This window comes from Desulfovibrio intestinivivus (assembly GCF_053570665.1).
Genome location: NZ_JBRBQT010000001.1, coordinates 622,501 through 678,435 on the forward strand (window position 1 = coordinate 622,501; position 55,935 = coordinate 678,435).

At 59.3% G+C, this 55,935-nt stretch carries 58 protein-coding genes, 1 tRNA gene and 1 pseudogene (2 of these 60 cut by a window edge); 36 read left to right on the forward strand and 24 right to left on the reverse strand.

Annotated features, from left to right (window positions below):
• A protein-coding gene (locus ACUZ9P_RS02680; RefSeq protein ID WP_449248553.1) for a LysM peptidoglycan-binding domain-containing protein crosses the window boundary here: on the reverse strand, positions 1-623 show its 5' end (the start). 1,060 nt of this gene lie to the left of the window's left edge; only the first 623 of its 1,683 coding nucleotides appear in the window; the start codon lies at positions 621-623; its stop codon lies beyond the left edge, outside the window.
• Between the two features lie 271 nt (positions 624-894).
• Here ACUZ9P_RS02680 and ACUZ9P_RS02685 point away from each other — a divergent pair, with 271 nt between their 5' ends.
• The gene (locus ACUZ9P_RS02685; RefSeq protein WP_449248554.1) at positions 895-1,707 is read left to right on the forward strand and encodes a TrmH family RNA methyltransferase; all 813 of its coding nucleotides are present in this window, start codon (positions 895-897) and stop codon (positions 1,705-1,707) included.
• Positions 1,708-2,114: 407 nt separating this feature from the next.
• Here ACUZ9P_RS02685 and fliQ read toward each other — a convergent pair.
• From fliQ to era, 7 genes and pseudogenes are all read right to left on the reverse strand, one after another.
• Positions 2,115-2,383 (reverse strand): annotated as a pseudogene (gene fliQ / locus ACUZ9P_RS02690) (flagellar biosynthesis protein FliQ).
• An 83-nt stretch (positions 2,384-2,466) separates the two neighbouring features.
• On the reverse strand, positions 2,467-3,264 hold the full coding sequence (gene fliP / locus ACUZ9P_RS02695; protein ID WP_449248555.1) for a flagellar type III secretion system pore protein FliP: 798 nt from the start codon (positions 3,262-3,264) through the stop codon (positions 2,467-2,469).
• On the reverse strand, positions 3,197-3,790 hold the full coding sequence (gene fliO / locus ACUZ9P_RS02700; RefSeq protein ID WP_449248556.1) for a flagellar biosynthetic protein FliO: 594 nt from the start codon (positions 3,788-3,790) through the stop codon (positions 3,197-3,199). The genes fliP and fliO overlap by 68 nt, the downstream gene beginning before the upstream one ends.
• Positions 3,783-4,367 (reverse strand): flagellar motor switch protein FliN, encoded by a 585-nt coding sequence (gene fliN / locus ACUZ9P_RS02705; protein ID WP_308584671.1) that lies wholly within the window; start codon positions 4,365-4,367, stop codon positions 3,783-3,785. The genes fliO and fliN overlap by 8 nt, the downstream gene beginning before the upstream one ends.
• A gap of 160 nt (positions 4,368-4,527) precedes the next feature.
• Positions 4,528-5,184, reverse strand: a complete 657-nt coding sequence (locus ACUZ9P_RS02710) for a flagellar basal body-associated FliL family protein (protein WP_449248557.1) — start codon at positions 5,182-5,184, stop codon at positions 4,528-4,530.
• A gap of 92 nt (positions 5,185-5,276) precedes the next feature.
• Positions 5,277-6,005 (reverse strand): YggS family pyridoxal phosphate-dependent enzyme, encoded by a 729-nt coding sequence (locus ACUZ9P_RS02715; protein ID WP_449248558.1) that lies wholly within the window; start codon positions 6,003-6,005, stop codon positions 5,277-5,279.
• 2 nt (positions 6,006-6,007) lie between these two features.
• On the reverse strand, positions 6,008-6,931 hold the full coding sequence (era, locus tag ACUZ9P_RS02720) for a GTPase Era (RefSeq protein ID WP_449248559.1): 924 nt from the start codon (positions 6,929-6,931) through the stop codon (positions 6,008-6,010).
• A 457-nt stretch (positions 6,932-7,388) separates the two neighbouring features.
• Here era and ACUZ9P_RS02725 point away from each other — a divergent pair, with 457 nt between their 5' ends.
• Entirely contained in the window at positions 7,389-7,907 is a 519-nt protein-coding gene (locus ACUZ9P_RS02725; protein ID WP_449248560.1) for a VUT family protein, read from the forward strand.
• Positions 7,908-8,049: 142 nt separating this feature from the next.
• Complete coding sequence (locus ACUZ9P_RS02730; RefSeq protein WP_449248561.1) at positions 8,050-8,328, forward strand: DUF5665 domain-containing protein; 279 nt, start codon at positions 8,050-8,052, stop codon at positions 8,326-8,328.
• A gap of 82 nt (positions 8,329-8,410) precedes the next feature.
• On the opposite strand, the gene tgt is transcribed toward ACUZ9P_RS02730, so the two are convergent.
• Positions 8,411-9,550, reverse strand: coding sequence for a tRNA guanosine(34) transglycosylase Tgt (gene tgt / locus ACUZ9P_RS02735; RefSeq protein ID WP_298995867.1), 1,140 nt, complete (start codon positions 9,548-9,550; stop codon positions 8,411-8,413).
• 316 nt (positions 9,551-9,866) lie between these two features.
• Between tgt and alr the strand changes: the two genes are divergently transcribed.
• From alr to ACUZ9P_RS02835, 20 genes are all read left to right on the forward strand, one after another.
• Positions 9,867-11,003, forward strand: coding sequence for an alanine racemase (gene alr / locus ACUZ9P_RS02740; protein ID WP_449248562.1), 1,137 nt, complete (start codon positions 9,867-9,869; stop codon positions 11,001-11,003).
• A gap of 138 nt (positions 11,004-11,141) precedes the next feature.
• On the forward strand, positions 11,142-11,450 hold the full coding sequence (rpsF, locus tag ACUZ9P_RS02745; protein WP_298995871.1) for a 30S ribosomal protein S6: 309 nt from the start codon (positions 11,142-11,144) through the stop codon (positions 11,448-11,450).
• A 1-nt stretch (position 11,451) separates the two neighbouring features.
• Entirely contained in the window at positions 11,452-11,715 is a 264-nt protein-coding gene (gene rpsR, locus ACUZ9P_RS02750) for a 30S ribosomal protein S18 (RefSeq protein WP_022659828.1), read from the forward strand.
• Between the two features lie 10 nt (positions 11,716-11,725).
• On the forward strand, positions 11,726-12,232 hold the full coding sequence (rplI, locus tag ACUZ9P_RS02755; protein WP_298995874.1) for a 50S ribosomal protein L9: 507 nt from the start codon (positions 11,726-11,728) through the stop codon (positions 12,230-12,232).
• Positions 12,233-12,240: 8 nt separating this feature from the next.
• On the forward strand, positions 12,241-13,737 hold the full coding sequence (gene dnaB / locus ACUZ9P_RS02760) for a replicative DNA helicase (protein ID WP_449248563.1): 1,497 nt from the start codon (positions 12,241-12,243) through the stop codon (positions 13,735-13,737).
• Between the two features lie 467 nt (positions 13,738-14,204).
• Positions 14,205-14,471: an RNA recognition motif domain-containing protein gene (locus tag ACUZ9P_RS02765; RefSeq protein ID WP_022659825.1), complete on the forward strand. Its 267-nt coding sequence runs from the start codon at positions 14,205-14,207 to the stop codon at positions 14,469-14,471.
• 470 nt (positions 14,472-14,941) lie between these two features.
• The gene (locus ACUZ9P_RS02770; RefSeq protein ID WP_449248564.1) at positions 14,942-15,187 is read left to right on the forward strand and encodes a hypothetical protein; all 246 of its coding nucleotides are present in this window, start codon (positions 14,942-14,944) and stop codon (positions 15,185-15,187) included.
• Between the two features lie 316 nt (positions 15,188-15,503).
• Positions 15,504-17,318, forward strand: coding sequence for a putative nucleotidyltransferase substrate binding domain-containing protein (locus ACUZ9P_RS02775; protein ID WP_449248565.1), 1,815 nt, complete (start codon positions 15,504-15,506; stop codon positions 17,316-17,318).
• A 1-nt stretch (position 17,319) separates the two neighbouring features.
• On the forward strand, positions 17,320-17,952 hold the full coding sequence (locus tag ACUZ9P_RS02780) for a 3'-5' exonuclease (RefSeq protein WP_449248566.1): 633 nt from the start codon (positions 17,320-17,322) through the stop codon (positions 17,950-17,952).
• A 54-nt stretch (positions 17,953-18,006) separates the two neighbouring features.
• The gene (locus ACUZ9P_RS02785; RefSeq protein WP_298995883.1) at positions 18,007-18,321 is read left to right on the forward strand and encodes a DUF485 domain-containing protein; all 315 of its coding nucleotides are present in this window, start codon (positions 18,007-18,009) and stop codon (positions 18,319-18,321) included.
• A 5-nt stretch (positions 18,322-18,326) separates the two neighbouring features.
• A complete protein-coding gene (locus ACUZ9P_RS02790) occupies positions 18,327-20,027 on the forward strand; it encodes a cation acetate symporter (RefSeq protein ID WP_449248567.1) in 1,701 nt (566 codons plus the stop codon).
• A 338-nt stretch (positions 20,028-20,365) separates the two neighbouring features.
• Positions 20,366-20,920, forward strand: a complete 555-nt coding sequence (locus ACUZ9P_RS02795; RefSeq protein WP_449248568.1) for a hypothetical protein — start codon at positions 20,366-20,368, stop codon at positions 20,918-20,920.
• A 145-nt stretch (positions 20,921-21,065) separates the two neighbouring features.
• Entirely contained in the window at positions 21,066-21,545 is a 480-nt protein-coding gene (ahbB, locus tag ACUZ9P_RS02800) for a siroheme decarboxylase subunit beta (protein WP_449248569.1), read from the forward strand.
• Positions 21,546-21,560: 15 nt separating this feature from the next.
• Complete coding sequence (gene hemL / locus ACUZ9P_RS02805) at positions 21,561-22,832, forward strand: glutamate-1-semialdehyde 2,1-aminomutase (protein ID WP_449248570.1); 1,272 nt, start codon at positions 21,561-21,563, stop codon at positions 22,830-22,832.
• A gap of 121 nt (positions 22,833-22,953) precedes the next feature.
• Complete coding sequence (locus ACUZ9P_RS02810) at positions 22,954-24,174, forward strand: cobalt-precorrin 5A hydrolase (protein ID WP_449248571.1); 1,221 nt, start codon at positions 22,954-22,956, stop codon at positions 24,172-24,174.
• Positions 24,171-24,950 carry a precorrin-3B C(17)-methyltransferase gene (cobJ, locus tag ACUZ9P_RS02815; protein WP_449248572.1) on the forward strand — a complete coding sequence of 260 codons (780 nt, stop codon included), beginning with the start codon at positions 24,171-24,173 and terminating at the stop codon, positions 24,948-24,950. Before ACUZ9P_RS02810 ends, cobJ begins: the two co-directional genes overlap by 4 nt.
• A gap of 97 nt (positions 24,951-25,047) precedes the next feature.
• Entirely contained in the window at positions 25,048-25,434 is a 387-nt protein-coding gene (locus ACUZ9P_RS02820; protein WP_022659815.1) for a cytochrome c3 family protein, read from the forward strand.
• A gap of 274 nt (positions 25,435-25,708) precedes the next feature.
• On the forward strand, positions 25,709-28,414 hold the full coding sequence (locus ACUZ9P_RS02825) for a hypothetical protein (RefSeq protein WP_449248573.1): 2,706 nt from the start codon (positions 25,709-25,711) through the stop codon (positions 28,412-28,414).
• A 458-nt stretch (positions 28,415-28,872) separates the two neighbouring features.
• Positions 28,873-29,043, forward strand: a complete 171-nt coding sequence (locus ACUZ9P_RS02830) for a hypothetical protein (protein WP_022659812.1) — start codon at positions 28,873-28,875, stop codon at positions 29,041-29,043.
• 1 nt (position 29,044) lies between these two features.
• Positions 29,045-29,785 (forward strand): ubiquinone/menaquinone biosynthesis methyltransferase, encoded by a 741-nt coding sequence (locus tag ACUZ9P_RS02835; protein ID WP_449248574.1) that lies wholly within the window; start codon positions 29,045-29,047, stop codon positions 29,783-29,785.
• A gap of 107 nt (positions 29,786-29,892) precedes the next feature.
• On the opposite strand, the gene ACUZ9P_RS02840 is transcribed toward ACUZ9P_RS02835, so the two are convergent.
• Positions 29,893-30,090 (reverse strand): DUF2065 domain-containing protein, encoded by a 198-nt coding sequence (locus tag ACUZ9P_RS02840; protein WP_192112783.1) that lies wholly within the window; start codon positions 30,088-30,090, stop codon positions 29,893-29,895.
• A 160-nt stretch (positions 30,091-30,250) separates the two neighbouring features.
• Between ACUZ9P_RS02840 and mqnB the strand changes: the two genes are divergently transcribed.
• The 5 genes from mqnB (at position 30,251) to ACUZ9P_RS02865 (ending at position 37,302) form a co-directional block, all read left to right on the forward strand.
• Positions 30,251-31,012, forward strand: a complete 762-nt coding sequence (gene mqnB / locus ACUZ9P_RS02845; RefSeq protein WP_449248575.1) for a futalosine hydrolase — start codon at positions 30,251-30,253, stop codon at positions 31,010-31,012.
• A gap of 7 nt (positions 31,013-31,019) precedes the next feature.
• Entirely contained in the window at positions 31,020-31,985 is a 966-nt protein-coding gene (locus tag ACUZ9P_RS02850; protein ID WP_449248576.1) for a polyprenyl synthetase family protein, read from the forward strand.
• Positions 31,986-32,012: 27 nt separating this feature from the next.
• Entirely contained in the window at positions 32,013-35,012 is a 3,000-nt protein-coding gene (locus ACUZ9P_RS02855) for an AIR synthase-related protein (protein WP_449248577.1), read from the forward strand.
• Between the two features lie 433 nt (positions 35,013-35,445).
• Positions 35,446-36,264 carry a septal ring lytic transglycosylase RlpA family protein gene (locus tag ACUZ9P_RS02860; protein ID WP_298995910.1) on the forward strand — a complete coding sequence of 273 codons (819 nt, stop codon included), beginning with the start codon at positions 35,446-35,448 and terminating at the stop codon, positions 36,262-36,264.
• Positions 36,265-36,408: 144 nt separating this feature from the next.
• Entirely contained in the window at positions 36,409-37,302 is an 894-nt protein-coding gene (locus ACUZ9P_RS02865; RefSeq protein ID WP_449248578.1) for a DMT family transporter, read from the forward strand.
• Between the two features lie 54 nt (positions 37,303-37,356).
• Here ACUZ9P_RS02865 and ACUZ9P_RS02870 read toward each other — a convergent pair whose 3' ends face one another.
• The 7 genes from ACUZ9P_RS02870 to ACUZ9P_RS02900 all read right to left on the reverse strand — a co-directional run bounded on the left by ACUZ9P_RS02870 (position 37,357) and on the right by ACUZ9P_RS02900 (position 44,859).
• Complete coding sequence (locus ACUZ9P_RS02870) at positions 37,357-38,214, reverse strand: heterodisulfide reductase-related iron-sulfur binding cluster (RefSeq protein WP_449248579.1); 858 nt, start codon at positions 38,212-38,214, stop codon at positions 37,357-37,359.
• Positions 38,215-38,313: 99 nt separating this feature from the next.
• Positions 38,314-39,387, reverse strand: a complete 1,074-nt coding sequence (gene leuB / locus ACUZ9P_RS02875; protein ID WP_192112777.1) for a 3-isopropylmalate dehydrogenase — start codon at positions 39,385-39,387, stop codon at positions 38,314-38,316.
• 317 nt (positions 39,388-39,704) lie between these two features.
• A complete protein-coding gene (locus ACUZ9P_RS02880; protein ID WP_449248580.1) occupies positions 39,705-40,196 on the reverse strand; it encodes a 3-isopropylmalate dehydratase small subunit in 492 nt (163 codons plus the stop codon).
• 69 nt (positions 40,197-40,265) lie between these two features.
• Positions 40,266-41,528 carry a 3-isopropylmalate dehydratase large subunit gene (locus tag ACUZ9P_RS02885; protein ID WP_298995920.1) on the reverse strand — a complete coding sequence of 421 codons (1,263 nt, stop codon included), beginning with the start codon at positions 41,526-41,528 and terminating at the stop codon, positions 40,266-40,268.
• Positions 41,529-41,727: 199 nt separating this feature from the next.
• Positions 41,728-43,275 carry a 2-isopropylmalate synthase gene (locus ACUZ9P_RS02890; protein ID WP_298995924.1) on the reverse strand — a complete coding sequence of 516 codons (1,548 nt, stop codon included), beginning with the start codon at positions 43,273-43,275 and terminating at the stop codon, positions 41,728-41,730.
• Between the two features lie 115 nt (positions 43,276-43,390).
• Positions 43,391-44,155 carry a CDP-diacylglycerol--serine O-phosphatidyltransferase gene (pssA, locus tag ACUZ9P_RS02895; RefSeq protein WP_374042241.1) on the reverse strand — a complete coding sequence of 255 codons (765 nt, stop codon included), beginning with the start codon at positions 44,153-44,155 and terminating at the stop codon, positions 43,391-43,393.
• A 62-nt stretch (positions 44,156-44,217) separates the two neighbouring features.
• On the reverse strand, positions 44,218-44,859 hold the full coding sequence (locus ACUZ9P_RS02900; protein ID WP_449248581.1) for a phosphatidylserine decarboxylase family protein: 642 nt from the start codon (positions 44,857-44,859) through the stop codon (positions 44,218-44,220).
• A 260-nt stretch (positions 44,860-45,119) separates the two neighbouring features.
• Here ACUZ9P_RS02900 and ACUZ9P_RS02905 point away from each other — a divergent pair, with 260 nt between their 5' ends.
• The 5 genes from ACUZ9P_RS02905 to infA all read left to right on the forward strand — a co-directional run bounded on the left by ACUZ9P_RS02905 (position 45,120) and on the right by infA (position 48,593).
• Complete coding sequence (locus ACUZ9P_RS02905; RefSeq protein ID WP_449248582.1) at positions 45,120-45,458, forward strand: chemotaxis protein; 339 nt, start codon at positions 45,120-45,122, stop codon at positions 45,456-45,458.
• Between the two features lie 3 nt (positions 45,459-45,461).
• Positions 45,462-46,670 carry a metal-dependent hydrolase gene (locus ACUZ9P_RS02910; protein ID WP_449248583.1) on the forward strand — a complete coding sequence of 403 codons (1,209 nt, stop codon included), beginning with the start codon at positions 45,462-45,464 and terminating at the stop codon, positions 46,668-46,670.
• Between the two features lie 234 nt (positions 46,671-46,904).
• Positions 46,905-47,396, forward strand: coding sequence for a cyclic pyranopterin monophosphate synthase MoaC (gene moaC / locus ACUZ9P_RS02915; RefSeq protein WP_298995933.1), 492 nt, complete (start codon positions 46,905-46,907; stop codon positions 47,394-47,396).
• Positions 47,393-48,238 (forward strand): prolipoprotein diacylglyceryl transferase, encoded by an 846-nt coding sequence (gene lgt, locus ACUZ9P_RS02920; RefSeq protein ID WP_449248584.1) that lies wholly within the window; start codon positions 47,393-47,395, stop codon positions 48,236-48,238. The genes moaC and lgt overlap by 4 nt, the downstream gene beginning before the upstream one ends.
• A gap of 136 nt (positions 48,239-48,374) precedes the next feature.
• On the forward strand, positions 48,375-48,593 hold the full coding sequence (infA, locus tag ACUZ9P_RS02925; RefSeq protein ID WP_006008898.1) for a translation initiation factor IF-1: 219 nt from the start codon (positions 48,375-48,377) through the stop codon (positions 48,591-48,593).
• 102 nt (positions 48,594-48,695) lie between these two features.
• Here the strand turns inward: infA and ACUZ9P_RS02930 are convergent, their stop codons facing one another.
• Positions 48,696-49,166: a phosphatidylglycerophosphatase A family protein gene (locus ACUZ9P_RS02930; protein ID WP_298995938.1), complete on the reverse strand. Its 471-nt coding sequence runs from the start codon at positions 49,164-49,166 to the stop codon at positions 48,696-48,698.
• A 122-nt stretch (positions 49,167-49,288) separates the two neighbouring features.
• Here ACUZ9P_RS02930 and ACUZ9P_RS02935 point away from each other — a divergent pair, with 122 nt between their 5' ends.
• Both ACUZ9P_RS02935 and ACUZ9P_RS02940 read left to right on the forward strand, forming a co-directional pair.
• Positions 49,289-49,720, forward strand: a complete 432-nt coding sequence (locus ACUZ9P_RS02935) for a hypothetical protein (protein WP_449248585.1) — start codon at positions 49,289-49,291, stop codon at positions 49,718-49,720.
• A gap of 41 nt (positions 49,721-49,761) precedes the next feature.
• A tRNA-Leu gene (locus ACUZ9P_RS02940) sits at positions 49,762-49,846 on the forward strand.
• Positions 49,847-50,133: 287 nt separating this feature from the next.
• On the opposite strand, the gene ACUZ9P_RS02945 is transcribed toward ACUZ9P_RS02940, so the two are convergent.
• The 6 genes from ACUZ9P_RS02945 to ACUZ9P_RS02970 all read right to left on the reverse strand — a co-directional run bounded on the left by ACUZ9P_RS02945 (position 50,134) and on the right by ACUZ9P_RS02970 (position 55,291).
• Positions 50,134-50,958, reverse strand: coding sequence for a 4Fe-4S binding protein (locus ACUZ9P_RS02945; RefSeq protein WP_449248586.1), 825 nt, complete (start codon positions 50,956-50,958; stop codon positions 50,134-50,136).
• Entirely contained in the window at positions 50,955-51,479 is a 525-nt protein-coding gene (locus ACUZ9P_RS02950) for a 4Fe-4S dicluster domain-containing protein (protein WP_449248587.1), read from the reverse strand. The genes ACUZ9P_RS02945 and ACUZ9P_RS02950 overlap by 4 nt, the downstream gene beginning before the upstream one ends.
• Positions 51,476-51,817, reverse strand: a complete 342-nt coding sequence (locus tag ACUZ9P_RS02955) for a chaperone NapD (RefSeq protein WP_449248588.1) — start codon at positions 51,815-51,817, stop codon at positions 51,476-51,478. The genes ACUZ9P_RS02950 and ACUZ9P_RS02955 overlap by 4 nt, the downstream gene beginning before the upstream one ends.
• A 78-nt stretch (positions 51,818-51,895) precedes the next feature.
• Entirely contained in the window at positions 51,896-54,166 is a 2,271-nt protein-coding gene (locus ACUZ9P_RS02960; protein ID WP_449248589.1) for a nitrate reductase, read from the reverse strand.
• A 109-nt stretch (positions 54,167-54,275) separates the two neighbouring features.
• Positions 54,276-54,722 carry a hypothetical protein gene (locus ACUZ9P_RS02965; RefSeq protein WP_192112751.1) on the reverse strand — a complete coding sequence of 149 codons (447 nt, stop codon included), beginning with the start codon at positions 54,720-54,722 and terminating at the stop codon, positions 54,276-54,278.
• Positions 54,719-55,291 (reverse strand): cytochrome c3 family protein, encoded by a 573-nt coding sequence (locus ACUZ9P_RS02970; protein ID WP_449248590.1) that lies wholly within the window; start codon positions 55,289-55,291, stop codon positions 54,719-54,721. Before ACUZ9P_RS02970 ends, ACUZ9P_RS02965 begins: the two co-directional genes overlap by 4 nt.
• Before the next feature lie 345 nt (positions 55,292-55,636).
• Here ACUZ9P_RS02970 and uvsE point away from each other — a divergent pair, with 345 nt between their 5' ends.
• A protein-coding gene (uvsE, locus tag ACUZ9P_RS02975) for a UV DNA damage repair endonuclease UvsE (protein WP_449248591.1) crosses the window boundary here: on the forward strand, positions 55,637-55,935 show its 5' portion. Its footprint extends 955 nt past the window's final position; the window shows 299 of its 1,254 coding nt (coding positions 1-299); its start codon is at positions 55,637-55,639; the stop codon falls past the right edge of the window.

Sequence of the window (55,935 nt, forward strand, 5' to 3'; positions counted from 1 at the left end):
AAAAAGTCACGCCCGCCCGTACCCTGCTTGGCGCGGCCAATCTTGCCTTCTCCGGCGTTATAGGCCGCGATGGCCGTGGGCCAGTCGCCAAAGTCGCCATAGAGTTTTTGCAGATAGTCCGCCGCTGCCTCGGTGGATTTGAAGGGATCAAGCCTCTCGTCCGTCCACCAGTCCTGATTCAGACCATACTTTTGCCCGGTATAGGGCATGAACTGCCATGCTCCGGCGGCCCCGGCAGGCGAGCGCACCTCGCTACGATAGCCGCTTTCCACAATGGCAAGATAGGCCAGATCTTCCGGCATGCCCCGAGAGCGGAACACGCGCTTGGCATAGGCAAGAAACTGCTCCGCCCTTTTTGATGATGCGCTCATGGTGGGGCGGCCCTTGCGCAAAAAGTATTTGTACTGGCGCGTTACGTCCGCCATAGCGCTTTCGGGGATGTTTTTGTCCACCTGCCCGGTAGTGTTGAGGGCGGCGGTTTCACTGGCAGTCAACGGCGGGGAAGTGTCTTCTTCCGGCACAGACATCGACAATCCCCCCCTGGGGTCGCTGTCCTGCCGTGAGGCGCAGCCTCCGGCAAGCAGCAGACAGCAGACAACAGCCAAAAAGCACAGTCTTGCCATTGCCGATCCGTTCCTGTTCGATGCTGCAACCATTGTTCCCTCCCCTTTTGCCGCCCCGGCTTGCCATCTGCCGGGAAGATGCGTACACAGCCGCCAAGGGCTGTCTGTTCCTTCCCCGTGCGCGATGCCACGGCATGGACTGCCAAAAGCCCACGCACGTGCGCAACCGCGCAGCATATCGCATAAATATTTCTAGCGGGTTCTTGCCCGCGCAATCATCTCCAATCACTCAGGCCGCACGGCGGCCAATGCACACAGCCCGGAGGCGCATATGCATAATGAAACTGAACAAGCCCCGCTGCTGCCGGGCCTCAAGCCTGTGCTGGAACTGCTTGCCAGCGAGCCCCAGCGCATCGACTGCGTCTTCTGCAAAAAAGGCCTGCGTGGCCCAGATGCGCAAGAGGTGCTGAACCTTTGCCGTCAGCACAACGTGCGCTTCAGCCTGGTAGACCAGGTGGCCCTTGACCGCCTTTGCCGTGGCGCTGGCGGTCAAGCTGCCCAAGGGCGTCAAGGCCGTGACGGCGTTTCCCATCAGGGCGTTGTGGCCCGTCTGGCCGCCACTGGCTTTACCGAACTTGCCGACCTGCTGGCCGCGGCGGGCGATGCCCCCCTGCCCCTCATTGTAGCCCTTGACCAGGTACAAGACCCCGGCAACGTAGGCACAATCTGCCGCACCCTGTATGCACTGGGCGGCGCGGGCATTATTCTGCCCCAGCACAACAGCGCCTACCTTGGCCCTGCAGCCCGCAGGGCCGCTGCGGGCGCACTGGAAAAACTGCCCGTGACCCGCGTTACCAACCTGGGCCACGCCCTGGACAGCGCCGAAGAAGCTGGCTTGACCATTTACGGCGCGGGCGGTGATGGCCCATCAAGCCTCAATGCCTTTGATGAACCCATGCAGTTGCCTGCCGTGCTGGTTCTGGGCAATGAGGACAAAGGCCTGCGGCCCGGCGTCGCCAAACGGTGCGCGCACATGCTGCGCATTCCGCTTGCCCGTACCTTTGACTCACTCAATGTGGCGCAAGCCGGTGCCGTACTGCTGGGCCTTGCCGCAGCACACAGGGCGAAAGATTCTGCATCGTAGGGCAATTTCTGCTCAGCAAATCCCAAAGCAAAAAGCACGCCAACATAACTGGCCATTTTTGCGCAGCTCAGACAAGCTCTTGACAGCATAAAAAAGGAAGTGCGGCCGCACTTCCTTTTTTATTGCAAACAAAATAAACCTAAACTTTCTCTAGATTTTTATTAGATAGATTTTATACATCACAAGCAGCGGATTAAACATGCAAGATACAGTTATACTACTGCCCATATCAGAATCGAAACATGCGAAGCAACAGGATCCGAACCGTTGGCGTGTCACGTCTGCGTAAGTTCGTAAACCATCCTTTGTTGGACGCAAAAAAACCCGCCCATGCCAGCACCGCGCAAGGATGCGCGGATGGCGGGGCGGGTTGTGCGCGCCGATAAGGGCGACCCGTGAGATAGTCTTTACCGGATATAAGTGGGGATATTGATGAATACGTCACGGGTAAAGGTAATCATGCGCTCCATGAGCCAGGGCAGGGCCAACAGCAGAGCTAGAAACATGCACACGATTTTGGGGATGAAGGTCAGCGTCATTTCCTGAATCTGGGTTGCCGCCTGAATAATGCTCACAACCACACCCACACCAAGGCCCACCCCAAGCATGGCAAGGACATCATCAAGCAAAGTTCAATGGCCTGCCGACCGAAGCCGATGACGAAATCTGGGGACATGGGTGACTCCTGAAAATTGACGGTGTACGAATCTTTCCAACCCTTAGGCAAAAACCGGGCCAACGTTGTGCGCGGCGCGCCGGTCAGAGCAGAAAGCTGTTCACCAACGAGCCGACCAGCAGATTCCAGCCGTCCACCATGACAAAGAGCAGTAGTTTGAAGGGCATGGACACCATCATGGGCGGCAGCATCATCATGCCCATGGCCAGCAGCACGCTGGAGATGACCATATCCAGCACCAGAAAAGGAATGTAGATGAGAAAACCGATGGTAAAGGCGGTTTTAAGCTCGCTGATGACATAGGCGGCGGCCAGCAGCATGGTGGGCACTTCCTCCTTGCTGCGCGGCGCTTCCATCTTGCTGATGGAGTAAAAGACAGAGAGATCTTTTTCGCGCGTATGCTTGAACATAAAGGTGCGCAAAGGGGCCTGCGCCCTGTCGAGCGCCACCTTGTAGTCGATCTGCTCGGCCAGATAGGGTTGCAGGGCGTTATCATTGATCTGCTTGCCCACGGGATACATGATGACCACCGTCATAAAAATGGCAAGGCTGGCAAGAATCTGGGTGGGGGGCAACTGCTGCACGCCCATGGCCTGCCGCAGAAAGCTGAACACAATGATGATGCGGGTAAAACTGGTGACCGTGAGCATGATGGCCGGGGCAACGGAAAGCACGGTGAGCAGGAAGAGAATTTCCAGCAGCACCGAGACCTTCTCCGGTGATTGCGCCCCACCGGCCAGGGTGAGCTGCATTGTGGGCATGGCCAGATCCTGAGCCGCAAGGGCCAGAACCGGCATGAGGAGGATGAAGAGGCTAGCTGCCGCCAGCGCCGCGACGGGCTTCTTCCATAATCTGTTTGAAATCGGCGTTCTCTGGCTCATGCTGTGCCTGCTCCTCTGTCAAAAGGGTAATCTGCTGGTCGGTGACGCCCAGCAGCAACCTTCTATTCAAGAAGCGTACCACCATCAAGCCTTTACGCGGCCCAAGCGGAAGCTGGGCCTCCATGACCAGGGCATCGCGCGGAAGCGACCCCGGACGCGGCAGAAAATTGAACTTGCCGAAACGGCGCGCCAGCCATACGGCCAGCCACAGCACGGCCACCAGCAAAAATAGAATGCCCACGGCCTGTATGTAGCTGCCCCACGAAAAGGACGACTGCCCAAGCGTTGAAGCCGGTTCCGCCAGCGAGGCAGCGGCCTGCTCCGTAGCAATGCCCACGCTTTGCGCGGCCTGCGCGGCCATGTCCAGCCCGCGCAGCATCTGCTCGGCTGCGGCAGCCACTGTCTGTTCCAGCCCCGGCGGCACCGCTGCCGCAGACCCGTGCGCGCCAGAAGTGACCACGCCGCGCACGGCGCTGCCCGAAAGGCCGCCTTCGGCGGCGGCCAGCAGTATGGGCAGGCTAGCCAAGCTGCTTCACCCTTTCAATGGGGCTGATGATGTCGGTAAGGCGTACGCCGAACTTTTCGTTGATGACCACGGCCTCGCCGCGCGCCACCAGCTTGCCGTTCACAAATACTTCCAGCGGTTCGCCAGCCAGCTTGTTCAGTTCCACCACAGAACCTTGACCAAGTTGCAGCAGTTCGTTGATAAGCAGACGGGTGCGCCCAAGCTCGGCAGACACATCCAGCGGAATATCCAGAATAAAATCCAGCTCCCGCTTGAGCTTGTTGTCCTTGGGCTGGCGGGCCATTTCCGTCATGTCCTGAAAATGGGCGTCTACCGGATGACCGCCAAGCCCTGCACCTGCACCGCCAAAGGAGGTCGGGCCTTTGTCTTCCTCATCCTGGGCCAGCGATTCAGCCCACTGAGCCGCCAGAGCTTCTTCATCCAAACCGCTGCCAGCCGCACCACCAGGCGCAGCATCAGCAGCAGGCGCAGCGGGTGCAGCGGGGGCAGCGGGGGCAGCAGGTTCTGCCGCATTGGCTTCATCTTCCAGTTGCGCGGCCCACTGGGCCGCCAAGGCTTCCTGATCTTCCTGCGACATACGTCACCTCATTCTCTATTCCAACATGCTCACCCGAAATTCGGGCGGCATCGCGGCAACGGCGCGCCCCGCAACGGGCATGGCTGCCAAAAGCCTCTATCTGAAACCGCGTCCGCACAAAATCAGCTGCCAGGGGCCGCCAGAGGCAGAGCTTCCCGCGCTATTCCACGACAAAATCGGTAAAGTATACGCGTATGACCCTTTGCGCGCCCAGAATCTGGTTCAGCCGCGCAGCCACCTCCGCCTTCAACAGCACCTTGCCGTCAGGCGTGGAGATATCGTTAAACGTCTTGCCCGCCAGCAGCATGATGATGGCATCGCGGATACGCGGATTGTTGGCCTGCAATGCAGCGGCAACGTCCGCATTGACCTCGACCTCCATCCCCAGCTTGAGATACCGCCGCCCCGAGGGGTCGGAAATGTTCACGGTTATGGGCGGCAGAGGCAAGACCTGCCCACCGCTGCGCGGCAGATCACCCTGCCGTTCAATGCGCCCGTCACCCGCGCCTCCCGCGCCGCCAGAACCGCCCGCCCCGGCATGACCGGATGCGCCGCCTGCGCCGCCAGAACCGCCTGCGCCTGTCTGGCCCGCCGCGCCCTTGCCTGCGGCATCCGCAGATGCAGCTTCAACAGGCGCAGAGCTTGCCGAAGACGGCGTGCGGATGAAAAACCACCAATAGCCGCCAATGCCAGCGCCGCTCAGCGTGATAAGCAAGATCGCCAAAATAATGACGATGCGCTTGGCCTTGGAGCCCTTTTTGGGGTTTTCAGCCTGCCCTTCCGGCAGGGCCTTTGATTCTTTTTCTTTGGCCGCCATACGTACTCCACCGCTATTGTGGGGTCATGGATGCGAACCGCTCAAGTCATTCCGGTCTGTACGGCATGTAGCAGACTTTGTGCCAAAGCTGTTCACACCTTGGCAGGACGCGGCCCGAAAATATCCGTACCTATGCGCACCATGGTGGCCCCTTCGGCCACCGCGCCTTCAAAGTCGCCGCTCATGCCCATGGAAAGCTCGGGCAGGGGCAGGCCAAGGCGGGTGCTCAAGGTGTCGCGCAATTCACGCAGCCTTGCAAAATAGGGCCGCGCTGCCTCGCCCGCGTCAAAAACCGGGGGCAGACACATGAGGCCCTGCACCTCAAGGTGCGGGCAATGCTCAAGAACATAATCGGCCAATTCCGGCAAATCTGCAGACATCACACCGGATTTTTGCGATTCGCCCCCAACATTTACTTCAAACAACACTGGCTGGCGCGCACCGCCCTCCGCCAGACGCCGTTCAAAGGCGTCCGCAAGTTTGCGGGAATCAAGGGTATGCACAAGATTGAAAGCCCCCGCCACCAGCGGAGCCTTGCGGCTTTGCACATGACCGATCATGTGCCAGCGAATCCCGGCGCACTGCGCTGCTGTGGCCGGGTCTGCGCTCAGGTCCTGCCTTTTCTGCAGGGCCTCCTGAACGTAATTTTCGCCAAAATCAATCTGCCCGGCGGCGGCCACCTGGGCCAGGGATTCCGCCGGATGCAGTTTTGAAACGGCAATAAGCCTCACGCTTTCGCGGGGGCGGCCAGCCGATGCGCAGGCCGCGTCAATGCGGTCGAGCACCCGCGCATAGCGTTCGAGCAACAAGGTATCGCCCATGACTACTCCGCCATCAGGCCCATCTCGCGCAGGAAGGCGGCGTCTTCAGTCCAGTGCTCGCGCACCTTGACCCAAAGCTCCAGATGCACCTTGCCGCCCACCAGATCCTGAATTTCCATGCGGGCCTCAGTGCCTATCTGCTTGATGGAAGCGCCCGCACGGCCAATAACCATGGCCTTGTGCATGGGCCGCCCCACGTAGATGACCGCGTGAATCACAGTCTGGCCGCGCTCTTCGTCTTCCTCCCAGCTTTCCACGTCCACAGCCACGGAATAAGGCACTTCCTGGCGCAGATGCAGGAACAGCTTTTCGCGCACGATTTCCGCAGTCATAAAGCGCATGGGGGCCGTGGAAATCTGGTCTTCGGGGAACTGGGCAGGAGCAACGGGCAGCTTGGAACGGATAAGTTTTGCCAGATCCGGCAGGCCGTCCCGGTTCAGGGCCGAGGTGGGGAAAATTTCCGCCTTGGGCCACATTTCGCTCAGACGGGTCAAAAGCGGCAGCATGCGACTTTTGTCCGAGAACAGATCAACCTTGTTGACCACCACAACCATGGGCCGGTCATCGTTGGAAAGCGCCCTGGACAGCGGCTCAAGGTCGCGTTCCAGAAATTCCGGATGGCGGATGTACAGGTGGGCGTCAAGCACGGGCATGATGACTTCGGCCTGGGCAAGGCTCTGCCACACGGCCTGGAGCATGGTTTTGCTCAGCCGACCGCGCACCTGGGCAAGGCCCGGCGTATCCATAAAAATAACCTGGGCTTTCTCGTCCGTAAGGATGCCCACAATCTGATTGCGCGTGGTCTGCGGCTTGGGGGTGACGATGGTCACCTTCTGGCCGAGCAAGGCGTTCAGCAGGGTGGATTTGCCCGCGTTGGGCGGCCCCATAAGCGCGACCCAGCCGCAACGATAGTTCTGATCCGACATTCTTTCTCCCGGCTGGAAACATCCAGCCTCTACCGCCGTAAACTTCGACGGAAATTTTCTGGCAATTTTGCAGGGCGCGGGCGCACTGGCACGACAAAGGCCGCCCTATGCGGGCTAACATCTCAAAGAAATTGCGCTTCCGCGTTCGGGCGGGCATGGATTTGCGCACCTGCCCGGCACACTCAGAGTAAACTTTACTCTAGAAACATACTATAACTGGCTTTCTGTCCCACATCCGCGCTTCGGGGTCAAGACGCGGAGCATTGCCCCGGCCCATCCTCCGGCCCAATACCGGACAGAGGCGGGGGGCAGACGTTGGCACAAAACAGGACGCAAAAATCGATCATGAGGCTGCCCTGCGTTTTCCCTGCCTCGGAACAGCCTATCATTATTATATTTCTGTCACGCCCCAAACGGCGGGACATTCCACAGCCACCGCTTGACTACAGGCGCGCCAATGCCTACTCTCCCGCCCATGTTCAGTCTATTTACCTATATTGCACTTATTGTGGGCGTTAACTTCGCCTTTTCTGTCACCCCGCTCATTCAGTTGCCCAATGGCGACATGTGGGCTCCCCTTTCGCTCATCGTCGGCTTTATTTTTGTGGTGCGCGATTACGCGCAGCGCCGTGTGGGGCATCATGTACTCTGGGGCATGCTGGTGGGTTGCGTGGTCAGCTGGTTCATGGCCAGCCCGCAGCTCGCGCTGGCAAGCGCCGCAGCCTTTGCCGTGGGCGAACTGGGCGACTGGGCGGTATACACTTTTACCCGCCGCCCCTTTTCACAGCGTATTCTCATTTCAAGCCTTGTGGGCGCGCCGCTGGACAGCATCGTGTTTCTGGGCATGATCGGCATTGCCACACCATGGTCTATCATTACCATGAGCCTGAGCAAGCTGGCAGGATCGCTGCTTGTTTTCTGGCTGGTACGCCGCCGCGAACAGCGCGAATGCGGGCTCGAGCACATTCAGGCATAGAGATTGACCCCGCAGGAGCATGCCTGAGCATCTGCCGCACAACACAGTTTAAACCCGTGATCGCTGGATCACGGGTTTTTTGTTATTTGGGGGCTTACCGTATAGACTCTGCCTCAAGCGACATTCCGCACGAGGGGGATCAATGGACAACAAACCTGAAGCCAGACAGACCGATGCCGAACTCCTGCTGCAACGTCTCGACAACGCGGGCCTCATGGAATACGTCCGGCTGTCGCAAAAAACCGGCAAAATACTCTGGCTCAACTTTCTGTCAGGCATTGCCAGAGGACTGGGTTTCAGCATTGGCGCATCGTTGGTGCTGGCCGTTCTCTACAAGATACTGGCCCGCATCATCAGCATGAACATCCCTTACCTTACAGAACTGCTGCAACAGATCATGAACATGACCAAGGGGGGCTGACTGGCTCTCACGCCTTCGTGCCCCCAAAAAAAGGAAGGAACAGTAACGCTCCCTCCCCTTTGTATGACTGCAATCGCCTGGGCTACGAACCAGCGGCGGCGCGGGCGGCTTCATCGGGATACAGGGCCGTGATTTTCGCCAGAAAATCCATATAGCGGCCTTCCACGATGGCCTGACGCGCGTTGCGCGCCAGATCGAGAAAATAGGTGAGGTTGTGCAGGGAATTGAGCCGGAAGGACAGCAGTTCCTGACTGGCATACAGATGGCGCAGATAGGCCCGAGAAAAATTGCGGCAGGCGTAGCAACGGCAGTTGGGATCAAGGGGGCCGTCGTCTTCAGCAAATTCGCGCCGCTTGATGTTGATCTTGCCAAGCGACGTGTAGAGCGTGCCGTTACGTGCATTGCGGGTGGGCAGCACGCAGTCGAACATGTCCACCCCGGCATGGATGCCCGTGGCAATGTCCAGCGGCGTCCCCACACCCATAAGGTAGCGCGGCTTTTCGCCGGGCAGCAGGGGCGCTGTGTGGTAGAGCAGATCATACATCTTGTCTTTCGGCTCGCCCACCGAAAGCCCGCCAATGGCAAAGCCGTCAAAATCCATGCTGCACAATTCGTTTACCGAGCGTTCGCGCAGGTCTTTGTAAAAACCGCCCTGCGTGATGCCAAACATCAGATTGTGCGCCGAACCGGGCGGATAGGCGTCCATGGCGCGCTTGGCCCAGCGCGTGGTCAGGGCCAGGGATTTCTCCGTATAGGCATAATCCGCGCCAAAGGGCACGCATTCGTCAAGCACCATCATGATGTCTGAATTCAGATTGCGCTGAATTTGCAGCACTTTTTCAGGCGTGAACAGATGCTTTGAGCCATCAAGGTGCGAGCGGAACTCCACGCCTTCCTCGCGGATCTTGCGCAGCGAGCTCAGGCTGAATACTTGAAAACCGCCGCTGTCCGTCAGGATGGAGCCAGGCCAGGAGGCGAACTTGTGCAGCCCCCCGCGCCTGTGCACAAGCTCATCGCCGGGGCGCAGATAAAGGTGATAGGTATTGCCCAGAATGATGGGCGCGCCAATGGCGGCCAGATCATCCGGGGCAAGAGCCTTGACGGATCCCACGGTTCCCACGGGCATAAAAATAGGCGTGGGGATAGTGCCGTGAGCCGTGCGCAGCACCCCGGCGCGGGCCGCGCCGTCGGTGTGTTCGATGGTAAATACGGATTGGGACATGCCGCGCAGAGTAGCCGCAAGCGCCGCACTGCGCAAGAGGGGAGCACGCCGCACCGTGAGCAGATATTCGCGGATTCCGGCTCAAAAAGTTAAGGTTTGCGGCAAAAGTGGCGCGGATGCAGCACGGCTAATTGTTGTGCCTCGGGGGCAATATTGTTAAGGTTGCTCCCTTTCATTAAAGGGTGTTGCGCGCAAGGGCCGGGGCCGTTGCGCCGGGGGGCCGCAAAGGACGGCGACCCTTCGCTGCCGCCATGCGCGGTGCGCGGACAAACCGCGCAGAATGTCCTTCAGCAAAGTTCAAATGAGGGAATTCCCTGTGAGCGATTGCACGTTTTCACCATCGCTGTGCCACATTGATCTGGCCGCCATCCGCCGCAATTTTGGCCGCATGGGCAAGGCTGAAAAGCTTATGCCGGTCATCAAGTCTGACGCCTACGGCCACGGCCTTGTACCTGTGGCGCGGGTTTTGTCTGATGCAGGCGCACGGCGCTTTGCCGTGGGAACCGTATCGGAAGGCATGGCCCTGCGCGAGGCTGGCCTGCGGCAAACCATTGTGCCGCTTCTGGGCGCGCTCACCGATGTGGAATGGCAGGGAGCGGCCATGCAGGGGCTGACCCCGGTGGTGGGCAACTTTGACCAGCTTGAACGCGCCGCCGCCCATTGCCACGCCGGGCGCATTCTGCGCGTTGCCATAAAGTGCGAAACCGGCATGGGCCGCCTTGGCTTTTCGCAGGAAGAACTGCCCCAGGCTATCGACCGTCTGCGCAATATCCCGGGCATCTCCCCGGCCATGGTCATATCGCACTTTTCCTGCGCCGATGTGCCGGAGCAGGAAGCCTATTCACAGGACCAGATCAAGCGCTTCACCGCCATGTCTGACGCGTTGCGTACGGCATTCCCCGACATTGAGCGCTCGCTCTGCAATACGGCTGGCACCATAGGCCGCCCCGAAGCGCATTTCGAGGTATGCCGCCCCGGCATTTCGCTCTACGGCGGCAATCCCTTTACGGGAACCTCATGGGAAGGCAAGGGTGCCGCGCTCGGTCTGGAATGGGCCATGAGCGTCAGCGCGCCCGTTATCGAGGTACGGCAGGTGACCGAGGGCCGCAGCGTGTCGTATGGCCGGCTGTTCACGGCGCAGAAGCCTGCTACCGTTGCGGTTGTTGCCATTGGCTACGCCACGGCCTTCAACCGCTCGCTCTCCACACATGCCGCCATGCTCATCAACGGACGGCGCGCCCCCCAGGTGGGCCGGGTGTGCATGGGCATGATCATGGCCGATGTCAGCGATTTGCCGCCCGTGCGCGTGGGCGACACCGCATGGCTTGTGGGCGGCCCCGCCGAGGCGGGACAAAAAGCGGTGACGCCGCAGGACATAGCGGATACGATGGGCACCATTTCCTACGAAGTGCTCTGCCTTTTTGGCGGCATGAACCCGCGCGTCTACGCATAGCCCACGGCATCCCCGGCAGTGCAGGCTTTCGGCCTTCTGAAAATTTCGGCTTGACAGGCCCATTTGCCGGAAGTATAAGACTCGTTCCTTGCTCGCGCCCCGTGTGGCGTGGGCTGCCAATCCAAAAGGAGAATACCAATGCGGAAATTTGAAACCCTGCTGCTCCTTTCCCCGGAGCTTTCCGCCGACAATCGCGAGGGCATCATCAACGCCCTTACCGCGATCATCGAGCGTGAGAAGGGCATCATGGTGGAAGTGGACAATTGGGGCATGCGCGACCTCGCCTACCCGGTTCGCAAACTGATGCGCGGCTTTTATGTGCGTCTGGTGTACCAGGCTCCTGCTGAGCTTATCGCAGAGCTGGAACGCAACATTCGCATCACCGACGGCATCTTCAAGTTTGTGACCGTCAAGCTGGCCGACGAAGTGGCCGGGGAGGTTGCCTAACATGGCTTTTAAAAAGAAATTTGCCCCGCGCCGCAAGTTCTGCCGCTTCTGCGCAGATAAAGATCTGCCCCTGGATTACAAGCGCGCCGACATCCTGCGCGACTTTATCACCGAGCGCGGCAAGATCATTGCCCGCCGCATCACCGGCACCTGCGCACATCACCAGCGCCTGCTGACCCGCGAAATCAAGCGCGCCCGCCAGATGGCCCTGCTCATCTACACCGCGACGCACGATTCCGGCGTCAAGAAAAAGAGCACCATTTAAGGAGGCGCACATGAAACTGATACTTCGCGCCGACGTTGAAAATCTCGGCAGCCTTGGCGATGTGGTTGAAGTGAAAGCTGGTTATGGCCGCAATTTCCTGCTCCCGCAGGGTCTGGCCATGGTCGCTTCACCTTCCAACCTCAAAAGCTTTGAACAGGAACGCAAAAAGCTTCAGGCCCGCATGGATGCCGTGCGCGCTGACGCCCAGTCCCTCCAGGCCCGCCTGGAAGCCCTGGAAGTTGTTATCCCCATGCACGTGGGCGACAACGACAAGCTTTACGGCTCCGTCACCACCACCATCATCGGCGATGCTCTTACCGCCCTTGGTGTGGAAGTTGACCGCCGTCGTATCCTTATGGATGCCCCCATCCGTACCCTTGGTGAACATCCCGTTCGCGTGCGCCTGCACGCCAGCGTGATCGCCGTGGTGCCGGTGAAGGTCATCTCCGACCATCAGCCCATCGAAGAAGAACCCGCACCTGCTGCGCCCGCTGAAGAAGCCGAGGCAGCCCAGTAGGGGTTTGCGTGGTTTCCCGCAACGATAGCAATTCCGCCCCCGGCCACGCGGCCGGGGGCTCGCCTTTTGGGCAGGGCCGCAACAAAGACGGTCAGTCTCGCTCTTCAAACGCGCACAGCGCGGAAAAGGCCGAGGCCGACATTCTGCGGCGTGTGCCCCCCCACAGTGTTGAAGCCGAACAGGCTGTGCTCGGCGGCGTTTTCATGCGTCCCCAGCTCATGCACTCCATCGCAGACCAGCTCACTGACGAAGATTTTTACCTGCCCGCACACGCCACCATCTTCAAGGCGTTTCTAGAACTTTACCGCAAATCGGCCCCTCTCGACCTTATTGCCACCGCCGAGCAGCTCAAGAGCATGAACGCCCTTGAAGAAGCCGGAGGCGCGGTATATCTGGGCGAGCTGGCGCAGGCCGTTGTTTCCGGCGCCAATGCGGAATACTACGCCACCATAGTCCGCGACAAATCCTTGCAGCGCAGCCTGATCAACGCCTGCTCTGGCATCATAGTCAACTGCTACGATGCCACGCGCGAAGTCGGCGAATTGCTGGACGAATCCGAACAGGCGGTTTTTTCCATCTCGCAGCGCACCTCGGGCAAGGATTTTACCCCCACGCGCGAACTGCTGGAACGGGTATTCGACAAACTTTCCAAACTGGCCGATGCCAAGGACGTCATTACAGGCGTCACTACCGGCTATACCCGCCTGGACAAACTGACCGCCGGTCTGCAGCCCTCTGACCTCATTATTGTGGCGGCCCGCCCAAGTATGGGCAAGACGGCTTTTTCCATGTGCATGGCCATCAACGCTGCCGTGCGCCAGAACGTGCCCGTGGCTGTTTTTTCGCTCGAAATGAGCAAGGAGCAGCTCATGCAGCGCATGCTGGCCGTGTGGGGCAAGGTGGATCTTTCCAAGCTGCGCCGTCCCTCGCTGCTGACAGACGAAGACTGGCAGCGCCTCTATGACGCGGCGGACGTTGTGGCCCGTGCGCCCATATTTATTGACGACACCCCGGCCCTCACAACGCTTGAGTTGCGCGCACGCACCCGCCGCCTCAAGGCGGACAAAGGCCTTGGCATGGTGGTGGTGGACTACCTGCAGCTCATGCGCACAAGCCGCCGCACAGATTCGCGCGAACTGGAAATTTCGGATATTTCGCGCTCGCTCAAAGGCCTTGCCAAGGAAATGAACGTGCCCGTGGTTGCGCTTTCACAGCTTAACCGCAAGGTGGAAGAACGCAGCGACAAGCGCCCCATGCTTTCTGACCTTCGTGAATCTGGCGCTATCGAGCAGGACGCGGACGTTATCATGTTTGTGTACCGCGATGACGTGTACAAATTCCAGAAACCTGCCGACCGACCGCCCCAGGGCATTGCCGAAATCATTATCGGCAAGCAGCGCAACGGCCCGGTGGGCGTGGCCGAGCTTATGTATATGTCGCCCTACACTTCGTTTGAAGATATCGCGCCAGACTGGATGCCCCCGCCATCCGAGGGCGGATCCTAGCCATTTTCAGAGCCGTGCAACTGACGCAAAAGCTGTCGTTGTACGGCTTTTTAGCATCCTAATTGGTGCGACACTAATAATTACAGCCTGAACGTATTCCCCACGCAATAGCTTTCTATTTTAATGTTGGTTGAACAACCAACTCGATTGTTAGCAATGCATCTTCCCACTCTTTATCTTTTCAACGCCCGTTGTGTCCCTGCCATGTATTGAACATACGATGCCCACCGTGTTTTGAGATTCTTTGCACAATCTCCAGAAACTCATTCGTTTATTTCCACTTCCTCCTGTCCCACTGCGGGTTTGCGCCTTTTTTACTCGCGGTAATACGCAATACCAACTTTTTTTTGGCGATTCGTTGACAAGGCCGACAAAGCGTGTTTCCATGTTTTTCATGGGCCGCGTACCGGTAATACGTTTTACTGGGCGTAAGCGCGGGAAGATTGTTTTTTTTGAGAGGGTGTTTCATGTCTAAGTCCATCTATGTCGGGAACCTTCCTTGGTCTGCCACTGAAGAACAGGTCCAGGACCTTTTTGCCGAATACGGCAGCGTTCTGTCTGTGAAACTTGTTAGCGACAGGGATACCGGCCGTGCCCGCGGCTTTGGCTTTGTGGAAATGGAAGACGGCGAAGCCGACTCCGCCATTGAAGCTTTGGACAACTTCAGCTTTGGCGGTCGCACGCTGCGCGTGAACGAAGCCAAACCCAGAGCCCCGCGCCAGCCCCGCTACTAGGGCGCTGTAACGGACAAATATACGCCCCAACCGGGGCGTTTTTTGTTGCGCGCACCTCTTAGGGGTCGCCCAAGGGCGCTCCTGCACATTCTACGCGGCGGGGCTTTTCCGGTAGTCTCTGGCTGCCGAAAGCCCCGCCGCAGCATTTTTGCCTCCGAACGAAGCATCCGACAGATGTGCCTGCCCCATACCCCACAGGGGAGATGCTGGCCCTCCCTCGCGCCGCTGAACTCCCAGCCGCACTGCCAGCTTGCCCCTCTCCTGATGCCGTAAAGCTCATTGTTTGAAGCAACACGCTCTCGCACATGCCTGCTGCCCACGTTCCACGCAAGTGCCCCGGCATCACTCCTGCGCCCCCCTACGACTTGCCCCTCATGCGGCCAAAACTTCGCTCTGCTCAGCGCGGAGAAACGGCTGCGCCTCCCGCCTCCGCGTTCTCTTGCCCCTGAGTAAAAACAGACTGCATTGCTATGCAACAAGGCAAGGGCATTGTAGCCCTGCCTGAGGCCCTTGCCTGCAAAACCGCTACTCAACACACCCTCCAATTGCTTGTCGAGACGGAAGAAAGCCCACAGGCCTCAAAAGCCGCTACTATTGCATGCCTATTTTTCCTACTGAACCTGCATGCTCCAGCTACATATATTGCACACAATCCTGCTTACTGGATTGTTTATGTGTATAAAAATGATCATTTCAACAAAAAATTTTATTTATAATTTATTTTTATGAATATTAACGACTATAAAAAATAATTATTGCATGACTTAGGCTATTAATTGTAGTGTATTGATAATTTCAATAGCCAGTTTTATGTCAAATTTTGCTTTTTTAAATTGTATAAACAATCAATGAAATATTTCACATACATTGTTTACACATAATAATTCTGCTTTATTCATAAAGCACAATACGCTCATTGATTGAACAGTTTCTATCAATTGCAAACATAATTCGCACAACAGGTAAACAACGCAGGCACGGCACGGTCGGTAAAAATACAATCATACCGCAGAGACGCATTCGGGACTGACTATGCCAAACACCCGCTTTGACCTCACGCATCCCCCTTTTGATCTGCTGACTCTGGCAGAGGCATCTGCCCTGTCGGCCTCTGCCGATATTCTGTTTTTCAACAATGATCAGGAGATTCTTGCCTCGGGGAGTGAGGTTGATGTGCTCTATCTGGTCATGAAGGGCCTTGTTCGTGAAATGTCGGGCGAGGAAATTGTGGGGGCATACCGAGAGCACGAGGCCTTTGACTGTCGCGCTCTGGCCACAGGCAGAACGCGGCACAGGTTTGTGGCGCATGAAGAAGTGCTGCTTTGCGTGTTCCCTGGGCGGGAGGTGCTGGCCCTGACGGAAAAGAACTCGCTTTTCGGCGCGTACTTTTTTGCAACCGTGTCCGACAAGCTGGGTCAGCTTGCCCAAAGCCGCGACCGCCGCGAATGGCAGAGCCTTTTTGCGGTCAAGATCAGCGATGCCGGCTTTCGTCCCCCAATATTTGCCGAAGCAACGGATACCATTGCCCACGCCGCGCAACGCATGAAGGAAAGCCGGAGACGATCCATATTTGTGCACGATGGTTCCAGCACCGGGATTTTCACCACGGGCGACTTTTGCGACATCGTGGCCAACGCGGTTTCCAACCAGACCCCACTCAGGGCCTGCGCGCAGTTTTCCCTGCTGAGCTGCGAAAAGGACGACTACCTTTTCAATGCCCTGCTTCTCATGACCCGCCACAACATCCACCGCATTGTGGTGACGGACAAGGGGCAGCCTGTGGGAGTTCTGGCCATGATTGACCTGCTTTCCTATTTTTCCAACCATTCCCTGTCGATCGCGCGGCAGCTCGAGGCGGCCACCACACTGGCCGACCTGCACAGCGCCATGCGGGACATGGAAGCCCTGATAACAACCCTCGTTGCCCAGGGCATAAAAACGCCCCAGCTCGCGCGCCTTGTGCAGGTGCTCAACGCGCAGCTCATGGCCCGCCTCTGGCAGATGACGGCCACGCCCGCCGTATTTGCCGGGAGCGCCCTGCTTGCCCTTGGCTCCGAAGGCCGGGGCGAGCAGATACTGAAAACCGACCAGGACAACGCGCTGATCCTTGCGGAAGGCCTGGACGAAAAGGAGGTGGAACTCTCTGCAAACAGTTTTACGGAGCACATGCTCAGCCTTGGCTATCCGCCCTGCCCCGGCGACATGATGGTGAACCAGCCGCTCTGGAGGCACACGGTGCGCGGATGGGAACAGACCTTGCGTCAGTGGGCGGATTCCGCGCAGGGCGAGGGGCTTATGCATCTGGCAATTTTTCTGGATGCGGAAACAGTCTCCGGCCCAGCCTCATGGCTTGAGGCCTGCCGCAAGGCCTTGCGTTCGGCCCTGCACGATGATGCGGCGTGGTTTGCGCGCATGGCCCTGCCCATTGAACAGTTCCCCACCCGAGCAGGCGAAAGCGGTTTTTGGCGGCAACTGCTGAACCGCGAAAAAAACGCCCTGCTCGACATCAAGAAAGCGGGCATCTTCCCCATTGTCCACGGCACCCGCGTTCTGGCTCTGGAGGCGGGCATTGATGCCACCAACACCTTTGACCGACTGGAGGCCCTCACATCACGCAGTACTATTGAAAAATCACAGGCGGATGATCTGGCCGAATCTCTGGCCTTTCTGATGCGCCTGCGGCTGGACGCAGGCCTTGAAATGCTGCGCAAGGGGAACCCCCTGAGCAACGAGATTGATACGGCCTCCCTGTCCACCCTGGACAAAGACCTGTTGCAGGACGCCCTTCAGGTGGTCAAGCGCTTCAAACGCATGATCAACCAGCGCTACGGGCTGGACAGGTTCTGAAATGCAAAACACCTGGATACAGGCCGTAGCGCGCCGCTGGCGCATGCGCGGCCTGCGGGAACCCTACCGTTCCCTGCTGGATCAGGATGACGGCCTGCTTGTGAGCATTGACTGCGAAACAACCTCGCTCAATGTGAAGGAAGCGGAGCTATTATCCATCGCCGCCGTCTGCATAGACGGCAGGCGTCTTTGCACCAGAGACGCCTTTTACGCGCTGATAACGCCGCAGCATGCCCCTGACGGGCAGAATGTGCGCGTGCACGGGTTGCGCCCGTGTGATTTCAGCACGGGTCTGCCGCTTCAGGATGTGTTGTCGGCTTTTCTTCAGTTTGTCAGAGGCAGAACACTGGTGGGCTATTATCTGCAATACGACCTTGCAGTGTTGAACAAAAACTTGAGGCCACTGATGGGGGCAGCATTGCCAAACAGTCGCATAGAGGTTTCAGGCCGCTATTACGACTGGCGATTTGCGCAATATCCTGGCGCCTACATTGATCTGCGATGGGAAACGATGGCCAGAAACCTTCGCCTACCCACGCTGCCAAGGCACGATGCCATGAACGACGCCATAACAGCCGCCATGATGTATCTGGCGCTGCAATCGCGCGGATACGGCGCACACAGGCTCCCATAACGTCCAATGTCTGCGCAAAAGACATTGCGGACAAAAGTATGCGAGGAGGGAACAATGGCCTCAGAACTGACGCAGCGAATCGAAAAAAATACGCAATACCAGCACTTGATCAAGACGCGCAACGCCCTTGGCTGGCGCCTCACGCTTGTGGTTTTTGCCGCATATTACTGTTTTATTCTGGTTGTCGCCTTTGACAAGCAGCTCTTTGCCACACCTCTTGCAGCAGGAATGACGACGACATGGGGCATCCCTCTGGGCATCGGCATCATCCTGCTGACCGTTGTGCTTACGGCGGTCTACGTTCGCAAGGCCAACAACGAATTTGACCCTGCGCTCAAGCAGATTCTTGAAAAAGAGGTGCAGTCATGAGGGGCATGAGCACGTGCACATCCGACCATAAGTTCGGGCGACACAAACCCGCCTCAACATTTTTCATGGCTCTTTTTGTCGCCCTGCAGCCCGGCATTGCGTTGGCGGCGGGCGTCATAGAAGAAACGCAAAAGCAGAACACCGACTGGACAGCCATCATCATGTTCACCATTTTTGTCGGTGCATCGCTGTGGATAACCAAGTGGGCCGCCAAGCGCACCCGCTCCGCTGCGGATTTTTACACGGCAGGCGGCGGCATCACGGGCTTTCAGAACGGCCTTGCCATCGCGGGCGACTTTATGTCGGCGGCCTCCTTTCTGGGCATTTCAGCCGCAGTCATGGCAACGGGTTTTGACGGCCTGATCTACGCAATCGGCTTTCAGGTGGGCTGGCCGCTCATAACCTTCATGCTGGCGGAGCGCCTGCGCAATCTTGGGCGCTTCACCTTTGCAGATGTGGTGGCCTACAGGCTCCAGCAGGTGCCTGTGCGCATATTTGCCGCATCGGGCACCCTGGTTGTGGTACTGTTCTATCTTATTGCGCAGATGGTGGGCGCGGGGCAACTCATCAAGCTGCTCTTCGGGCTTGATTACCACTATGCGGTGGTTATCGTGGGTCTGCTCATGATGGCCTATGTGCTTTTTGGCGGCATGACGGCGACCACGTGGGTGCAGATCATCAAGGCCTGCCTGCTGCTCGGCGGGGCCTCGTTCATGGCCTTTATGGTCATGGCCCAGTATGATTTCAGCCCCGAAAAACTTTTCACCGCCGCTGTGGGCATCAAAAAAAGCGCGGCCATCATGGGGCCGGGCGGCTTTGTCAAAGACCCTGTTTCGGCCATTTCGCTCGGCATTGCCCTCATGTTCGGCACGGCTGGTCTGCCGCACATCCTGATGCGCTTTTTTACCGTGCCGGACGCCAGGGAAGCCAGAAAAAGCGTGCTCTGGGCAACCACATGGATCGGCTATTTCTACATCTTGACCTTCATCATCGGCTTCGGGGCCATAGTGTTTGTGAGCACCAATCCCGAATTCCTCGATGCAAACGGCGTTTTACGCGGGGGCGGCAACATGGCTGCCGTGCATCTGGCCAACGCCATTGGCGGCAATATCTTTCTTGGCTTTATGTCAGCGGTGGCATTTGCCACCATTCTGGCAGTGGTGGCGGGGCTGACGCTCTCGGGCGCGTCTGCCGTTGCGCACGATCTGTACGCCTCCGCCCTCAAAAAGGGTACGGCCAGCTCCAGCGAGGAACTTAAGATATCCAAGCTGACAACCCTGGCCCTCGGCATCATCGCCATGTTTCTGGGCATTGTGTTTGAAAAACAGAACGTGGCCTTCATGGTGTCTCTGGCCTTTGCCATTGCGGCCTCGGCCAACTTCCCGGCCCTGATCCTCTCGGTGCTGTGGAAGGGCTGCACCACCAGAGGGGCTGTTGCCGGGGGCTTTACGGGCCTGCTGGCCGCGCTGGTCATGACCATGCTCTCGGATGCCGTGTGGGTGGCGACCTTGGGCAATCCGCCAGGCTCCGCGCCTTTTCCGTATTCCTCCCCGGCCATTTTTTCCATGCCCCTGGCCTTTTTGTGCATATGGGTAGTGTCCATATGCGATCAGTCCCCGCAGGCGCAGAAGGAAAGGGAGGCTTTTGCCGACCAGAAAATCCGGTCTGAAACCGGCCTTGGAGCTTTCAAGCCCACGGCGCATTAATTCAAGCAAGCGCCTGTCCCTCACCAAGGCCGTGCATGGGGCAGCGTTAGCCTTGCAGCGGTCATCAAACAGCCTGCCCGCCCGAAAACAGATATTTTTCGAGCGGGCAGGCTCATCGATTTTGTAAACCACATCCGCAAAAGCAACACGGCATTGCAGGGCATCTTATTTTGCGGAGCGCGACTGCGTCTGCCAACGCATTCCGGTTGCGTCGCTTTTCTTTGCGGGCTTGCCTTGCCGACTGCTGCAAATTTTGCCATGATGTTCATGACGCTTCTGCCGGTTTTTTTGGCCCTTATACCCTTGTCCGGCGCAACAATCCTTTGAGGAGGGCATCCATGCTTACCCCCAACCAGTGTGTGCTTTACAGCGGCGGCGCCGCAGGAACAGAGCAGTTTTTCGGCGCTTTGGCCGAAAGCTGGGGTATGGAAGAAGTAAACTACAGCTTTGAAGGTCACCAGATCGAACGTACGCGCGGCGTGCGGGTGCTCACCTCTGAAGAACTGGCCCTCAAGGATGTCAGCCTGACCTACATTTCGCGTCTCATGAGCCGCGAATACACGCGCGCGCCCCTTTTCCGCAAAGTCTTGCAGTCCATCTGCTGGCAGGTCAGCAGCGGCGAGCAGATCATCGTTATCGGCTCAGTCCAGCCTGACGGTACCGTCAAGGGCGGCACCGGGTGGGGGGCCGAATTCGCCAAGATATGCAACAAGCCCCTGCTTGTTTTTGATCAGCCCAAGAATGCCTGGTTGTTCTGGAACAAAGACAACTGGACCCAGACAGACGAACCCATGATCACCCATGCCCATTTTGCCGCCACCGGCACGCGTTTTCTTGAAGACAATGGCCGTATCGCCATTCAAGACCTGTTTGCGCGTTCTTTTTCGCGCTAAAGCAGAATACTATTGTCAATGCACTAGAAAGATAATCCGCTTCTGCTGCAACGGCCCCTGGTTCGCAAACGACCCGGGGGCCGTGCTTGCGGCATGTACCCCACCTGCCGCAGGCTGCGCCTCAGCCCATAGTATCGGAGAATTCATGAGCCGTCAGTTTACCCCCGCAGAGCAAGCCGTGTTGCGCATCGTGCAGGACAACCTGCCTGATTCGCTCACGCCCTACGCAGATATTGCCGAAAAGGCAGGAATGACAGAAGTCCAGGTGCTTGAGCTGCTTGGCTCGCTCAAGGAATCCGGGGCAATCCGCCGTTTTGGAGCCAGCATCAAACACCAGAAAACCGGCTGGACGCACAACGCCATGGTGGCCTGGAAGATCGACGCCGATCTGGTGGAACAGTGCGGCACGCAGGCCTCCCTGCACGACCATATCTCCCATGTCTACTACCGCCCGAGTTCCGCGCCCGACTGGCCGTATGAACTCTACACCATGATTCATGGCCGCAGCGAGGCCGAGTGCCTTGGCGTGGTGGAAGACCTCAAGCGTGATACCCTGCTGCGCGAGCATGCCGTGCTGCGCAGCCTCAAGGAACTGAAAAAAATTTCCATGACCTATTTTGCCTGATACAAGGAGCCTTTGATGGATACCACTTCTCGGCAGCTTTTTGAAAAGGCCTGCGCTGTTATTCCCGGCGGCGTCAACAGCCCTGTGCGCGCCTGCCACAACGTGGACAGCCAGCCCCTGTTCATAGCCGAAGCTCACGGCTGCCGGATTACCGACGTGGACGGCCACGAGTATATCGACTTTGTACTCTCCTGGGGTCCCATGATCCTTGGGCATGACGAGCCTTCCGTCACCCAGGCCGTGTGCGAGGCCGCCAAACGCGGCACCAGCTACGGCGCTCCCTGCCCGGCGGAAGTAACTCTGGCCGAAGAAGTGGTCGCCGCCATGCCCAGCCTTGAAATGGTGCGCATGGTCAACTCCGGCACAGAGGCCACCATGAGCGCCCTGCGCCTGGCCCGCGCCGCCACCAAGAGGGACAAGGTGCTCAAGTTTGTGGGCTGCTACCACGGCCACGCCGATCCATTCCTCGCCGCCGCAGGTTCCGGCCTTGCCACGTTCTCCATTCCCGGCACTCCCGGCGTACCCGCAGCAGTTGTGGCCGACACCCTGCTTGCGCCTTACAACGACATTGATGCGGTCAAGGCCATCTTTGAGCAGCACGGCGCGAGCATTGCCGCCATCATTGTGGAACCTGTGGCCGCCAACATGGGTCTTGTGCTGCCCAAGCCCGGCTTTCTTGAAGGCCTGCGCTCCGTCTGCGACCAGTACGGCAGCCTGCTCATTTTTGACGAAGTCATCACCGGCTTTCGCGCGGCCTTTGGCGGCGCGCAGGCCCGCTTCAGCATAGACCCCGACCTCACAACCTTTGGCAAGATTATTGGCGGCGGTCTGCCCGTGGGTGCCTTTGGCGGCAAGCGCCGTTACATGGAACTCATCGCGCCCAGAGGCGGCGTGTATCAAGCGGGTACGCTTTCAGGCAACCCGCTGGCAATGGCTGCTGGCATAGCCACCCTGCGCTACCTCAAAACCGCTGACTACGCGGCACTTGAAAAGCGTACCCATGCCTTTGCCATGGAACTGCGCGACATTCTGGCATCCAAGGGCGTGCCGATTCAGATGCCCACCCTTGCTTCCATGTTCTGCCCCTATTTCAGCGAGCAGGAAGTCACGGATTTTGCCACCGCCACGCTGTGTGATCAGGCGCTTTTCACCACGTTCTACAAACAGATGCGCGCTCACGGCATCTACCTTGCGCCTTCCGGCTACGAGACTGGCATGGTTTCCTTTGTCCACACGGACGAGGATTTCAACAAGGCCTTGGACGCTGCCCGCAAGGTCATTTTTTAAGTCAAAACAGCAAGAAGGGGACCTCGCATGCGGGGTTCCCTTCTTTATTTTCTCCACGCAGCGGCATCCGCCCGTATCCCTGTCGCTGCGCGTCACCAGACAGGCAGCCGAGGGAGGCCCCTTGCACAGTCCCCGCCGAATCACAGCGCTTGCCTGCTATGCGCTCAGCCAGTCTGCCCTGCCTCTGGCGCAGCGTCTGGCGGACTGCCTTGCGATCAAACCGTGGGGTCTGCCCGGTCAACTCCAGCATCCCGCACGTCCGGCCCAGCCATCAGAGCACCCAGCCCCCGGCAAGCCCTCCGGTCTGGCCCGTGTGGAAATTTTCGCCCCATCGCGATTTTGCCCTGCGGGGGTTACGCCCTTTGAAAAAATCGGCTCCCTGCTGGCGGCAACCTATAAAAATTTTGCGGCGCATGCCTTCATCGGCGCAACGGGCATAGCCGTACGCGCGCTTGCGCCCCTGCTGGCGCACAAGAGCACCGATGCCCCTGTGATCGTACTTGATCCTGCGGGGCAGCACGTCATAAGCCTGCTCTCCGGCCACTGGGGCGGAGCCAACGAACTGGCCAGCCATGTGGCCAATCTGCTCGGGGCAACGGCAGTTATCACCACTGCATCGGACACAGCCTCCAATGCGCCCGGAGCAGGGACAAATCAGCCCCGCAAGGCCGCTCCTGCGCTGGATATGCTCCTGCGCAACGCGGGGCTGCTCCCCGTGGACTGGAACCGCCTGCCCGCAGCGCAGGCCGCCATGATTGAAGGGGAAAGCCTGGGGCTTTGGGATCCCTGCCATGTCGTGCCGGATCATCCCCAGTTGCAGCGCCTGCCCGCAGGTGAGGCCCATGCCACGCCGCCAGAACACCGCGGCCCCCTGGTTGCGGCGCACTGGCGCGAGCTTGCACCGAGCCCCGCAATCTTGCGTGTGGCTGTTCCCCGGCTGGTCATAGGGCTGGGTTGCCGCAAAAACGCGCCCGGCGATATGGTGGAAACCGCCACGCGCAAGCTGTTGGCGGCCCAAGGGCTTGAACCTTTGGCTGTGGCGGCGCTGGCGACCGTGAAAGAAAAATTGCAGGAGCCCGCTCTGCTGGCCCTTGCCGAGCGGCTGGGCGTTCCTTTACATGGCTTTGAAGCCGCCGACCTCGCACGCTGCCCTACGCCCAACCCGTCCGCAGCGGCTGGCAGGCGCTTTAACCAGCCACCTTTCAGCGTTTGTGAGGCCGCGGCCCTGCTGGCGGCAGCGCAGATTTTTCCGGCGGGCGCGCCTCGCCTGCTCCTCCCCAAAACTATCGAACAAGGCCAGTTGACTCTGGCCCTAGCCATCTCGGACAGGATTGAACGATGAACCCAGCCAGTCTGCATGTTGTCGGCCTCGGCCCAGGCGATGCCGCATGTCTTACCCCTCAGGCCCGCACGGCCATAGCAAATGCATCCTGCGTGGCTGGCTACAGCCTCTACATGGAACTGGTGCCGCCGGAACTGCTGGCAGGCAAGCAGTGCATCAGCACCGGCATGCGGCACGAGGAAGAACGCTGCGCGGCGGCGGTGGACGCAGCTCTGTCAGGCAAGCCCACGGCCCTTGTTTGCTCTGGCGACCCCGGCATCTATGCGTTGGCGGGTCTGGCCCTCGAGATTCTGGAAAGCCGGGGGCTTGTGGGCAGTGTGCCCTTCAATGTTGTGCCGGGCGTTCCGGCGGTCTGCGCGGCGGCAGCCCTGCTGGGCGCTCCCCTGATGCACGATTTTGCCTGCATCAGCCTGAGCGACCTGCTCACGCCGTGGGAAACCATTGAACGCAGGCTCCACGCGGCCCTTGAGGCCGATTTTGTCTGCGCTATCTATAATCCCCGTTCCAAGGGGCGGCCCCACCATCTGGAACAGGCTCTTGAAATTGCCCGGCAATTCCGCGCGCCGCACTGCCCTGTAGGGCTTGTGCGCAAGGCCTTTCGTCCCGGCGAAGAAGCCCGCGTGTTCCGCCTTGACCAGTTTGACCCGGAACAGGTCGACATGCTCTCCATACTCATCATCGGCAATGCAGAAAGCCGGGCGTTGGGGAACTTCATGCTCACCCCCAGAGGTTACGCGCGAAAAAAGAGTTCCAATCTCGGCAACTTATCAAAATAGTTGGAATGTCATTTTCCCATAGTCATTGACTTACCGTAATGAGGGCCGTAAAATCACACCAATTTGTTCTCATCTGCCGCACAAAAGGAGGTCTGCCGTGAAGAAAGTTCTGGTTCTTACCTGTATCATGGTGTTTGCCCTGGCCCTGCCCGCGCTTGCAGCGCCCGCCGCTCCTGACAAACCGCTGGAATTCAAGGGTTCCCAAAAGACCGTTATGTTCCCGCACGCTGTGCATGCCAAGGTTGAATGCGTTACCTGTCACCATCAGGTTGACGGCAAGGAAAGCTTTGCCAAGTGCGGCAGCTCCGGTTGCCACGATGACCTCGCAGGCAAGCAGGGTGAAAAGAGCCTGTACTATGTTGTGCACACCAAGAAAGAACTCAAGCACACCAACTGCATCGGCTGCCACTCCAAGGTTGTGGAAGGAAAGCCCGAACTCAAGAAAGACCTGACCGCCTGCGCCAAGTCCAAGTGCCATCCGTAGGTCTGCTTGGCTGCCTTGCTTCAAAAGCCGCCTCTGGGCGGCTTTTTTGTTGGCTTGCCGACCTTACCACTGATGACAATAGTTCCTGACTGTTTCCCGGCCAGACTTTTTTTGCAAAATCACGGCAGAAGGCAATTCTGGCGCAAAGAGTTTTGTCCTATTTGCGTCTTTTGCCATAAACTGATACGAAAAACTGTCGTTTTTGCAGTATGAAACGATGTATTTTGCATGACTCCGGCCGTTGGCCGCTGCACATAACCCCATGAGGTGGCGCATGGTTGCCAAGAACACCGCTGAAACCGATGACCAGATCATCGATCTCACAGAACTGATCGAAAAAGGCGAAGTTCCGGCAAACGATCCGTCCGAGCAGCCCCAGGCCGCTGCCGCCCCCGAGGTGGAAGCAGATCAGGAGGCGCTGAACGAGCACCTGCGCGGCCTCAACGATGGTTCAACTGCTGCGGATGCAGAAATTGACGACCTGCTCGCCCAGATGGATATCAAGGACGAAGGCCAGGACGCCCCCAATGACGTGGCGCTGGACTTCTCCGCTCCGTCCACGCTGACCGATCATCCCATTGACCCCAATGAGCAGTTGCACATGCCGGGCATGGGCGATGTGGACAGTCTGCTCAATTCCCTTGATATCCCCCCGCAGCCGTCGGAAAGGGAAACGGAAATTGCCGCACCTGCCAGCGCTAACCAGGCCGCAAGCCCGGCAACAAATCCAGCCGCCGATGATGCCGTGGACGCCCTGCTGAACGATTTTCACGCTGCTGCGCCTGCGCCTCAAGCGCCTGCTGAACCGCAAAACAGTATTCCTGATCTGGACGAACTGCTGGCATCTGTGAGTGCCGCCCCGGCCACCGGAAACACAAGCGATATTGACGACCTGCTCAACGCTGGCAACCTCGCAGCCCCAAAGGCCGAACCTGCGACAGCAGCACCTTCCGCTGCGCCCGCTGCGCAAAGCCCAGCCTTTTCCAACGATGATCTCGACAACCTGCTGGCTGCTGCGGCCAATGGGCTGGATGTGGCCCCGAGCCCTGCGCAGACCACCGCTCCGGCCCCCCATGCTGCGGCTCCGGCTCCGACACCTGCGGCAACACCAGCACCCGCTGCCAGCCCAGACATGGGGGTGGATATAGACAGCTTGCTGGCTGCCGCCGCTAATGATTTGCAGAGCAAGCTTGACGTGGCTCAGCCAGAAGCGGCCCCCGCGCCGCAACCGGCTCCCGCTCCTGCGGCATCTCCAGCGGCTGCCCCTGCGGCAAGCCCAGATATGACTGCCGACCTCGGCGTGGATATCGACAGTCTGCTGGCTGCCGCCGCTGACGATTTGCAGAGCAAGCTTGACGCTGCCCAGCCAGAAGCGGCTCCCGCGCCGCAACCGGCTCCCGCTCCTGCGGCAGCTCCAGCGGCTGCCCCTGCGGCTGCCCCTGCGGCAAACCCAGATATGACTGCCGACCTCGGAGTGGATATCGACAGCTTGCTGGCTGCCGCCGCCGACGATTTGCAGAGCAAGCTTGACGTGGCTCAGCCAGAAGCGGCCCCCGCGCCGCAACCGGCTCCCGCTCCTGCGGCAACGCCTGCGGCTGCCCCTGCGGCAAGCCCTGATATAGCTGCCGACCTCGGCGTGGATATCGACAGTCTGCTGGCTGCCGCCGCGGACGACTTGCAGAGCAAGCTTGATGCTGCCCAGCCAGAAGCGGCCCCCGCGCCTGCCCCCGCGCCTGCCTCGGAACCTCAGCCCGATCTGAATGCAGACCTCGACAGCCTGCTGGCTGCTGTGACAGGCGGTGCGGCCCCTGCCGCTGAACCGCAGGAAGACATTTCCGATGTTCTGCTCCACCCCGAGCTGGAACTCATGACTGACGCCCAGCCAGAGCTTGTTGCTGAAGCATTGCCCGACTCTTTGCCGGAACAGGCTGTGGAACTGCCCACAGATTTTGACGCGCTGTTGGCCGCCGCTGCGGACCAGGCCGCCACAGACCATGCGGATGTGGCCCCGGCTGCTGCCCCCCCTGCGGATGCCACCCCGGCTGACATGCAGGACATCATGGCCGACGCCTCCGCTCAGGCAGAATCCGATGCATTTGAGGCTGTTGCCGCTGCTGAACCAGCGCAGGCCGATGACCTTCCCCTGCTTGAACCCGATGAAATCCTGCCGCCGGATGCCGACGTGCAGGCCGAGCCTTCCGTGGATGAACCTGCCGAAGTGGAACCAGCCGGAGCCGACCCTTTCGCGGCCGAGCCTGCCGAAGTGGAAACTACCGAAGTGGAGCCTGCGGCGGCGGATATGCCGGAAAGCGCCGGGCCGTTCGCTTATGAACCTGCATTCAGGCCTCAGGCGGCCCCTGTTGCGGATTCGACAGAGATGACAACTGACGTTGCCGCCGCAGCTGTGTCCGGCGCAGCCCTTGAGGCTGTCATGGAACAGGCCAAAGAGGCCTCGTCCCACGCCATTGACGCCTTTGCCCAGGCTTTTGACGCCTCCACGCGCGCGGCAGACGCTGCCGAAACAGCCAGCAAGCTTACGGAACGCGTTGAGCAGTGCGAAGCCGCGCTTCAGGAAGCCGGGGATCGCATCATTGCGCTGGAAACCGCGCTGGAAGCGCAAATTCACGCATCGCATGAGCTGGCCGCCAGCAGCCTGCCCCGTCAGGAACTGGAAGACATGTTTGTCGAGGGCCATCCCCTGCATCAGAGCCTTATGGATTGCATCGCCAAGGCGGTTGCCGCAGCCCTTGCATCTGCCCCGGCCCCGCCGACCGAACATGACGATGCGCAATCGCTTGTGGAAGAGAGCCTGCAACCCGTTGTCACTGCCGCCCGCAGCGCCACGGCGCGCATAGATGCCCTTGAAACACGGCTGGATGCCCTTGAACCGCGCTTCAACGACAGGGTGGAACGGGCCGCTGCTGCTGCGGCGGCGCGTATACTGCGCGAAGAGATCGGCAGACTGCTCGAAGATCAGTAGGGGGCTTTTTGCCCTATGCGGCGGGCCGCATTCAGGCCGCAAGCAGCCGCCCGAACCATTCCGGGTTGTTGGCGCGGGTTGGCAGCATAACTGCCCGTCTGCACTGCGCGATTTTTGGAGTAATCCCCTTGGCAACGTGCCTGCAAGCCGGACCAGCTTCATCCCTTGCCTGAGGCCCGGCTCCAATCGCTGCTTCGCTGACAACAGGAATTTCAAGGTAAAAGGCTCCAGGCGCACAGACATGTCGGCCTTGCCAATGGCAGGCGGAACGCATATGCTGTTGCGCGGTTTCGCGGGCGCTGCCCCGCGATTCTCAATCAATAAAACAAAGGGGCGGGGGCTGTTGCTTCCGTTTCTTAACCCGTCCAGGCAATACCCGCTGTGGGTCACGGCCGTTCCCCAAAGGGGCGGGTTTTTCATATTTGCCGCGCCCGTCAGGGCCGGAAGCTGAGGCCCACATGGATAAGGATCGCAAGGAAGCCCTTCAGGTTGCCAAGGAACTGACCGCCAAATTCATAGAAACGCGCACGGTTTCCCCCAGCAATTTTGCTGAGGTATTTCCTTCGGTCTATCGTGTTGTCTGCGCCGCTATCGGTGTGGACACCGACCAGGACAAGGCCGGGAAATAACGTGGAATCTCCCCGCAACACCGCTACGGAAACTGTTGTCAAACCTGCGCACGATGCGGCTGTGGCAGGGATGTTTGGCCGTATTGTGCCTTTTTATGACCTGCTGAACCGCGTGCTCAGCCTCGGGCTTGATCAGTACTGGCGCAAGGTGCTGGCGCAAAACGTGCGCCTGGGCGATACCGGGCGCGTACTGGATCTGGCGGCTGGCACGCTGGATGTTTCCCTTGCCATTCGCCGCCGCCACCCCTCGGCCATTGTTCCGGCCATGGATTTTTGCCCGCCCATGCTGGTGCGCGGCAGCCGCAAACTCAAGGACGTCAACGCCCGCAGCATTCTGCCTGTTGCCGCAGACGCCAAGCGCCTGCCCCTGCCCGATGCTTCTGTTGACTGCATTACCATTGCCTTTGGCATCCGCAATATTCTGCCCCGCGAGGCGGCTTTTGCCGAAATGCTGCGCGTTCTGCGCCCCGGCGGCAGGGCCTGCATTCTTGAATTCGGTTCCGGGCAGGAGCGCATCTGGGGTGGCCTGTACAACGTATATCTCAACCACCTGCTGCCCAGGGTTGGCAAAGTATTTTCAAAAGATCCGGGCGCGTACGAGTACCTTGCCGATACCATCCGCAAGTTTCCCTCGGCCCTCAGCCTTGAAAAAGAAATGCGCGCCGCGGGCTTTGAACGTGCCTGGCACGAAAAGCTCACTTCCGGCATTGTCTGCCTGCATGTGGGTGAAAAAGCGCGCTAGATCAGATTGGCGCGAAAAAATATGCCGTTTTCACGACGCATTGCACAGGCGGCATCTGAAGGCTCGCCGGGCGGCAAGCCAGACACGATGGTGCGGATAATCAGGCCTTAGTGCGAGGCCAGTGCCACCAGACCAAGCCCTACGGCCAGGGCGATCAGCCCAAGGACGCGGAGGCGGCTTTCCGGCTGGGGCAGCAATTGCAACAGGGCGCGCCGCATGCCGCCGGGAAAGAGTGTCCAGCAAAGGCCCTCAATAACGATGGCCAGACCAAGAGCGCGGAGAAAAAGGGCGTAATCGAGTTTCATGGTTTTCTGGTGACGGAAAACCCGCCTTTTGTAAAGGAACGAATCATGGCTGCTGACACGGCGCTGCACAACGGCACAGACATGACCTGCCGGGATTATCCCGCAGGCGCGTTATTCCCAGCCCTGCGCCCGACAAACAGCAGCCAAAGGCAGTGATCCTGTGAGCCTGCTGCTTTGCGCCGCCACCGGCCCGGAACTGGCGGGTCTTGTGCCCGGATTTTCTCCGGCGGGGCTTGCCGCCACAGCTGGAGAAACAGCTGAAAGCCCGGCAAAATCCTGGCCAGAAATGCACCTCTGGCCCGTGCGCCTCAAGCATGGCGCTGCGCTGTGCTGCATTACCGGGGTCGGCCCCATTAACGCTGCTCTGGCCATGGGCATGGCCTTTTGCCGTGCTAAAGCCGAGGGTACGCCCATAACGGCTGTGCTCAACGCGGGTCTTGCCGGGGCCTTTGATCTGGCAGAGCGCCCACTTTTGGGGCTGTGCATGGTGAGCGAAGAAATCTGGCCCGAATACGGCCTGCACGATGGGAGTTCCGTCACCGCCGAGGCTTTTGGCTTTCCGCAGTGGCAACCAGAGACCGGGGCTGCGGTGCGCAACCGCCTGTCCCTGGCAGGGCCTGAAGCGCTGGAGCGCTTTGGCGCACGTCAGCAACGGCATGTTTTTTTGCCCTGCACATCGCTCACCGTGGCCGGGGTCAGCGCAAGTTTTGCCAGAGCGGCAGACCTGCGCGCCCGCTACCGGGCTGATCTGGAAAATATGGAAGGCTTTGCCGTAGCGTATGCCTGCGCCCGCGAGGGCATCCCCTGTGTGGAAGCGCGCAGCGTTTCCAACAAGGTCGGGCCGCGCGCCAATGACGAAAAGGATTTTCCCGGCGCGCTGCGCGCGCTCACGCGGGTGTTGCCCGCGCTTAACCTTATCTGAGTAGCATATGATCCAACTGAAAGCACGTCTGGCCCTTGAGCTGCCCGGCATCAACCGCGCTCTGAACAAGGCAGTGGACACCCTGCCGGAACCAGTGCGGCCTGTGGCCCGGCATATTTTTGATGCGGGCGGCAAACGCCTGCGCCCCCTGCTCACCGTGCTCACGGCCCGCCTGCTGGGTCATGAGGCCAAGAGCATACAGGATCTGGCGATCACACTGGAGATGCTCCACGCCGCAACCCTGCTGCACGATGATGTGCTGGACAATGCCGTAAGCCGCCGTGGCAAGCCCGCTGCGCATACGCTGTTTGATGTTTCCAGCGTCATTCTTGCGGGCGATGCCCTGCTGGCCGGGGCCAACGCCCTGGTGGCCAAATATGGCGACACGCGGCTGACCCGCTGTTTCTCGGAGGCCACCAGCCGCACGGCGGCGGGAGAAATCCTTGAAATTGCGGCCCAGCGCCGCGTGGATTCGACCAGCGCCGACTATGAAGACATGGTGCGCGGCAAAACGGCCTGGCTTATCCGCGCTGCCTGTGAAATGGGCGCGCTTGCCGCCGGGGCCGATGATGCCGCAGTGGCCGCTGCCGCCGCCTATGGCGAAAACCTTGGCATGGCCTTTCAGATGGTGGACGATGCCCTTGATTTCGCGCCAGAAAGCGTGACCGGCAAGCCCACTGGCGGCGATGTGCGCGAGGGCAAGCTCACGCCTCCCCTGCGCCTCCACCGCGACAGCCTGAGCACCGCAGAGCGCCGCGCCTTTGACGCCGCCTTTTGCGCAGGGCTGATGACGGAAGCCGATGCCGCCAGCATTGCCGAGAGCATCCGGCAGGCCGGGCATGACGATGCCGTGCGCCGTCAGGCCGATGAATTTCTTGACGCGGCCAGGCAGGCATTAGAAACTCTGCCTGACAGGCCCGAGCGCGAGCTTATGCGCCAGATGGCCGACTACGTACGCGACAGAAAAAAGTAAGCAGCCAAACCAAGAGGAATGCAAACCATGCTCTATAGGGTGGAAACCGGCCCCCGCGCCGGACTTGACGATACCCAGGGCCGCAAGACGGCCCAGCACCTGCGCAAGGCGCTGAACATTTCTGTTTCTGGCGTTCGCCAGATCAAGGTCTTTACGGCTGACGGGCTTGATGCAGCGCAGGTGGCCCGTCTTCTGGACGAAAGCATCTGGCACGACCCCATACTTCAAGAAGCCTCCCTTGAGCCGCTGCCCCTGCTTGACCCTGCGGCAGACTGGTTTGTGGAAGTGGGCTACCGCCCCGGCGTGACGGATAACGAGGCCCGCACCGCGCGCGACACCGCCGCCATGGTGCTGGACATCCCGCGCGACAGCCTGCGCGTGTATACCGCCGTGCAGTACCGCATCAGCAGCGACAAGGCCGCACCCCTCACCCGCGAACAGGTGGACATGCTGGCCCGCGACCTTTTGTGCAACACGCTCATCCAGCGCTACCGCATCAAGAGCCGTCAGGAATGGGACGCCCAGCCCGGCTTTGAAGCTCAGGCCGCCAGGGTTACGGGCGAGATCAACGAAACCGTCGACACCATCGCCCTTTCAGCCATGGATGACGAAGCCCTGACCAAGGCCAGCCGCGAAAATACATGGGCGCTCAACCTCAAGGAAATGCACAGCATCCGCGTGCAGTTCACCGCGCAGGAAGAAGCCGACCGCCGCAAGGCCCTTGGCCTGCCCGCCGACCCCACGGATGTGGAAATGGAAGTGCTGGCCCAGACGTGGTCCGAGCACTGCAAGCACAAGATTTTTGCCTCGCGCATCAATTATACCGATGCCGCCACGGGCCGCAGCGAAGTGGTGGACAACCTCTACAAGACCTGCATCCGCGACGCCACGGCCATGCTGCGCGAGCGCATGGGCGAAGACGACTACTGCAAGTCCGTTTTCAAGGACAACGCGGGCGTTATCGCCTTTATCAACGGCTACGACGCCTGCATCAAGGTTGAAACCCACAACAGCCCCTCGGCGCTCGACCCGTACGGCGGCGCGCTCACCGGCATTGTGGGCGTGAACCGCGACCCCATGGGCACAGGCATGGGCGCTGAGCTGGTGTGCAATACGGACGTGTTCTGCTTTGCCTCGCCCTTCCACGATAAAAGCCTGCCTCCGCGCCTGCTGCACCCCCGCCGCGTGCTGGAAGGCGTGCGCGAAGGCGTGGAGCACGGCGGCAACAAGTCGGGCATTCCCACGGTCAACGGATCGCTGGTCTTTGACGAGCGCTATCTTGGCAAGCCGCTGGTGTACTGCGGCACCGTGGGCATCATCCCCGCAGAGCTGCATGGCCGCCCCGGCTGGTTCAAGCAGGCCGAGGAAGGCGACTACATTGTTATGACCGGCGGCCGCATCGGCAAGGACGGCATCCACGGCGCAACCTTCTCTTCTGAAGAGCTGCACGAAGGCTCGCCCGCCACAGCGGTGCAGATCGGCGACCCCATCACCCAGCGCAAGATGTATGACTTCATCATGCGCGCCCGCGATTTGGGCCTGTACCACGCCATCACCGACAACGGCGCTGGCGGCCTTTCCTCCTCCGTGGGTGAAATGGCTGAAGACACGGGCGGCTGCGTGCTGGATATCGCCAAGGCCCCGCTGAAATACGATGGCCTGCGCCCCTGGGAAATTCTGCTTTCCGAAGCGCAGGAGCGCATGACCCTGGCCGTTTCGCCGGAAAAGCTCGACGAATTCATGGCCCTCGCCGCACGCATGGATGTGGAAGCCACGGCCCTTGGCCGCTTCACCACCTCCGGCTTCTTTGAAGTGCGCTACCACGACCGCATCATCGCCTCCATGCCCATGGAATTCATGCACGACGGCGTGCCGCAGCTTGAGCTTGAAGCCGAATGGAAGGCCCCGGAAATCACCGATGTCACTGTAGACGTGGCCGAAGTTGAGCAGACCGCATTTTTGCAGCGCATGCTCGGCACGCTCAATATCTGCTCAAAGGAATACATCATCCGCCAGTATGATCACGAAGTGCGCGGCGGCAGCGTGGTGAAGCCCCTTGTGGGCGTCAAGCGCGATGGCCCGGCAGACGCTGGCGTTATCCGCCCCCTGCTGGAATCGGACGCAGGCCTTGTGATCTCCCACGGCATCTGCCCCAAATTCAGCGATTACGACACCTACTGGATGATGGCCAACGCCATGGACGAAGCTATCCGCAATGCCGTTGCCGTGGGTGCAGACCCCGACGCCCTGGCCGGTGTGGACAACTTCTGCTGGTGCGATCCGGTGGTCAGCCCCTCCAACCCCGATGGACGCTACAAGCTGGCTCAGCTTGTGCGCGCCTGCCGCGCCCTGCGCCAGTTCTCGCTGGCCTACGGCGTGCCGTGCATCTCGGGCAAGGACTCCATGAAGAACGACTACACCGGCGGCGGCGAGCGCATTTCCATTCCGCCCACGGTGCTGTTCTCCATCCTTGGCGTCATCCGCAACGTCACGGCTGCCCAGACCTCCGACTTCAAGCAGCCCGGCGATGCCATCTACATGCTCGGCGGCACATGGCGCGAAATGGCAGGCAGCGAAGCCGCTACGGAGCTGGGCCTCAAGGGTGGCCGCGTTCCCCATGTGGACGCCTCCAACGCCATGTTGCGCTACCGCGCCGTCAACGCCCTCATGGGCCAGCGCGCCATTTCCGCCTGCCACGACTGTTCTGACGGCGGTCTTGCCGTGGCTATTGCAGAAATGTGCATCGGCGGCCGCCTGGGTGCGGAAATCAACCTTGATGCCGTGCCCGCCCTTGAAACAATGAACGTGACCGAACTGCTCTACAGCGAAAGCGCCAGCCGCCTGGTTGTGAGCGTCAAGCCCGATCTGGCCATGATTCTTGATGCACTGGGAATGTGGCAGCCCTGCACCCGTATCGGTACTGTCACCGGTAACGGTCAGCTGACCATGAAATCCGGCGACAGCGTCATCGTCAACTCTTCGGTGGAAGATCTGGCCCGCGCTTTCAAACGCACGCTGGACTGGTAACACCGCTGCGACTGACTATCAGGGCAGGTGGCTTTGCGGCTGCCTGCCCTTTTTATTTGGTGGAATCCGGTGCTGTTCTCTGCATTTTGCATAAATATTTCTGCCGCACGCAGGGCTTTTTCCTCGACTCCATGCCAATTCGCCACGCCGCACGATCATGCCTATTTCATACTCCCCCACTGCCTTTTTGACATTTTCTAGACTATCTTTTTCAATAACTATTTGAATTAAAAGATTTTATCAGTTTGACACGGAGCATTTTTTTACTGTATAGTGCCTCTACAAAGAACAGGCATTCCCCTGGGGAACCGATGGACGTTGAGCGCAAGGCGCGCTTGCTGCCATCATTGGAAGGTTCCTGGGGTCAGAACCGCGGGCGCGGTTCGTCCGGCAATTTCGCTGGCCAGCCTCGAACACTAACAAAGGAACGATCATGAAGTATTCACGCTGGCCATTAGTGCTGGCGGCCATAGCCTTATGCATGCTTTTGGCCTCCCCCATGAACGCCGACGCGGCTTCACAAAGCGCTCCCTCCGATCAAAAGCATTCGAACGCTGCCCCCCACGCCGCCAAAAAGTCTTCCGGCGACACTGAAACTCGCAAATCCAAACGCGAAAAGACCAGTGACAAAACCGCCTCTTCGCACAGCTCGCGCTCCAAGCGCGATAAAGCTGAATCGCGCTCCAAGTCCAAGCAACGCAGCTCCTCATCCTCTGCGTCCTTATCCGAAAAAGAACGCCGGGATAGCACCGACAGCCGTGATATCTGGCTGAAGCGCGCTCAGGAGAGCGAAATCATGTCCGGCAAGGCCTCCTGGTACGGACGCGATTTCCACGGCGGCTCCACCGCCAGCGGGCTTGATTACGACATGTATACCTTTACCGCCGCGCACCGCACCCTGCCCATGGGCACGGTTGTTCGCGTCACCGACCAGAATAACGGCAAGAGCGTTATGGTCTGTGTGACAGACAGAGGCCCCTTTGTGCGCGGGCGCATCATTGATCTTTCCTTTGCCGCTGCGCAACAGATTGATATCGATGACAAAGGCATCAGCAAGGTCAAGCTGGAAGTCATCAGTGACGAAAGCGGCACGCCCCTCAAACCCGATGAAGCATATTTTGTGCGCTACAACGCCGCTCAGGGTGATGAAAAAATCGGCCCCTTCCGCGCTTTCGCGGATGCAGCGGCCATGCATGAAGCACTGCGCCAGGTTCACCCCGAGGCTGAAGTGGTCATGGATCAATCCAAGTAACAGCGCAATACCTTCCGCGCTGCACACGCGCGACAACGTCCCCGGTTTATACCGGGGACGTTTTTTTATGCCGTGCGCAAGCTTGCCACACTGCAGCTTCCCCGGTATGGAAACTGTTTGTTATTCCCCACCAAGAAGGATGCCATGGGCTTTTTTTACAGCATTATTTCTTCTGCGGCCTTTGGCCTTATCCCTCTGTTTACACTACCGCTGATGCATGGCGGCGTTTCTGGGCCATCCGCCCTGTTCTACCGCTTTGCCATTGCCACAGTGGTGCTGGGCATTGTGCTTGCCGTGCGCGGCGAAAGATTCAGCGCGCGCGGCATTGATCTGTGCAAGCTGGCCGGCATGAGTTCCATGTACACAATGGCGGCCCTGCTCTTTTTTTGGGGATTCAAGCACATGCCGAGCGGTGTTGTGGCAACGCTGCAATTTACCTATCCCGTCATGGTCATGCTGATTATGATTGTGTTTTATCACGAGCGCTTCTCGTGGATCACGGCCTTGTCCATCCTGCTGGCTATTGCTGGCGTTTATTTGCTCTGCGGCGGAAGTGACGGCGACATGGGCGGGGCAAGCACGTTAGCTGTGGCCCTTCTTCTGCTTTCCGCCTTGTGCAACGCCGTGTACATCACAACCATTTATGCCGCCCGCATTCCCAACATGAGCGGTCTTGTGATGACTTTTTACGTGCTGGCCTTTGGGGCGGTGATATCCGGGGCCAACGCCCTGTTGGCAGATTCGTTCCAGCCCCTGCACTCATGGTGGGAATTGCTACTCGCAACATTGCTGGCTGTGGTGACAGCCGTTATTTCAAACCTCACCCTCATTCTTGCCGTACAGCGCATCGGCTCCACGCTGACATCCATCCTTGGCGTTATGGAGCCTGTAACGGCCGTGGTGGTGGGGATTCTGGTGTTCAGCGAGCCGTTCAGCATGTCGCTGGTCGCTGGGGTGGCCTTTATTGCCGCATCGGTTGTACTGGTTATGCTCGGCAAGCAGATAACAGCCTTTTTTCAGCGCCACAAACACGCATAAAAAAGTGCGGCAAATTATATTTGCCGCGCTTTTTTATTTTCTGCTGCAAGAACGCTACAGCCCTGAAGGTTCATACCCCAAGGCACGGGCCAGCAATTCGGTATAACTCATAACCCTGAGTTTGCCCTGACCAGCACCGCGCAGGGCCACAGTACAGCCGGAACAGGCGCATACAAGGGCGTCAACGCCGCCATACAGCGCCGCCGCCACAATGCGGTCAGGCTGATTTTTACAACACAGGCTGCCTGCAATATCCTGGACAGCAAGCCCCTCCACCCCTTCAAGAAACTGCCTGTAAGCGGGCCAGCTCAGCGACGTCTGAGGAAAATGCCTGCGATAAGAGGTGTGGCATCCTTCAAAATAGGCCACTTTCAAGGGTTTGATCCGCAAGCTCTGTCCTTTCAGGGCGTCCAGCAGCACGTCAAGAATATAGCTGTGGGAAACATCACCCCCGGCATCAACCGACTCGGCCACGTGCGCGCAGCCTGCGCAGCAATATGCGAGGCGGGATGCACCCTTCTGCGCTGCCGCCAAGCTGTTGCCCCGCACAAAACCCTTGGCGGTTTCTACCATCTGGGGCCTGTCCTCTGACGCGACCTGATGCAGCAGGGGCAAACCGCAGCAGTTTTCTTTCTCCAGCCAGGTGTGGGCCATGCCAAGGCGGCCCAAAATCCACGCCACCTCGCGCAAAATATTGGGTGTGCTGAACGGCCTGTAACAGCCGAAAACAACTGCAAGATCAGCCTGTTGCGGAGCGTTTGCAAAACCGTTGGCTCCCAGAGCCATTGCCCGCAGTACCTGCGGCGCACCGTGCTGGCCTGTGGTTGCAACATCCTGAAGCTGCGTTTCAAAATCTCTGCCGCACGCGCTCTTTACTACCCAGTCGCTCAATTTGCCTGTGGTCGCTTTCATGATTCCGCCTCTATGCCCTTATGCAAAAGTCTGCTGGTAAAAACCACAAAAGGCCGCCCGATGGTGCGGACGGCCTTTTGAAATGGTTCGGAGCAGCGGCTACAGCCGCTCCACAACCTTGTCGCCCATTTCTTTGCAACCCAGCAGGGTTTTGCCGGGTTCCATAATGTCGCCAGTGCGGAAACCATCGGCCAGAGCTTTGCGCACTGCAGCCTCAATGGCATCGGCTTCCTTACCCATGTCAAAGCCAAGGCGCAGCATCATGGCCCCGGAAAGAATGGTGGCAAGGGGGTTGGCCTTGTTCTGTCCCGCGATGTCGGGGGCGGAGCCGTGAATGGGTTCAAACAGGCCGGGGCCGGAAGCGCCCATGGAGGCCGAGGGCAGCATGCCCAGCGAGCCGGTGATGACCGAGGCTTCGTCAGACAGAATATCGCCAAAAATATTGCCCGTGAGGATCACGTCAAACTGCGAAGGATCGCGCACAAGCTGCATGGCGGCATTGTCCACGTACATATGGGTCAGCTCCACATCCGCATACTGGCGGTGCGTTTCAATGACCACTTCCTTCCACAGGCGCGAGGTTTCCAGCACGTTGCTCTTTTCCACAGAGCAGACCTTGTTGCGGCGTTTGCGGGCCGTTTCAAAGGCTACCGTGGCAATACGGCGGATTTCTTCCTCGTTGTACACCATGGTGTTGTAGCCGGTGCGCAGGCCATCGCGCATTTCCTGCCCGCGCGGCTCGCCAAAATAGATGTCGCCGGTCAGTTCGCGCACAACGACGAGGTCAAGGCCCTTGGCGGCAATATCGGCCCGCAGCAGGCACGCGCCTGCCAGTTCGGGCAACAGCATGGCCGGGCGCAGGTTGGCAAAAAGCTCAAGCTCCTTGCGGATGCGCAGCAGGCCTTTTTCCGGGCGTTTTTCAGGCGCGAGGGCGTCCCACTTGGGGCCGCCCACAGCCGCCAGAAACACAGCGTCGGCATTGCGGCACTTGCGCACGGTTTCTTCCGGCAGGGGGTCGCCAGCTGCATCGATGGCGGAACCGCCGATGTGGGCAGTGTCGAAAACGAATTCGTGGCCGAACTTTTCAGCGGCGGCCTTGAGAACCTTAACACCTTCGGCCAGAATCTCCGGGCCGATGCCGTCACCCGGCAAGAGGCAGATGGTCTTTTTCATAAAATATCCTTGAACTCAATGCTATCTGTTGATGCTCATCCTGTTCGCCCGACAATTACTTACCAGCTATTTTTTTACATGAAGATTTTTGCGGCAGAACAAGGAAAAAGGGGATTTGCCGACAGGAGTATACTCTTACGGTATTCGACTGGAGGCAAAAGCCAGTTTTGACACAGTTCTGGCCAAAAATATCCTGTAAAAATTGGTTTTTTGTTCTCTGGCAAGGCAGATAATCCTTTACGCAAGGAGTGTACTCTCATGGTACTCGACCGGAGTAAAAAGGATTATCTAACGCAGCCAGAGAGCAAAAGGCCAATTTAGGCGAGGCGTTCCTTAACGTAGCCAACCAACCCGCCCTTATCCAGGATGGCAGCCATGGACTTGGGCAGCGGCGGGCAGGTTATCTGCGCGCCGTTGGTCAGATCGCGAATAATGCCTGTGACGGCATCGATTTCCAGCTCGTCGCCATCATTGATCTTGTCCACATCATCGCCCACTTCCATGAGCAGCAGGCCCATATTGAAGGAGTTGCGGTAAAAAATGCGCGCAAAGCTGTGGCCAATAACCACAGACATGCCCGCGCCAAGAATGGCTATGGGCGCGTGTTCACGGGAAGAACCGCAACCAAAGTTGCGGCCCGCGACCATGATGTCTCCGGGGGTCACACGCTTGACCCAATCGGGTTCAAGGCCGGACATGCAGTTTTCGCCCAGCTTTTTGGAATCGGTGGTGACAAGAAAACGCGCGGGAATGATAGCGTCCGTATCAATGTGTTCGCCCACTTTGTGGGCCTTACCTTTGTAATTCATGAGGCTGTCCTTCTTTCTCTGCGCCGGGCGCGGTGAGCCAGGGCACAGACAGGTACTGAGGTGTGCTGCCTAGAGCTGATCAGGCCCGGCCACGCAACCCGCAATGGCCGAAGCGGCTGCCACGATGGGGCTTGCCAGATAAACCTCGGAACTCAGGCTGCCCATGCGGCCCTTGAAATTGCGGTTGGTGGTGGCCACAGCACGTTCGCCATCGCCCAGGATGCCCATGTGACCGCCAAGGCAGGGGCCGCACGTGCAGGGACCGACCACGCAGCCGGAGTCCATGAAGGTTTCAATGAGGCCTTCCTTGAGGCACTGCTTCCATACCGTGGGCGTGGAGGGCAGCACAATGCAGCGCAGATGCTTGGCAACCTTGCGGCCCCGCAGCACTTCGGCGGCATCGCGCATGTCGCTGATGCGGCCATTGGTGCAGGAACCGATAACCACCTGCTGGATGGGCGTGTTGCGCACCTCGGAGACTGGCTTGACGTTGGAGGGCAGGTGCGGGCAGGCCACCACAGGCTCCTTGCCGGTCACGTCAATATTGACCACGCGCTCGTAAACCGCGCCGGGGTCTGCGGCCAGATCCTGCGTCAGGCCAGGGCGATTGTGCTCCGCGCAGTAGGCGCGCGTTTTGGCGTCCACCGCAAACAGGCCCACCTTGCCGCCTGCTTCAATAGCCATGTTTGCCATGCACAGGCGGCCTTCAACGGAAAGGTCGTCCACCACAGAACCGCCGAATTCCAGGGCCTTGTAGAGAGCGCCGTCCACGCCGATGGCGCCGATGAGCATGAGCATCAGATCCTTGCCGCGCAGCCACTTGGGCATCTGACCGTCAATATTGACGCGGATGGTGGACGGCACCTTGAACCATGTTTCGCCCAGTGCCATTGCGGCGGCAATATCGGTAGAGCCCATGCCCGTGGCAAAAGCGCCGATGCCGCCGTAGGTGCAGGTATGACTGTCTGCGCCGATGACCACATCACCGGGCCCCACAAGGCCCTGCTCGGGCAGCAGGGTGTGTTCCACGCCGCAGTCGCCGCCTTCATAATAGTGGGTGATGTTCTGTTCTTCGGCGAACTTGCGGGTCACCATGACCTGATTGGCGGAATCAATATCTTTTTGCGGCGTAAAGTGATCCATGACCAGAGCGATCTTGTCTTTGTCAAAAACCTTTTCCGCGCCCATTCCCCTGAAAGATTTGATGGCCAGCGGCCCGGTGATGTCGTTGGCAAGCACCAGCGACACACGGCACTGAACAATCTGGCCGTCCTGTTCCACAACTTCGTCTGTGTGGGCTTGCAAAATTTTTTGCGCAAGCGTCTGTGGCATGATCTACTCCTTTCATCCTGGCTCCACCGAGGGGGGCGCGGCGAATACGGTGTTTCGTAAGGCGCGGCAAAAATCGAGCGCCTGTTTTTTTATTTCGCGCACACAGGCTTTGCCTGCGCGGTGCTGAGCGTTCCGGCTCGCGGGCCAGCCGCCCCAAGGGAGGGGCGGTCAGACCCGTTGCAGACCAGAGGAACAGCCCTTAATCGTGCTGGCAGTGCAGCCGCGGCCCTTCCTGTTCCTTCTTGAACAGGTGGTTAAGGGCGTTGACGTATGCACGCGCGCTGGCGACAAAAATATCCGGATGGGTGCCGCGCCCCACGGCGCTCACTTCGCCCTCGCGCAGACGCACGGTCACTTCGCCCTGGGCATCGGTGCCGCCAGTGATGGCGTTGATGGCGTACTGCTCAAGCTCGGGCTGGCGGCCCACCATGTCGGCGATCACGTTGAACAGGGCGTCCACGGGGCCAACGCCAAAGCCAGCGCCGCTGCTTTCAATCCCCTTGATGTCCATGATGACTGCTGCCGTGGGCGGCACGCCGCCCGCATCGGAACTCTGCACGCTCACATGACGCAGGCGGAAAAGATCGGGCATGCGGTAGACTTCTTCCTGCACAAGGGCCATGAGGTCATCATCGAGCAGGGTTTTCTTGCGGTCGGCCAGCTGCTTCACAGCTTCAAAAACGAGGTTGAGCTGCTCATCATCCAGCTTGTAGCCCATGCTTTCAAACTTGTTGCGCACGGCGTTACGGCCGGAGTGCTTGCCGATCACAAGATTGCTCTCGGTGCGGCCCACAGACTGCGGAGTCATGATCTCGTAAGTTTCGCGGTTCTTGAGCATGCCGTCCTGATGGATGCCCGACTCGTGCGCAAAGGCGTTGGCACCCACAATGGACTTGTTGTTGGCAATGGGCTGACCAATGGTCATGGAAAGCAGGCGGCACGAAGGGTAAAGCTGCTCGGTAACGATGTTGTGTTCAAGCTGGAAATAGTCGTGGCGCACACGCAGGTTCATAACCACTTCTTCAAGGGCGGCGTTACCGGCGCGCTCGCCAATGCCGCACAGCGTAACCTCTGCCTGGCGCACACCCACGCGGAAGGCGGCCAATGTGTTGGCCACGGCAAGGCCGAGGTCGTTGTGGCAGTGCACGCTGAAGATGGCTTTGTCGCTGTTGGGCGTGTTCTTGATGACGTGTTCAAGCAGCGCGGCGTATTCCTGCGGCTCGGCATAGCCCACGGTATCGGGCAGATTGATGGTGCTGGCCCCGGCCTTGATGGCGGCCTCGACCACGCGGCAGGCAAAATCGCCTTCCGTGCGTGAAAAATCCTCAAGGGAAAATTCCACGTTGCTGGTATATGTGGCGCAACGTTTGACGCCCTCAACGATCATGGCAAGAACGTCTTCGGGGTCTTTGCGCAGCTTGTGCTTCATGTGCAGAGGAGACGTGGACAAAAAGACATGGATGCGGGGATTCTTAGCCACTTTCACGGCTTCCCAGCAACGGTCGATGTCATTGGGGACGCAACGGGCAAGGCCCGCCACCTGGATGTCGCCAGCCTGGGCGGCAATGCGCTGCACAGACTCAAAATCGCCGGGGCTGGAGGCGGGAAAGCCCGCTTCCATAATGTCCACGCCGAGCACTTCAAGCTGGTGGGCTACACGCAGCTTTTCCTGCAAATTCATGGTGGCGCCGGGCGACTGCTCGCCATCGCGCAAAGTGGTGTCGAAAAAATAGACGCGGTTGTTCATGACAAACTCCTCTGGTTCTGACAAAGATGGCTATATCTTGCATAACGGCCACCGTAAAGGGCGGCTGTCCAGGGGAGCGTTTCCGCCCTAAGGGGGCGGCAACCGTTACGCAACCTCAATCGCTCTGGGGCGATAGGGCGCGTAGTAGCTGACGATTGCGGCGGGGAAGGATGACGAAGGTGTAGACAACGCCGCCAATGATGTAGACGGCGCAAAGCACAAATCCCATGACGCGCGGAAAGGAAATGACCGTTCCGAGCACAAGCAGGAAGAAAAGCATGGTGCGGATGGGATGGGCACGCAGGAAATCATATTCCTTAAAGGAAAAATAGCGCACCTTGCTGACCATCAAAACCCCTACGCCAATGGCGAGAACAAGGGTCATGTAGGGCAGGGCCGAAGCCATAACGGCAGGGAAATGCGCAGCGCAAAATACAAAGGTGACCACGGTGCAGCCACCCGCAGGAATGGGCAGACCGATGAAAAAGCGCTTGCCCACAGCCGCCGTGCTCACGTTAAAGCGCGCAAGGCGCAAAGCGCCGCAGGCTGCGTAAATGAAGGCGGCGGCAAGCCCCATGCGTCCAAGGGCCGAAAGCTCCCACTGCCACATAAGCATGGCCGGGGCAATGCCAAAGGCTACAAGATCGGAAAGCGAATCGTACTGAACGCCGAACTCGCTGGCCGTATTGGTAAGGCGGGCAACCTTGCCGTCCAGACCGTCCATGACGGCGGAGAGCAGGATGGCGAGGCAGGCCGATTCAAAACGCCCCTGCACGGCCCAGACCATGGACAAAAAGCCGAGAAACATGCTCAACGTCGTGATCATGTTCGGCAGGAGGTATACTCCTTTGCGCGGCTTTTTAACTTCCGGGGCCATCATTCACCATCTTTACTAAACTAAGTGCCGATCAGTCGGCTTTAAGGGCACATTTTTCGGTGATGCTACTTCACTCTAGCCACCACGCTCTGCCCGGCGAAGACCTGTTCGCCGATGCGCGTGGCCGCAACATATCCCTGAGGAAGGTAAAGGTCAACTCGCGAGCCAAAGCGGATCATGCCATAGCGTTCCCCCCGGGCAAGGGCATCGCCTTCGTCAACGCGGCAGACAATGCGGCGGGCGATAAGTCCGGCAATCTGCACCATGGTCCAAGGGTTGCCGTCCACATCGCGCATGCTGTAGGCGCAGCGCTCATTGTGCGTGGAGGCCTTGTCAAAAGCGGCATTGACAAACGCGCCAGGGAAATAGCGGATGCCTTCAACAGTTCCCGCCACGGGGGCGCGGTTCACGTGCACGCTGAACACGTTCATAAAAATGCTTATGCACAGCTTGGGTTCATCGGTGAAGGGGTCGGGGCGTTCCTCAATGCGGATAACCTTGCCGTCCGCAGGGCTTACGGCAAGCCCCTCGCCCTGAGGCACAACCCGCTCGGGATCGCGGAAAAAGTGCATGCTGAACCAGCAGAGGGCCAGAAAAATCACGGCCAGAAGCCACCAGCCCATGCAGGCAAAAACCAACGCGCTGAACGCGGTAAGGCCGATGCAAGGCCAACCTTCGGGGGTGATGCCGCAATTGGGTGCACGCATGACGACTCCTGTATATGTCGTAGCCGGACAAATCCGGACAACGCTTGAATAAAAAAGGACAAGTGTTGAACATGCTACATACCCTGCGTTTTTCTGCAAGGCAAGCCCGCATGTGGATACCGTGCCCCAAGGATGCGGGCAGGCGGCGGCAACACAGTCACGTCGCAGCGGCAAATCTGCCTGCGCGGCCAGCGTTTGCCCGCAGAGCGAGCGCCTCCGCCCCTGTTGCAGAGTTCTTACGACACAGCTATACTGCGACTATGAACAGAAAGTCCGTTGCCTGCCTTTTTGCACTGCTGCTGGCCGCCGTGGGCGGATTGGGCGGTTGCGGCCCCAAGGACATCGGCGCGGGTTCCTCCAGCGAGAGCGATTCGCAGCCTCAGGGCGTGAGCGTGGAAGATCAGTTGCGCTACCCTGTGTACGGATCAAACAACACCCAGCGCATGCTCTATTATCAAAACCGGCCCGATGTCATGGCCAACATGCAGCAATGGCGCATGCAGCAGTTTCGCCGCATGAACGGCCTTGATACGGACGTAAACCCCGAAGAACCGCAATACAGGTCTGTGCCCAAACAGCGCAGCCCGTTCAGGCAGTAATATATGGATCCAATAACTCACGCCGCAAGCGGCGCGGTGGCCATGCTTGCCATGCCCCACCGCCCCGCGAGCAGCTGGGCTGTGCCCTTGGCCGCCCTGGCCGCCGCCTCGCCCGATGTTGATGTGCTGATGGCGAACACCCCCATGCAATTTTTGCTATTGCACCGGGGCATTACGCACTCCCTGCTTTTTGCCCCGCTGCTGGGGCTGGTGCTGGCACTTGTGGGCTGCTCGCTGTGGAGGGCGCAAACGCCCGGTCACTGGCGGTTTGCAAAAACATGGCTGTTCATGACGGCTATGGTCTTGCTGCACATCTGGCTGGACTGCATCACCACATACGGCACCATGATCTTTGTGCCGTTCTCGCACATGCGGGTGCGGCTGAACGCGGTGTTTATCATTGACCTGCTGATCACCCTGCCCCTGCTATGGGCCATCTGGCGCTGGCGCGCACGGCGCGGCCTCCTGTTGATGGCGATGGCGTGGCTCTTTGTCTATCCCGGCATTTCCATAGGCCTCAACGCCTGGCATACGGCGCAGACCCGTGAACGCCTCACGGCGGAAGGCCGCGCACCTCAGGAAATTGTGGTGCTGCCGGATGCCTTTTCGCCCTTTTTCTGGCGCGCCCTGTATTCGGAAGCCACATCCAACGGGGACATGGTGTACACTCAGGGCTTGAATGCCCTTGGCACCCCTCGAGGCCCGGAAGTTGCCGCCACTGCCCTGCCTGACAGCCTGGCCCGCGACCTTGCGCGGCAGTCTGTTGTCGCTGATGCTTTTTTGAATTTCACCCTGCTGCCAGTGGTCGCTCCCCTGCCAGCCGACATGCTCCCCGCCGATAATCCGCAGGCAACGCAGCCAGCAAACGCCCCCGCCCTCACCTATGTGATGATTCATGACCAGCGGTTTGGCAGCAGCCTTGCCATTGTGCGCAAGATCATGAGCATGCGCCCGAGTGCTGACATTCCTTTTAAATATATGGCTGAACTGGCCCCTGCGCCGCAGCTTACCGAGCAGGATGCCGCTGCCGAAAATTCCGTGCAGGAAAATGCCGCAACCGCAGGGCCGCTCGTATCCACAAAGGCCGCATTTCCGCAGCGCCTGCTGCGGGAGCGGATGCGCTTTTCTGACAGCGGGCGTGATTCTTTCTGGCAAGCGCCCCGCCCGCCCACACGTCCCACGCTGCTGCAATGGCTTGTGGGCTTGCGCTAAGCCTGCCCTGTCCGGCCCAGCCCGATGCCCCCACGGCTCAATACTCAACCAGAACTTTCTCCTTCCGGGAAACTGCGGCGGGCAGCGCGATTACAGGCGCAATGACTCCCATTGCTTTTTGGGATAGCATCAATAGTTGCTCCTGAGTGTTGCGTTTTTCGAGCACGACATACGGAACGCATATTTGAAACAACATCCCGGCAGCCCGTGCTGCGGGAATTTTTTGAGGTATCAATGAACGACAACTTTACGCATCTCGACAGCCAGGGCAACGTAACCATGGTGGATGTGGGCGCAAAAACGCCTACAGAACGCGTAGCCATAGCCGAAGCAGTTGTAGAACTGGCCCCGGCCACCATGGAACTACTGATCAAAAATGCCCTGCCCAAGGGCGATGTGCTCACCTGCGCCAAGATTGGCGGCATCATGGCTGCCAAACGCACCGGCGAACTTATCCCCATGTGCCATCCCCTCAACCTCACCTATGTGGACGTGCGCTTTACCGTAACAGAAATGCCTCCCACGGTGCGTATTGAAGCGGAAACCCGCACTGTCGGCCCCACCGGCGTGGAAATGGAAGCCATTGTTGCGGCCCAGACAGCAGCGGCCACCATTTACGACATGTGCAAGGCCGTGCAACGGGATATCGTCATCAGCCGTGTGCGCCTGCTGCATAAACGCGGCGGCAAAAGCGGCGAATTCAACGCATCGGGTATTGACGCATGAACCTCGCGCAAATCGACCCCGTAGCCCTTTCCATCGGCAGTCTGCAACTGCGCTGGTACGGGCTTATGTATCTGGCGGGCTTTGGCCTTGGTTGGGCACTGGGCCGCTGGCGCGCCTCGCGGCCCGGCTCCGGCTGGACTGCCCCCGATGTGGACGACCTGCTGACCTGCGTGATGATCGGCATCATTCTGGGCGGCAGAATCGGCTATGTGCTGTTTTATGATCTGCCTGTCTACATCAGCGACCCCATGGAAGTTCTGCGCATCTGGAACGGCGGCATGTCCTTTCATGGCGGGCTGCTGGGCGTGCTCGGCGCATTCTGGTATTTTGCCCGCTCGCGGGGCAGGTCGTTTCTGGAAGTATCTGACTTCATCGCCCCGCTGGTGCCGCAGGGCCTCTTTTTCGGGCGGCTCGGCAACTTCATCAACGGCGAGTTGTGGGGCAAGGTCAGTGATGTGCCGTGGGCCATTGTGTTTCCCGGTGCCGGGCCTAATCCGCGCCATCCATCACAGCTTTACGAGGCTGCGCTTGAGGGGTTGATACTCTTTTTCATGGTGTGGATTTTTTCGTCCAAGCCACGAAAAACAGGCGCGGTCTCCGGCCTGTTTGCCCTGGGCTACGGCGTGTTCCGCTTTGCCGTGGAATTTGTGCGCATGCCTGACGTGCAGCTTGGCTATCTGGCCTTTGGCTGGCTGACCATGGGACAACTGCTCTGCGTGCCGCTTATACTGGCGGGCCTGTGGCTGCTGTGCCGCAAGGCCCCGATGCTTGCAGCCCATGTGCCCCCTGTGGAGAACAAATCCCGCCCCGGCGGCAAATCGCCCAAGGGACGCAAGAAATAACTTTCACCCCGTGCAGTGACAGTGGGCGCTGTTTGCGCGCCGATTATCCCCTAAGCAGGGGCTCCGGCGTGTTGACAGCCCTCCGCTTTTTTGTGAAGCTGACCGGCGTTTATCCACATTATATTTTGGAGTACTCATGGCCAAGGAAGGATCAATCGAAGTAGACGGCGTCGTGCAGGAAGCCCTGCCCAATGCCATGTTCCGTGTGGAACTGGAGAACGGCCACGAAGTTCTGGCCCACATTTCCGGCAAGATGCGCAAGTTTTATATCCGCATTCTGCCCGGCGACCGCGTCAAGGTGGAGCTTTCCCCTTACGACCTTACCCGCGGGCGCATCACCTACCGCATGAAGTAGCGGCGGGCGCGGCGGCTTTTTCCGCCACCAGAGTGGCCTTTTGCGCCATTGGCCGCGCCCCCTTGCAGCTTTCCGCCTATTCAGTGGCCTTGCCCTTACGGCCTAAACAAGGCCCAGCACACGCAGCAAGGCCACGCACAGCAAGGCCCACACCCCAGCCACAACATCGTCGATCATGATGCCAAACCCGGCGGGCAGCCAGTTTTCAGAAGCCCGCACGGGCCACGGCTTCCAGATGTCGAACAGCCGAAAAAAGGCAAAAGCCGCCAGCACCAGCCAGAAACTGGGGCTTTCAAAAGGCAGCAGCACAAGCCACACCCCTACCAACTCGTCGATGACAACTTCGCCGGGGTCTTTGCGTTCAAGCAAATGCTCGGCACGGGTGGAGGCCAGGCCGCCGACCACAAAAATCGCGACCAGCAGCACCGCCCGCCACGGCAAGGACAAGGGCAGAAAAATATACGGCGCCAGCAGGCAGGCTATGGCGGTGCCCCAGGTGCCGGGGGCCTTGGGATCAAGCCCGGCAACGCCCAGACGGCAAAACGACAGAATCAGTTTGTCAAAAAAACTCATGCGGCCTCCGCTATGTGCGTGTTTTTTGTGCATCTTACGCCCAAAGGGCCCGCAAGACCAGCACTGAAGACATCCACGCGCAATTATTGCCTAAAGAGCTTCTTTGCCGTATATGCAAGCTCATGGACAAAAACCGCAGCGAACTTTTTGCCCACTTCAGCTATGACGACAGCCTCACCTACGAGGCCCTGCTTGAAGTGGAAGAAGAACTGACCCGCGAGGTTGAGCAGTTGCTCCAGCGGGCCGGGGCGGCCCATCTGGACTTTACGCCCCTGGGCGATGCGCTCATGTTCCAGTGCGTTTTTGAAGCGCACAGACTGTATGTGTACCGCAAGATTGCGCTTGAAATTGCGGCCCTGCTGCCGCAGGGCGTGCGCGGCAGACTGCTGTGCCTGGACAAGAATTTTGAATCCATGCATGTTTTCTGGCTGCGCCCCGGCGAATGGCAGGAAGAGGAACGGCCTGTTCCCGAAGACCCGCCAAGCGGCCTCAAAACATGGCGTATCGCAGGCTCCGGCCCGCAGGATCTCGCAGATGACGCGCCGGATACATAACAGATCATAGCGGCTCTCGCCGCTTGCCACGCGCAGCACATGCCCGGATGGTGGAATGGTAGACACAAGGGACTTAAAATCCCTGGCCGTTAAGGTGTGCGGGTTCAAGTCCCGCTCCGGGTACCAAGTAATATCAATGGAATTCCCGGATTCGTCAAAATGACGAATCCGGGAATTTGACTTTTTGGTCCACAGATGTGCCAATATCCCGAAAAATGAAACGATTATTTATGGAAATGTCTCATTACTTTGGCAGGGTGAACTTCTGTAGAATTTCAGTTCAATTTTGGAATTTTTTGCAACCATTATCACCTATCAGAGAAATTCAATCTTCCTGTCTGGCGTAGTGATGGCATGGAAACAAATCCGTGTGGGAAATGATACTGAGACAAAATTCCTGATTTGCTCCCCAACTATCTCTGGCCCATCCCCCGCCACTCCAGCGCCTTGCCGTAGCTCGCGCAGGTATTGACGCAGTCGCCGCAGTGGGTGCAGTCCCTGCGGTCGGGGCCGCCCTTACGGCGCGGATTCAGCTCAAGCGAGCAGGCCTGCTGGCAGGGAGCCTTGCCCTTGCAGGTGCAGTTTGCCGCCTGCCAGCCGATGCGCAGGCCCGGAACCTTGGCGGGCAGGCATTGGGCCGCAGCACCAAGCAGTACCGACTGCGGGCACACAAACCGGCACCACAGCCTTTTGCCAACCGCGAGCTCCAGTATCAGCGCTGCCAGCGGCACAGCCACCGCACCAAGTAAAAGCCAGAAGTCCCCACCCTGCCATACAAGCATGGGCAGGAGCGATAGCTCGCCCGGCAGCGAAACAATGCCCATTGCCGGAAAACCAGCCACCAGTGCCGCCGCAAGCCCGGCCCCCAGCAACAGAGCCTTGCCCGCAAATTCCCGACATTCCTTCACGTGCGCACCGCCTTGCCGCCCACGCGCCCAGTGCGCCAGCTCGGAAAAAAATCCGTAGGGGCATATCCACGAGCAAAAAACTCTGCCCAGCACCAAGGCCAGCGCCAGCGAGATCAAAGCCCCGATCAGCAGACGCTCACCGGGCAAAAAGCCCGTAGCCGCAACCTGGGCCGCGCCAACTGGGTCAGCAAAGGGAATTCCGAAAAAATCCAGCGCAAAAAAACTGCCGCTGATCTGGCGCAGTTCTGCGGCATTGAGCCACGGCAGCACGCACAGCCCAGCCACCACCAGCACCTGCGCGCCGCGCCGCGCCCACGCGAGAATCTTCATGCCTTGCCTCCGGGCGCTTTTTCCGTGGGAGCCGCCATTGGCGGCACAAACCGAGATGAAGCGGGAACAATCTCCACAGCCTGCACCGGGCAGACATAGTCGCAGATGCCGCAGCCTACGCAGGCAGTGGTCATGGCAGGCACCAGCCCGCCGCTCAGCACCACGGCTGTTCCGCGCAGGGGGCAGCGGTCGTAGCAGGTCATGCACATGGTGCCGGTTTTGTAATTATGGCAGCGGTCTTTAAGAATATAGGCCTGCCCCATTCCCGCCCGCGCAATTTCCTTTACGCCCGTGTCCAACGCCCCAGTGGGGCAAACGGGCGGGCATTTCATGCAGAGGTAGCAGGGTTTTCTGCGGGGGCGCACCTGCGGCGTGCGCCGCGAGCGGCCCAGACCGCCAGCCAGCTCAATACTTTCGTGCGGGCAGGCGGCCACGCACTTGCCGCAACGCACGCACTTGCGCAAAAAGGTTTCTTCATCCACGGCACCCGGCGGGCGCAGAGGCGGCACAAAAAGGCTCATTTCATCTCCCCTGCCTGTTCCCCGCTCTCGCCATCACCCGCGCCCGCATGGCGGCGCGATTCATGCTCAGGGCAGCCCATGTGCCCTTGCGCGTCCAGATCATCCTCATAATCGGCAAAGGCCAGATGCAGATCGTCCACCTCTGGCAGTTCCCGCAGGGTCATGAGTTCCTTCTGGATTTTGTCCGAAGGCTGCTCCACCACGACCACCAGCCCGCCAATATCCGCGCCATCCGGCGTGCGCTGCACATCCAGAATGCCGTCCCGGCCCTGCAAAACCTTTTCCAGCCCTGCACAGGCCGCGGCAGACGCACTCAGGATTATTCCCGCAATAGCCATATTCCCTCCCGCGTTGCCCCGCCCGCATGTCAGCACGCGGACGGGGACTCTCACACATATCGGGCTGACCGCCGGATTTTAAACCTTGCGCACCCGCGCTGCGCAGATCTTATACTCCGGCTCACGCGAACCGGGGTCTGTGGCGTCCAAAAACAGCTTGTTGACCAGCTTTTTGGGGTCAAAAAACGGCACGGCCACAAGCCCCGGCCTGCACACATCGCTCACGCGCGCGGGCAGTTCCATTTTGTCGCGCCGGGTTTCCAGAATCACATTGTCCCCGTGCTTCACGCCCAGAGAGGCGGCGTCCTGCTCGTTGATTTCCACAAAGGCCGCCGGGTTGGCCTTGAGCAGTTCCGGCACCTTGCCCGTCATGGTCGCGGTGTGCCAGTGGTCGATAACGCGCATGGAGGTAAGGTACAGCGGGTATTCGGCATCCGGCTCTTCCGCAGCGCCCTTGGCGGGCCGCATGAATATGGTGGGCTTGCCGTCCGGCTTGCCGTAAAAGAAGAACTTGTCCGGATGATCGGCTGGCACCAACGGATCATGCCCGCGCACAAAACGCAGATTGGTGCCGGGATGATCCTCCGAGGGGCAGGGCCAGATGATACCCGATTCCTTGCGCAGGCGCTCGCGCGTCATGCCGTAGAAATCGTAGGTAGTGCCCTTGGCCACCATGCGCCATTCGTTCCACACGTCCTCTGCGTTTTTGAAGTTCACCAGCTTGGGATCAACGCCTGCGCGCTTGGCGAATTCCACCAGGGTATTCACCGTGGGCCGGCACTGACCGGGTGAATCCACGGCCTTTTCTGTCAACGAATAACGCCGCTCGCCGCAGCCGTACACGCCGTCACGCTCGCACCAGAAGGAAGGCGCAAGCACAAGGTCGGCGTATTGCAAGGTGACGGCATCAGGAAAGGCCTCAATGCACACGATGAACGATTCCGGGTGCGACATGGCCTTGTGCACCTTGTTCAGGTTGGGCAGTGTGTGCGCGGGATTTGTCTCGCAAATGACCATGCACTTCACATCACCCCGTCCCAGGGCCTCAAACATCGCCACGGTGTGGTAGCCGGGATTGGGAGAAATGCGCCCTTCCGGCAGGCCCCAGAGTTTTTCCATCTCCGCCCGGTGCTTGGGATTGGGAATGGCACGGCCCGCTGGCAGCAGATGCGAGAGCGCGCCGGTATCGCGCACGCCGCCGCAGGCGTTGGGCTGGCCAGTGAGCGAAAACGGCGTTGCGCCGGGGCGGCATATCTGCCCGGTCAGCAAATGCAGGTTGTGGATGAGGTTATTGGCAAAAACCCCCTGCACGCGCTGGTTGATGCCCATGCACCACAGGCTCATGGTGGCGGATGATTCGGCAAAGGCTCTGGCCGCCGAATAAATCTGCGCTACGGGGACGCGGCAGATTTCGGCCACTTTTTCAGGCCGGTAGTTTTCCAGAAAGGCCTTGTAGCCTTCAAAGTCCGAGGGTTTGCCCTCGGCATCCACAAAGCTCACATAGCGCTGCCAGAAGCGCGGATTGTCCAGCTCCTCATTGATGATAACCCAGGCCATGCTGTGCATGAAGGCCAGATCCGTGCCGGGGCGAAAGGCCACGTGCATGTCGGCTATGCGGGCCGTATTGGTGCGGCGCGGGTCGGCCACAATGATCTTGATGCCCGGCTCAACCTGCTTGCGGCGGGCAATGCGGCGAAACAGCACGGGGTGCGCCTCTGAGGTATTGGAACCGATGATGAAAAAGCAGGTGGCCTGATCTATGTCGGCGTAGGTGCCCATGGGCTCGTCCTTGCCGAACGTGGTGGTGTAACCGCCCACAGCCGAGGCCATACACAGGCGAGGGTTGCCGTCCACGTTATTGGTGCCGAAGCCAGCCTTGAATATCTTGCTGGCGAGATAGCTTTCTTCCGTCAGGCACTGCCCGGAGCCGTACCATGCAACAGAATTGGCACCGTACGTATCAATGCTGTGCCGGAACTTTGAGGCCATGAGGTCAAGGGCTTCGTCCCAGCTCACAGGCTCAAGAGGGCCGCCTTTTTTACGCCGCACCATGGGCTGGGTGACGCGTTCCTTGGAATTGAGCACGGGAATGAGCAGCGAACCTTTAAGGCACAGCAGGCCCGCGTTGTGGTTGTTGGGGTCGCCCTGAATGGCAACGGCCTTGCCGTTTTTAACGCCCACCATCACCCCGCAGCCAGTGCCGCAGTAGCGGCATACGCCCTTGACCCATTTGTCGGGTTTCTGATCGTCCGCAGCAAGGGCGAGGGTTGGCAGGCCCACGCCCGTGGCCGCCGTCATAGCGGCAGACATGGCAAAGAAACGTAAAAAGTCACGACGCGATGAATTCATATCCGCAACCTCGCTGTTAGCTTGGCATGATTGTTTCTTTATGCGGGCCACCCTGCTTGGGGCTGGCCCACCCTGCGCCGCCAAATGCGGCGCATACCGCACGTGCGGGCTACCAATCCGTCTTGCCGCTGGGCATACGGTATTCGTAGGCCTTGCCGTGCATAGGGCTCTGGTGGTTGGGATGACAGGCGGAACAGTCATCGCGCTTGCCGAACTTGGCCTCCATGCGCTGGATGGAAAGCGAATGGCAGCGGGCGCAGACCTCAACCCCCGGCTTGCGGGTAAAGGGAATGGCCCCCTTGCCGTCAGGCATGCCGTGACAGGTCTGGCAGCGCACAAGGGTGATGCCGTGCTTGCTCTCGTACCATTCCTGCGCAAGACGCGGGGTGCTCTTCATGTGGCAGGCGTAGCAATCGCCCGCCATCTGCGGAGAATCCAGGTGCTTGGCCGCCTCGCAGCGCTCCGCAGGGAAGGCCCAGGCCATATACAGAAAATAGCCGCCCGTCAGCACCGCCAGGGCAAGCAGAACGATGAGCAGTTTCTTGTTGCGAGTCATGGCCGTATCTCCTTGATTTTCTGTGCGAACTTCTGATTTGCGGGAATGCGCTCGTCAAATGCGGGCAAGTGGGCAAGGTTGCGATGGCAGCCCACGCAACCGCTACGGGCCTGACCGTTCTTGCCTTCGTAATTGTCGTGCGCAAGGCGGCCCTCTGCCGAGATCGGCCCGTCTGCCTTGGCATTACGGGTCAAATCCTGATGGCAGGCGCGGCAGTTGGCATCGTCCGTAAAGCGGCGGGCAATGGGTTGCATGGCAGCCCGGTCAAGATCCGTTCCGCCCTCCACATTGTGAACCCACAGGTCTTTTATCCCCATCCATGCCTTGGCGCCGAGCATGCGGGCCAGATTGCCCGAAGGGATATGGCATTGCGAGCATCCGATGGCTTTGCCCTGTGCGTCCTTGGCGTGCGGGGAGAGCATCAGTTCATCCTGATACATGCGCATTTCGTGGCAAGACAGGCAAAACTCCGTCCGCGACGAATACGACACTCCCGCTGCCGCCAGGCCTACGCACGCGGCCAGGGCGATACAGCCCACAATCCAGACGCGCTTAGAAGGATACGGCATGGTTTTGGTCTCCATGGCTGATGGTGCCGCCATGCCAAAAGGGCATTCCCGCCCGGGGATATGCCTGCGGCAGGGCGCAAATTGTGAATTTCACCACAAAAAGCAAAAGAGGTGCCAAAAACCCTATTTTGAAAATTTGTGTGATTAGCGGTAGTTTGTGATCTTCTGGAAGGCAGGGGGCTTAGGATTTGTCAGAATAAAATGACAAAAGTCATCTTATTCTGACAATGTGACAACTGGAGCAGACAAAAAAACCGAGCCAGCCAACAAGCGGACTCGGGAACGTAAGCTTTTGGGGGTCTGGCAGCCTCTTGCGGCAAGGCGCAAATCCGCTACAGTAGGCCCATGATACGTTATGGATTTGCCTGCAAGACCATCGGGGTGCCCGGCGCTGACCTGAGCGCCCTTACCCTTGCCCGGGCCACGCCCGAAAACATGCTCGCCGTGTGCCGCCACAACCTGCGCGCACTGGGAACCATGCTGCGCTACTGCGCCTCGGCGCGCATCCCCCTGATGCGCATAAGCTCGGACATCATTCCGCTGGCCTCGCACCCGCAAAACACATTTGACTGGCGTGCCCGGCTGCACGAGGAATTTAAGGCACTGCGCGCCGTGCTGAAGGAAACCGGCATCCGGGTTTCCAT

Coding starts and splice junctions, on each gene's coding strand:
- ACUZ9P_RS02960 (WP_449248589.1), bottom strand. CDS start 54,166: ATGAATTCATCGCGTCGTGACTTTTTACGTTTCTTTGCCATGTCTGCC.
- era (WP_449248559.1), bottom strand. CDS start 6,931: ATGTCGGATCAGAACTATCGTTGCGGCTGGGTCGCGCTTATGGGGCCG.
- fliP (WP_449248555.1), bottom strand. CDS start 3,264: ATGAGCCAGAGAACGCCGATTTCAAACAGATTATGGAAGAAGCCCGTC.
- ACUZ9P_RS02935 (WP_449248585.1), top strand. CDS start 49,289: ATGGACAAAAACCGCAGCGAACTTTTTGCCCACTTCAGCTATGACGAC.
- ACUZ9P_RS02765 (WP_022659825.1), top strand. CDS start 14,205: ATGTCTAAGTCCATCTATGTCGGGAACCTTCCTTGGTCTGCCACTGAA.
- ACUZ9P_RS02890 (WP_298995924.1), bottom strand. CDS start 43,275: ATGAACAACCGCGTCTATTTTTTCGACACCACTTTGCGCGATGGCGAG.
- fliN (WP_308584671.1), bottom strand. CDS start 4,367: ATGTCGCAGGAAGATCAGGAAGCCTTGGCGGCCCAGTGGGCCGCGCAA.
- ahbB (WP_449248569.1), top strand. CDS start 21,066: ATGAGCCGTCAGTTTACCCCCGCAGAGCAAGCCGTGTTGCGCATCGTG.
- ACUZ9P_RS02710 (WP_449248557.1), bottom strand. CDS start 5,184: ATGGCGGCCAAAGAAAAAGAATCAAAGGCCCTGCCGGAAGGGCAGGCT.
- rplI (WP_298995874.1), top strand. CDS start 11,726: ATGAAACTGATACTTCGCGCCGACGTTGAAAATCTCGGCAGCCTTGGC.
- ACUZ9P_RS02855 (WP_449248577.1), top strand. CDS start 32,013: ATGCTCTATAGGGTGGAAACCGGCCCCCGCGCCGGACTTGACGATACC.
- rpsR (WP_022659828.1), top strand. CDS start 11,452: ATGGCTTTTAAAAAGAAATTTGCCCCGCGCCGCAAGTTCTGCCGCTTC.
- ACUZ9P_RS02930 (WP_298995938.1), bottom strand. CDS start 49,166: ATGAGTTTTTTTGACAAACTGATTCTGTCGTTTTGCCGTCTGGGCGTT.
- rpsF (WP_298995871.1), top strand. CDS start 11,142: ATGCGGAAATTTGAAACCCTGCTGCTCCTTTCCCCGGAGCTTTCCGCC.
- ACUZ9P_RS02910 (WP_449248583.1), top strand. CDS start 45,462: ATGGATCCAATAACTCACGCCGCAAGCGGCGCGGTGGCCATGCTTGCC.
- ACUZ9P_RS02775 (WP_449248565.1), top strand. CDS start 15,504: ATGCCAAACACCCGCTTTGACCTCACGCATCCCCCTTTTGATCTGCTG.
- ACUZ9P_RS02770 (WP_449248564.1), top strand. CDS start 14,942: ATGCAACAAGGCAAGGGCATTGTAGCCCTGCCTGAGGCCCTTGCCTGC.
- tgt (WP_298995867.1), bottom strand. CDS start 9,550: ATGTCCCAATCCGTATTTACCATCGAACACACCGACGGCGCGGCCCGC.
- ACUZ9P_RS02780 (WP_449248566.1), top strand. CDS start 17,320: ATGCAAAACACCTGGATACAGGCCGTAGCGCGCCGCTGGCGCATGCGC.
- ACUZ9P_RS02865 (WP_449248578.1), top strand. CDS start 36,409: ATGGGCTTTTTTTACAGCATTATTTCTTCTGCGGCCTTTGGCCTTATC.
- ACUZ9P_RS02900 (WP_449248581.1), bottom strand. CDS start 44,859: ATGCGTGCACCCAATTGCGGCATCACCCCCGAAGGTTGGCCTTGCATC.
- ACUZ9P_RS02840 (WP_192112783.1), bottom strand. CDS start 30,090: ATGAAACTCGATTACGCCCTTTTTCTCCGCGCTCTTGGTCTGGCCATC.
- ACUZ9P_RS02685 (WP_449248554.1), top strand. CDS start 895: ATGCATAATGAAACTGAACAAGCCCCGCTGCTGCCGGGCCTCAAGCCT.
- leuB (WP_192112777.1), bottom strand. CDS start 39,387: ATGAAAAAGACCATCTGCCTCTTGCCGGGTGACGGCATCGGCCCGGAG.
- cobJ (WP_449248572.1), top strand. CDS start 24,171: ATGAACCCAGCCAGTCTGCATGTTGTCGGCCTCGGCCCAGGCGATGCC.
- infA (WP_006008898.1), top strand. CDS start 48,375: ATGGCCAAGGAAGGATCAATCGAAGTAGACGGCGTCGTGCAGGAAGCC.
- ACUZ9P_RS02965 (WP_192112751.1), bottom strand. CDS start 54,722: ATGACTCGCAACAAGAAACTGCTCATCGTTCTGCTTGCCCTGGCGGTG.
- ACUZ9P_RS02905 (WP_449248582.1), top strand. CDS start 45,120: ATGAACAGAAAGTCCGTTGCCTGCCTTTTTGCACTGCTGCTGGCCGCC.
- ACUZ9P_RS02970 (WP_449248590.1), bottom strand. CDS start 55,291: ATGCCGTATCCTTCTAAGCGCGTCTGGATTGTGGGCTGTATCGCCCTG.
- ACUZ9P_RS02785 (WP_298995883.1), top strand. CDS start 18,007: ATGGCCTCAGAACTGACGCAGCGAATCGAAAAAAATACGCAATACCAG.
- pssA (WP_374042241.1), bottom strand. CDS start 44,155: ATGATGGCCCCGGAAGTTAAAAAGCCGCGCAAAGGAGTATACCTCCTG.
- ACUZ9P_RS02955 (WP_449248588.1), bottom strand. CDS start 51,817: ATGGCTATTGCGGGAATAATCCTGAGTGCGTCTGCCGCGGCCTGTGCA.
- lgt (WP_449248584.1), top strand. CDS start 47,393: ATGAACCTCGCGCAAATCGACCCCGTAGCCCTTTCCATCGGCAGTCTG.
- ACUZ9P_RS02795 (WP_449248568.1), top strand. CDS start 20,366: ATGCTTACCCCCAACCAGTGTGTGCTTTACAGCGGCGGCGCCGCAGGA.
- ACUZ9P_RS02715 (WP_449248558.1), bottom strand. CDS start 6,005: ATGGGCGATACCTTGTTGCTCGAACGCTATGCGCGGGTGCTCGACCGC.
- hemL (WP_449248570.1), top strand. CDS start 21,561: ATGGATACCACTTCTCGGCAGCTTTTTGAAAAGGCCTGCGCTGTTATT.
- ACUZ9P_RS02825 (WP_449248573.1), top strand. CDS start 25,709: ATGGTTGCCAAGAACACCGCTGAAACCGATGACCAGATCATCGATCTC.
- ACUZ9P_RS02725 (WP_449248560.1), top strand. CDS start 7,389: ATGCCTACTCTCCCGCCCATGTTCAGTCTATTTACCTATATTGCACTT.
- ACUZ9P_RS02860 (WP_298995910.1), top strand. CDS start 35,446: ATGAAGTATTCACGCTGGCCATTAGTGCTGGCGGCCATAGCCTTATGC.
- ACUZ9P_RS02945 (WP_449248586.1), bottom strand. CDS start 50,958: ATGAAGATTCTCGCGTGGGCGCGGCGCGGCGCGCAGGTGCTGGTGGTG.
- ACUZ9P_RS02870 (WP_449248579.1), bottom strand. CDS start 38,214: ATGAAAGCGACCACAGGCAAATTGAGCGACTGGGTAGTAAAGAGCGCG.
- ACUZ9P_RS02880 (WP_449248580.1), bottom strand. CDS start 40,196: ATGAATTACAAAGGTAAGGCCCACAAAGTGGGCGAACACATTGATACG.
- ACUZ9P_RS02830 (WP_022659812.1), top strand. CDS start 28,873: ATGGATAAGGATCGCAAGGAAGCCCTTCAGGTTGCCAAGGAACTGACC.
- ACUZ9P_RS02850 (WP_449248576.1), top strand. CDS start 31,020: ATGATCCAACTGAAAGCACGTCTGGCCCTTGAGCTGCCCGGCATCAAC.
- ACUZ9P_RS02885 (WP_298995920.1), bottom strand. CDS start 41,528: ATGCCACAGACGCTTGCGCAAAAAATTTTGCAAGCCCACACAGACGAA.
- ACUZ9P_RS02790 (WP_449248567.1), top strand. CDS start 18,327: ATGAGCACGTGCACATCCGACCATAAGTTCGGGCGACACAAACCCGCC.
- ACUZ9P_RS02950 (WP_449248587.1), bottom strand. CDS start 51,479: ATGAGCCTTTTTGTGCCGCCTCTGCGCCCGCCGGGTGCCGTGGATGAA.
- moaC (WP_298995933.1), top strand. CDS start 46,905: ATGAACGACAACTTTACGCATCTCGACAGCCAGGGCAACGTAACCATG.
- ACUZ9P_RS02730 (WP_449248561.1), top strand. CDS start 8,050: ATGGACAACAAACCTGAAGCCAGACAGACCGATGCCGAACTCCTGCTG.